This is a genomic window from Spirosoma validum (genome assembly GCF_014699035.1).
In the GTDB taxonomy this organism is placed as follows: Bacteria; Bacteroidota; Bacteroidia; order Cytophagales; family Spirosomataceae; genus Spirosoma; species Spirosoma validum.
Window position 1 is genome coordinate 807,399 of the sequence record NZ_JACXAA010000003.1, and the last position, 44,577, is coordinate 851,975.

The 44,577-nt window shown below is 48.0% G+C and carries 39 protein-coding genes (1 of these 39 cut by a window edge); 25 read left to right on the forward strand and 14 right to left on the reverse strand.

Annotated elements, in window-relative coordinates:
* On the forward strand, window positions 1-1,351 hold the 3' portion of the coding sequence (locus tag IC230_RS12155) for an ABC transporter permease (protein WP_223860602.1). 1,325 nt of this gene lie to the left of the window's left edge; the window shows 1,351 of its 2,676 coding nt (coding positions 1,326-2,676); the start codon falls outside the window, past its left edge; the stop codon is at window positions 1,349-1,351.
* Window positions 1,352-1,716: 365 nt separating this feature from the next.
* Here IC230_RS12155 and IC230_RS12160 read toward each other — a convergent pair whose 3' ends face one another.
* Complete coding sequence (locus IC230_RS12160) at window positions 1,717-2,049, reverse strand: type II toxin-antitoxin system RelE/ParE family toxin (protein ID WP_191039239.1); 333 nt, start codon at window positions 2,047-2,049, stop codon at window positions 1,717-1,719.
* Window positions 2,039-2,272: a hypothetical protein gene (locus IC230_RS12165; RefSeq protein ID WP_191039240.1), complete on the reverse strand. Its 234-nt coding sequence runs from the start codon at window positions 2,270-2,272 to the stop codon at window positions 2,039-2,041. The genes IC230_RS12160 and IC230_RS12165 overlap by 11 nt, the downstream gene beginning before the upstream one ends.
* A 601-nt stretch (window positions 2,273-2,873) precedes the next feature.
* Between IC230_RS12165 and IC230_RS12170 the strand changes: the two genes are divergently transcribed.
* Together IC230_RS12170 and IC230_RS12175 are read left to right on the forward strand one after the other, a co-directional pair.
* Window positions 2,874-3,404, forward strand: a complete 531-nt coding sequence (locus IC230_RS12170; RefSeq protein ID WP_191039241.1) for an ankyrin repeat domain-containing protein — start codon at window positions 2,874-2,876, stop codon at window positions 3,402-3,404.
* 108 nt (window positions 3,405-3,512) lie between these two features.
* Complete coding sequence (locus IC230_RS12175) at window positions 3,513-3,683, forward strand: hypothetical protein (RefSeq protein WP_191039242.1); 171 nt, start codon at window positions 3,513-3,515, stop codon at window positions 3,681-3,683.
* 175 nt (window positions 3,684-3,858) lie between these two features.
* Here IC230_RS12175 and IC230_RS12180 read toward each other — a convergent pair whose 3' ends face one another.
* Window positions 3,859-4,494, reverse strand: a complete 636-nt coding sequence (locus IC230_RS12180; protein ID WP_191039243.1) for a dioxygenase family protein — start codon at window positions 4,492-4,494, stop codon at window positions 3,859-3,861.
* A 214-nt stretch (window positions 4,495-4,708) separates the two neighbouring features.
* Between IC230_RS12180 and IC230_RS12185 the strand changes: the two genes are divergently transcribed.
* From IC230_RS12185 to IC230_RS12195, 3 genes are all read left to right on the forward strand, one after another.
* Window positions 4,709-5,827, forward strand: coding sequence for a sensor histidine kinase (locus IC230_RS12185; protein WP_191039244.1), 1,119 nt, complete (start codon window positions 4,709-4,711; stop codon window positions 5,825-5,827).
* Between the two features lie 5 nt (window positions 5,828-5,832).
* Entirely contained in the window at window positions 5,833-6,561 is a 729-nt protein-coding gene (locus IC230_RS34625) for a LytR/AlgR family response regulator transcription factor (RefSeq protein ID WP_317171787.1), read from the forward strand.
* Between the two features lie 182 nt (window positions 6,562-6,743).
* A complete protein-coding gene (locus IC230_RS12195; protein ID WP_191039245.1) occupies window positions 6,744-7,784 on the forward strand; it encodes a sialidase family protein in 1,041 nt (346 codons plus the stop codon).
* Window positions 7,785-7,790: 6 nt separating this feature from the next.
* On the opposite strand, the gene IC230_RS12200 is transcribed toward IC230_RS12195, so the two are convergent.
* Window positions 7,791-9,179 (reverse strand): TolC family protein, encoded by a 1,389-nt coding sequence (locus IC230_RS12200; protein ID WP_191039246.1) that lies wholly within the window; start codon window positions 9,177-9,179, stop codon window positions 7,791-7,793.
* A gap of 103 nt (window positions 9,180-9,282) precedes the next feature.
* Between IC230_RS12200 and IC230_RS12205 the strand changes: the two genes are divergently transcribed.
* Window positions 9,283-10,929 carry an amidohydrolase gene (locus IC230_RS12205; protein WP_191039247.1) on the forward strand — a complete coding sequence of 549 codons (1,647 nt, stop codon included), beginning with the start codon at window positions 9,283-9,285 and terminating at the stop codon, window positions 10,927-10,929.
* On the opposite strand, the gene IC230_RS12210 is transcribed toward IC230_RS12205, so the two are convergent.
* Window positions 10,926-11,390 carry a 3-oxoacyl-ACP synthase gene (locus tag IC230_RS12210; protein WP_191039248.1) on the reverse strand — a complete coding sequence of 155 codons (465 nt, stop codon included), beginning with the start codon at window positions 11,388-11,390 and terminating at the stop codon, window positions 10,926-10,928. The genes IC230_RS12205 and IC230_RS12210 overlap by 4 nt on opposite strands.
* A 1-nt stretch (window position 11,391) precedes the next feature.
* The gene (locus IC230_RS12215; protein WP_191039249.1) at window positions 11,392-13,104 is read right to left on the reverse strand and encodes a GMC oxidoreductase; all 1,713 of its coding nucleotides are present in this window, start codon (window positions 13,102-13,104) and stop codon (window positions 11,392-11,394) included.
* Between the two features lie 131 nt (window positions 13,105-13,235).
* Between IC230_RS12215 and IC230_RS12220 the strand changes: the two genes are divergently transcribed.
* From IC230_RS12220 to IC230_RS12235, 4 genes are all read left to right on the forward strand, one after another.
* Entirely contained in the window at window positions 13,236-14,090 is an 855-nt protein-coding gene (locus tag IC230_RS12220; protein ID WP_191039250.1) for an SDR family oxidoreductase, read from the forward strand.
* 119 nt (window positions 14,091-14,209) lie between these two features.
* Entirely contained in the window at window positions 14,210-15,073 is an 864-nt protein-coding gene (locus IC230_RS12225) for an SDR family oxidoreductase (protein WP_191039251.1), read from the forward strand.
* A 66-nt stretch (window positions 15,074-15,139) separates the two neighbouring features.
* Entirely contained in the window at window positions 15,140-16,510 is a 1,371-nt protein-coding gene (locus IC230_RS12230; protein WP_191039252.1) for a cytochrome P450, read from the forward strand.
* Window positions 16,511-16,733: 223 nt separating this feature from the next.
* Window positions 16,734-17,111: an HPF/RaiA family ribosome-associated protein gene (locus IC230_RS12235; protein ID WP_191039253.1), complete on the forward strand. Its 378-nt coding sequence runs from the start codon at window positions 16,734-16,736 to the stop codon at window positions 17,109-17,111.
* A 108-nt stretch (window positions 17,112-17,219) separates the two neighbouring features.
* Here the strand turns inward: IC230_RS12235 and metK are convergent, their stop codons facing one another.
* The 4 genes from metK to IC230_RS12255 all read right to left on the reverse strand — a co-directional run bounded on the left by metK (window position 17,220) and on the right by IC230_RS12255 (window position 21,638).
* Window positions 17,220-18,497: a methionine adenosyltransferase gene (metK, locus tag IC230_RS12240; protein WP_191039254.1), complete on the reverse strand. Its 1,278-nt coding sequence runs from the start codon at window positions 18,495-18,497 to the stop codon at window positions 17,220-17,222.
* Between the two features lie 84 nt (window positions 18,498-18,581).
* Window positions 18,582-19,748, reverse strand: a complete 1,167-nt coding sequence (locus IC230_RS12245; protein ID WP_191039255.1) for a lycopene cyclase family protein — start codon at window positions 19,746-19,748, stop codon at window positions 18,582-18,584.
* 89 nt (window positions 19,749-19,837) lie between these two features.
* Entirely contained in the window at window positions 19,838-20,716 is an 879-nt protein-coding gene (gene lipA, locus IC230_RS12250; protein WP_191039256.1) for a lipoyl synthase, read from the reverse strand.
* A 127-nt stretch (window positions 20,717-20,843) separates the two neighbouring features.
* Window positions 20,844-21,638 (reverse strand): hypothetical protein, encoded by a 795-nt coding sequence (locus tag IC230_RS12255; protein WP_191039257.1) that lies wholly within the window; start codon window positions 21,636-21,638, stop codon window positions 20,844-20,846.
* Window positions 21,639-21,841: 203 nt separating this feature from the next.
* Between IC230_RS12255 and IC230_RS12260 the strand changes: the two genes are divergently transcribed.
* The gene (locus tag IC230_RS12260; RefSeq protein ID WP_191039258.1) at window positions 21,842-22,288 is read left to right on the forward strand and encodes an OsmC family protein; all 447 of its coding nucleotides are present in this window, start codon (window positions 21,842-21,844) and stop codon (window positions 22,286-22,288) included.
* 257 nt (window positions 22,289-22,545) lie between these two features.
* On the opposite strand, the gene IC230_RS12265 is transcribed toward IC230_RS12260, so the two are convergent.
* Together IC230_RS12265 and IC230_RS12270 are read right to left on the reverse strand one after the other, a co-directional pair.
* A complete protein-coding gene (locus IC230_RS12265; RefSeq protein ID WP_191039259.1) occupies window positions 22,546-22,689 on the reverse strand; it encodes a hypothetical protein in 144 nt (47 codons plus the stop codon).
* A 162-nt stretch (window positions 22,690-22,851) separates the two neighbouring features.
* Complete coding sequence (locus IC230_RS12270) at window positions 22,852-23,652, reverse strand: hypothetical protein (RefSeq protein ID WP_223860603.1); 801 nt, start codon at window positions 23,650-23,652, stop codon at window positions 22,852-22,854.
* A gap of 592 nt (window positions 23,653-24,244) precedes the next feature.
* Between IC230_RS12270 and IC230_RS12275 the strand changes: the two genes are divergently transcribed.
* The 10 genes from IC230_RS12275 (at window position 24,245) to kdpA (ending at window position 39,982) form a co-directional block, all read left to right on the forward strand.
* Window positions 24,245-25,033, forward strand: coding sequence for a FecR family protein (locus tag IC230_RS12275; RefSeq protein ID WP_191039260.1), 789 nt, complete (start codon window positions 24,245-24,247; stop codon window positions 25,031-25,033).
* A gap of 27 nt (window positions 25,034-25,060) precedes the next feature.
* Complete coding sequence (locus IC230_RS12280) at window positions 25,061-28,246, forward strand: SusC/RagA family TonB-linked outer membrane protein (RefSeq protein ID WP_191039261.1); 3,186 nt, start codon at window positions 25,061-25,063, stop codon at window positions 28,244-28,246.
* An 89-nt stretch (window positions 28,247-28,335) separates the two neighbouring features.
* Complete coding sequence (locus IC230_RS12285) at window positions 28,336-30,045, forward strand: RagB/SusD family nutrient uptake outer membrane protein (RefSeq protein ID WP_191039262.1); 1,710 nt, start codon at window positions 28,336-28,338, stop codon at window positions 30,043-30,045.
* A gap of 162 nt (window positions 30,046-30,207) precedes the next feature.
* Window positions 30,208-31,623, forward strand: a complete 1,416-nt coding sequence (locus IC230_RS12290) for a Gfo/Idh/MocA family protein (RefSeq protein ID WP_191039263.1) — start codon at window positions 30,208-30,210, stop codon at window positions 31,621-31,623.
* A gap of 99 nt (window positions 31,624-31,722) precedes the next feature.
* Complete coding sequence (locus IC230_RS12295) at window positions 31,723-33,102, forward strand: putative oxidoreductase C-terminal domain-containing protein (protein WP_191039264.1); 1,380 nt, start codon at window positions 31,723-31,725, stop codon at window positions 33,100-33,102.
* A gap of 105 nt (window positions 33,103-33,207) precedes the next feature.
* Complete coding sequence (locus IC230_RS12300) at window positions 33,208-34,377, forward strand: Gfo/Idh/MocA family protein (protein ID WP_191039265.1); 1,170 nt, start codon at window positions 33,208-33,210, stop codon at window positions 34,375-34,377.
* Between the two features lie 3 nt (window positions 34,378-34,380).
* Window positions 34,381-35,745 carry a sigma-54-dependent transcriptional regulator gene (locus tag IC230_RS12305; protein WP_191039266.1) on the forward strand — a complete coding sequence of 455 codons (1,365 nt, stop codon included), beginning with the start codon at window positions 34,381-34,383 and terminating at the stop codon, window positions 35,743-35,745.
* A 153-nt stretch (window positions 35,746-35,898) separates the two neighbouring features.
* On the forward strand, window positions 35,899-37,872 hold the full coding sequence (locus tag IC230_RS12310) for a KUP/HAK/KT family potassium transporter (RefSeq protein WP_191039267.1): 1,974 nt from the start codon (window positions 35,899-35,901) through the stop codon (window positions 37,870-37,872).
* A gap of 268 nt (window positions 37,873-38,140) precedes the next feature.
* Window positions 38,141-38,239, forward strand: a complete 99-nt coding sequence (locus IC230_RS12315; protein ID WP_223860605.1) for a potassium-transporting ATPase subunit F — start codon at window positions 38,141-38,143, stop codon at window positions 38,237-38,239.
* A gap of 12 nt (window positions 38,240-38,251) precedes the next feature.
* Entirely contained in the window at window positions 38,252-39,982 is a 1,731-nt protein-coding gene (gene kdpA / locus IC230_RS12320; protein ID WP_191039268.1) for a potassium-transporting ATPase subunit KdpA, read from the forward strand.
* A gap of 7 nt (window positions 39,983-39,989) precedes the next feature.
* Here kdpA and IC230_RS12325 read toward each other — a convergent pair whose 3' ends face one another.
* Both IC230_RS12325 and IC230_RS12330 read right to left on the reverse strand, forming a co-directional pair.
* Complete coding sequence (locus tag IC230_RS12325) at window positions 39,990-40,331, reverse strand: toxin-antitoxin system TumE family protein (protein WP_191039269.1); 342 nt, start codon at window positions 40,329-40,331, stop codon at window positions 39,990-39,992.
* Complete coding sequence (locus tag IC230_RS12330) at window positions 40,328-40,645, reverse strand: hypothetical protein (protein WP_191039270.1); 318 nt, start codon at window positions 40,643-40,645, stop codon at window positions 40,328-40,330. Before IC230_RS12330 ends, IC230_RS12325 begins: the two co-directional genes overlap by 4 nt.
* Window positions 40,646-40,677: 32 nt before the next feature.
* Between IC230_RS12330 and kdpB the strand changes: the two genes are divergently transcribed.
* The 3 genes from kdpB to IC230_RS12345 are packed head-to-tail and all read left to right on the forward strand — an operon-like array spanning window position 40,678 to window position 44,516.
* Window positions 40,678-42,753, forward strand: a complete 2,076-nt coding sequence (kdpB, locus tag IC230_RS12335; RefSeq protein ID WP_191039271.1) for a potassium-transporting ATPase subunit KdpB — start codon at window positions 40,678-40,680, stop codon at window positions 42,751-42,753.
* 40 nt (window positions 42,754-42,793) lie between these two features.
* Complete coding sequence (locus IC230_RS12340; protein WP_191039272.1) at window positions 42,794-43,372, forward strand: K(+)-transporting ATPase subunit C; 579 nt, start codon at window positions 42,794-42,796, stop codon at window positions 43,370-43,372.
* Between the two features lie 31 nt (window positions 43,373-43,403).
* Window positions 43,404-44,516 carry a porin gene (locus tag IC230_RS12345; protein WP_191039273.1) on the forward strand — a complete coding sequence of 371 codons (1,113 nt, stop codon included), beginning with the start codon at window positions 43,404-43,406 and terminating at the stop codon, window positions 44,514-44,516.
* Window positions 44,517-44,577: the final 61 nt, after the last annotated feature.

Sequence of the window (44,577 nt, forward strand, 5' to 3'; positions counted from 1 at the left end):
TATGGTACTGACGTCCATAGCGCTGATCATAGCCATAGTTGTGGTCTGGCTGTTGCTGCCGACTTTCAATAGCCTGACCGATAAACACATTACGTTCCGCTTCACCGACGCTACGTTCTGGCTTATGTTGCTGGGAATGACGCTCATAACGGGTCTGATTTCCGGAAGTTATCCCGCTCTTTTCCTATCATCGCTGAACCCAATTCGGGTGCTGAAAGGCGCTGTTCGCTTTGGCTCAGGTGCCCGACTTTTCCGGCAAGGGCTAGTGGTCTTTCAGTTTGCGTTGTCGATGCTGCTGATCATCGGAACGATCGTTGTTTACCGACAAATCAATTTTATTCAGACCAAAAATCTGGGCTTCGATCGGGACGGAATGCTTTACGTATCCTCTGAAGGTGAACTGGGGCCTAAATACAATACGTTCAAAGACGAGTTGCTACGTATGCCCGGCGTTCAATCCGTAACCAGAATGCAGGGAACGCCCACCAATGGATTTGGCAGCACAGGCAACGTGCAATGGCCGGGTAAAGATCCGTCGACCAGCATCCAGTTTCAATTCTCGACGGTTGACTACGATTTCACGAAGACGTTGAAAGTGAAGGTAAGCGGGCGTGATTTTTCGAAAGATTTTGGTGCAGATTCCGCCAATTTCCTCATTAATGAAACCGCTGCACGACGTATCGGCTACCGCGAACCCATTGGTAAACCATTGACCATGTGGGGTAAACCCGGAACCATCGTTGGGGTTATTGCCGATTATCATCAAAGTTCGATGCACACGCCCATCGAACCATTCATTGCTAAATTAGGCGACGGGCAAATAATCATTGTCCGCACTCAGCCGGGCCAGACGAAACAGGCCCTAGCGAGTCTGGAAACGCTGGCACAGCAAATGAATCCGAAGTTCCCGTTCCAGTACCGGTTTGCCGATGAAGCGTTTCAGACACTGTATCGCAGCGAAACCATTGTCGGGACGCTGGCCAACTACTTCGCGTTTCTGGCCATTTTCATCTCCTGTCTGGGCCTGTTCGGACTGGCTGCTTTTATGGCCGAACAACGTACCAAAGAAATTGGTGTTCGCAAGGTTTTGGGAGCATCGGTGACCAGTGTTGTTACGTTGCTTTCGCAGGATTTTCTCAAGCTGGTGTTCGTGGCCATTGTTATCTCGTCGCCCGTTGCGTGGTACGCGATGAGTCGCTGGCTGCAGGATTACGCCTATAAAATTGACATCGAATGGTGGGTTTTTGCGCTGTCCGGTTTGTTAGCCATCGCCATCGCGCTGCTGACGATCAGTTTCCAGAGTATAAAAGCCGCCCTGGTCAATCCAGTGAAGAGCCTACGTAGTGAATAATGAGTGGAACGTGGGGCTCAGAGCATGGAGTAGGGAACTGGTGTCAAACCACGACCAGTTGTCAGTTTTACGAAATTGAAGACCGACCGTTAACCGTTGCGTACAGGCTACCAAAGCAGCTTTAGTAAATCCGATTCGTTCACTACGTTCGGAATAGCAGGAGGAACCTATTTCCCTAAAAGAAAGCCAGACGACACGAAGTCACCTGGCTTTTTTTAGTTCACTCGCCAGAACAGTTAAGATTAACAATCAGGTGCTTTTCACAGCATCCCCGTCTGGAAGCAAATTACACAGACTATAACTAGCGATGGAGACGATTGTTTAAAAAGAGCAAATAGTTTTTCACTTTTTTGATCGAAGCGAATTTAGCTGTCTTCCAATAGCGTCAACAGACTATCCAGTTCATCTTCCGAAACAGTGCTCCGTTCGGCCTTGTCATAGATGAACGAAAGGGTAATTGTTGCATTGACAAGCTTAACATACGTAATCACTCTAGCACCCCCCGCTTTCCCAGTACGCTTTGATGTGATTTTGAGCCGTACTTTATAAAAATTGCTGCCCAACGATTTGCCGAGCGTGGGGTTAGCCAGTAACTCTTCGGCTAATTGGGCTAAGTCTGCTTTAATGGATGGGTATTTCCTGGCCAATCTTTTCAACTGCTTGTCAAAGACAGACAAGGTAAGAATGCTATAGCTCATTAAGCAGATCAGCTAAGGGGCGAGCCTGTTTTGCACCCTGTTCTACCGCTTTAAGCTCCTGAATAGCTTCTGTTAACTCGGCAATAAGTTGCTCTTTGGTCGGCTCTTCAACTTCATATTGAGCCAGGTCAGCGTACCGCTTTTTAAGTTCTTTCCAATCCTGCATCGGAATGAAAACACCCGTTGGTTTACCCTGGCTGTCATGGATAACCTGTAGATTCATAGCGTTTGTCTTTCCTCAAATGTAAATGGAAATGGTTGCCTTGTCAAGTACGTCAGAATGGCTTAAAAAGAAAGCCAGACGACGCGAAGTCACCTGGCTTTTTTAGTTCACTCACCAGAACAGCTAAGATTAACAATCAGGTGCCTTTCGCAGCATCCCCGTCTGGAAGCAAATTACACAGACTACAACTAGCAATGGAGACGATTGTTTAGAAAGAGCGAATAGTTTTTCACTTTTTTGCCAAATAAATGATTCTGAACTTCAGACTCGCTCTGGCTGGATACAGATATGGCAAATCAGACGATTTACGTACCGATTCACGTTTTACGAAATGGTGCCGAAAAGCAGGATAAATTGCTTAAATTTTCGAAATACAAAGGGTAGAAACATTGGTGATTTTGCTGGCTTGTCACTCTGTTTTTTCGTATCTTATAACTGATTTCAAATAGCCACAAAACGGCTTAGAGCCAATAGTATACAATTATAATGAACCATGTCCCTGCGAAAATTACTTGTGAACAAATAGTTTAAGGCAATCAAACAGGCCCTCGAGCAGAACCCTGATCTCGCCAATGAAGGCCTTCCTTACGACGACCATAATTTGACAAAAGCGCATCCACTTCGCCGAATCTGCGATGGCGTCTTCAACAAGACCTATTCGGATGAGGAAGCCGTTGAAATGGCTAATCTCCTGCTGGACTATAGTGCTAACGTTGACGGTTACGGGTTGGTGGAAAATCAGGATACACCACTACTGGCTGCAGCCAGTTTACACGTCGAGAAACTAGGGATTTTGTACGTTGATAAGGGCGCTACGATTGACCACCGCGGGGCTAACGGTGCAACGGCTTTGCATTGGGCAGCCTGGACGGGTCAGGATAAGCTGGTGCAACGACTCATTGAAGCCGGTGCCGACGTTCATCAACGGTGCATTGCGTTCAGGGGAACTCCGCTGCTATGGGCCGTTCATGGCCTCAAATACGGCGGTAGCGACAATCAACATCATCAGGCAGAGTGCGTTCGTCTGTTGTTGGAAGCCGGAGCCGACAAAAATATTCCGAATAAAGAAGGCACAAAAGCCATTAAATTTCTGGATGAACAAGATATTGAGATGCGTGAGTTGCTGAGCTAGCAAGGCGTTAAACCTCTTCAATCATAAAAAACATTCCGCTTTTTAAAGGCGGGAATATGGCTGAATCCATTACGTTCAATACGAAGATTCTTAACTTCACCCTAACATATGCGGAAGCGTCTTTCGACGACTGGGTACTACGGCGCTAATCTCACCATTTGTGTCATTGTCCTGAATTTTCTGCGCAATGACGTTCACGACACCATCATTATTACACACGCAGCTCCTGCGCATACAATCTGGCCGTACACAGGCTTACGAAGAGTAGTACGAGGATAAAGCCTTTCATAACCAGTTAAGACGGGTTCCCCGACTTTTGGCTATGTAGCACAGTTGACATCTTTGACAAAGTTTTAAACTTTATCAAAGATCAAATCATAAGGTAAAGTCAGGGCAATAGAAAGTGAGTCCACGCCAACGGGAGGGGCATTAATCCACCAATGCGTAGTCGAGTTTACTGGTTCGTCGGATAGTCTGGAATGTTCTTTCCAAGGTAGATATTCCGCTCAGCTTTGTACATATTTCCGACGTCTTTGAGTTTCAGGATGCCGCTGCCGCCCCGGTTTTCCAGTTTCTGCCGTTTGTTGGTTGTCAGGAGCGAGTCGTCGTCGAAAACGTATTCATCAATGTAATATTCAGTCAAACCCGGTTCTTTTATGGTTACGTGTATGTGCGCTGGTTCGGTGCGATCTGGATAAGGAGCGGGACGTAACGTAACAAATTTGTATTCGCCTTTCTCATTTGTACGCATCCAGCCACGTAACAAACCATGCCGTCTCTCCCAGCCTTTGGCGTCTGCTTTCGCTACGTAATGGCCTGTTTCGTCAGTGTGGTAAACGTAGATAATGACTCCCGGCGCGGGTGTTTTGCCATCGGCTTTATAGACGGTGCCGTTAACCCCCAGCGGTTTTTTGCCTGTCCACGTAGCGTCGGGTAGTTTTGCAAGGGTTTCCAGTTTGTCGAAGGGTAACGGACTTTCGTGAATCGCTTCGCAGCCTTCGCAGGGACCACCTACTTTTTTGTCCTGCCCAGTTATGGGTTGGCTACAGGCGATGGCGATGATAAGCAGAATAAACCATTGGATTTTCATAGCGAGTTGATTGGTTAAGTGTCGTCTGGTTAATGTCTGAACAAAGCAACGAAAGGTACTTTTCAATCAAAAAAATAGTAGACCAACGGCCAGAAAAATAGACGAGTCGCACAGAGAGATTCCCTTCCTCTACTTTTTGGGTCGTTGGTCGATATAATTTTCAGGGCATCTTTCTTTTGCGTTCATTTACATCAGACTACAACTATTTTTTGTGATGGACTTTCTGGACCGACGCATAAAAATTCCGCTTTCTAACCGTACCATTCCGCTTAAATATGCCCTGGTTCATGCCGCCTATTGGACGCTGATTACGGGCTTTTTTCTGTACGAGAAACGCTACCTGATTTATAAAGCGGGTTTGCCGTATTTTGCAGCCTGCGTAATCATCCGCGTTATTCTGCTGATTGGCATTGCGTACCTGAATATTCATTATTTTTTGCCGCGCTATCTGCTGGCAGGGCGATACGTTCGTTACTTCTCGCTGGTTCTTCTGTCTATTCTGGGCTATCTGCTCGTACAGGCATTTTACGATTACATCATTTACGGTTTCGTAATTGCTCCCTTCCGGAATCAGGACTGGATTGAAACCCTGTCGTATAATTTCTTCAGTACGTTGTGGTATCTGGGTCTGATGGTGCCGCTGAAGCTGAGCATCGACTGGTATGAGCAACAGCGAATGCTGCAAAAGATAACGGTGGAGAAATTGCAGGCCGAAGTCAATTTTCTACGCTCGCAGGTAAATCCCCATTTTCTGTTCAATATCCTGAATAATTTGTATGCCCTGACGCTCAAAAAATCCGATCTGGCGCCGGGTATGGTGCTTAAATTATCAGAAATGATGGAGTATATGCTTTACGATAGCGACGATGTTCGGGTGCCGCTCGAAAAGGAGATCAGCTATTTGCAGAACTACATTGAACTGGAAAAAATACGCTGTGGAGACCACTCTGATATTGCTCTGGAAATAACGGGTAGTCCGAACGGGCAGGAAATAGCTCCGCTTTTACTACTTCCACTGGTTGAAAATGCATTCAAACACGGCGTGGGTAAACAGTCAGATAAAGCCTGGCTACACAGTACGCTTAGTCTGGAATCGGCTGCGATGAAAATGACGGTAGAAAACAACAAACCCGTTTCAGATACGAAAGTGACTAAAGGTGGTATTGGACTTTCGAATCTCCGGAAACGCCTGGAATTGCTTTACCCCGGGCGCTACTCACTTCAAACAGAAGATACACTGGATAGGTACAAAGCCGCTCTATATATCTCATTTGCAGAAAGTCGGGTGGGCGATGAGAACTTGGGTTACACGCTGAATCACGTAATCAATTAAGTAACGTGAGTAAACCGATAAGGCTTAAATGCGTCGTGCTTGATGATGAATCGCTGGCTCGCGATGTGTTGATCGGCTATTTGGATCGGTTAGATTTTGTCAGTTCGGTCCGTCAGTTTGGCAATGCTGCTGAAGCCATTACGTATCTGGAAAACCACGAAGCCGACGTACTGTTTCTAGACATTGAAATGCCCGGCATGAATGGCATTGACTTTCTTAAAGCTCTATCTCACCCACCCATTACTGTTTTTACGACGGCATACCGCAATTATGCGTTTGAAGGCTTTGAACTGGGTGTTATCGATTTTTTATTAAAACCGATTGCCTACCCTCGCTTTGTACAGGCTGTCGACAAAATCCGCGACTTCCTAGCGCTAAAAGATCAAAATGCTAATCTCGAAAATGGACCGACAGAAATGCTACCCGAATCGATCGTTGTAAAAAGTGGTGTACAACGTATCAAATTAAATTTTGACGACGTAACGCATATTCAGGGGCTGAAGGATTATGCGATCATTTACACAACAACTGGCAAAATCGTCATTAAAGGGTCCATTAAAGCGATGCAAGATATTTTTCCTAAGAACCAATTCATTCGAGTCCATAAATCCTTTATTGTAGCCGTCTCAAAAGTCAATCGTATTGAACGTAATCGATTACTAATCAGCGGTAATCAGATTCCTATTGGTCGAAATTTTAAAGAAGAGGTTGCACAGATGATAGTAGGACGCTGACGAACTACAGCTAGCCCTTCTCGTCTAAAAAAGTATAACAGCGACCGTTTATGCTTGATAATTATCATTAAGTGGTGCTGATTTATATATTTACCCGTCCAATTTGACCGGCCCGGAGGGGTCAAATTAGACGGGTCATCTTTTCATCGATTGAATTCTTAATCAAGGAGTAAACCGTATTCATGAAAATTACCTTTCTCACATTCATTTCTGTAATCTCTCTAACGATCCAGTCCATTTTCGCGCAGCCCGGCAATCCGGCCGTGCTCAAAAAAGAACTGATTTATGAACAGGCCCCCACTCCGGAATGTCATGCTTCGACCATAGCCGAAACGCCACAGGGATTGGTAACAGCCTGGTTTGGCGGTACGCACGAGCGCCACCCGGACGTAGGCATTTGGGTAAGCCGCCAAACCGCATCAACATGGTCAACGCCAGTAGAAGTGGCAACAGGCGTCCAGCCCGACGGCAAACGATTACCCTGCTGGAATCCAGTTCTATTTCAGCGGCCTGGCGGTGAATTACTTCTGTTCTACAAAGTTGGGCCCAGTCCATCAACCTGGTGGGGGCTGCTGAAACGCTCGACAGACGGCGGTAAAACCTGGTCAGAAGCGGAGCGATTGCCTGACGGAATTTTAGGCCCGATTAAAAACAAACCGGTTCTGTTGTCATCCGGTGTTTTACTATGCCCAACCAGCTCGGAAGATCATAACTGGCGGGTGCATTTCGAACAAACCAGCGATTGGGGAAAAACCTGGCAAAAAACAGCACCCATCAACGAAGGCGTTACCGATGGGGCTATTCAGCCAAGCATTTTATTTCATGCCAATGGGCAGTTACAGGCACTGTGCCGCAGTCAGAAAAGTGGTTTTGTCCTGGAAACCTGGTCGAAGGATAATGGTAAAACCTGGTCGGCGTTGCAGAAAACGTCGCTTCCCAATCCTAACTCCGGCACCGACGCTGTTACGTTGAAAGATGGTCGACAAGTGCTGGTGTATAATCCGACATCACCCGTCAATGGCAAAAGTGGTCCACGAACGCCCTTAGACGTAGCCATTTCTGACGACGGCAAAACCTGGAAAACACTAGCCGTTCTCGAAAACGAACCGGGCGAGTATTCCTATCCAGCCGTCATTCAAACAGCCAATGGCCTTGTGCATGTAACGTATACCTGGAAACGACAGCGTGTTCGACACGTAGTACTCGATCCCAAGAAGTCGTAAACAGGGTTACTGCCCGAGGTCCTGCGTGATGGTACTGCTCAGACGTAGTAATTCGATTTCAGCGGCTTTGGCGTTGTATTCGGCTTCGATCAGGCGGGTTTGCGCATCAATGGCGTTACGTTGCACATTGCGAAATTCCACGAAGTTTGAGTTCCCAATGCGATACCGGTCGTAAGCAATATCGACGTTCTGATTGGCAAGCTGGTTATTTTGAACCTCCAGATTCAACAGTTTCAGGCTGTTCTGGTAGATGTGATAGGTTTGCGCCATCGCTGACTGAAGCTGTAAGCGCTGATCATTTTCCTGGTCTTTAGCGATGATGTTGTTAACCCGGGCGTTTTGAATCTGACGTTTCAGGTTATAACCGTTAAAAATCGGAATAGACGCAACGATGTTATACGTAAGCGCACCGGTGCGTCCTGTTGCAATCCCAAACCCCCCCTGGTTGTCCTGAAACTGATAATTGTAACCTGTTTGGGCCGTGACCAAGGGTAGTTGCAGCGCACTGGCTAACTGGACGTTTAAATCAACCACGTTGCGATTAAGAATAGCCGCAGCCAGTTGAGGGTTATTGGTCGTCAGGGATTGTTGTAGCGGAGCCAGCTGTAAATTCGGGCGGGCAACAATCGTATCGCGGACCGAAAATTCCGTTTGCGGATCACGGACCAGCAACGTATTTAGAATGATTTTCGCGTTTCGCAGGGACTGCTCCTGCGAGAGAAGGGCTGCGCTATCCGTATTGTAATCGACCTGAGCACTTAGGAAATCAACTTTTGAGCGAGTTCCCACTTCGTAGTTCGCCCGAGCCAGATCAAGCCGTTCCCGTGAAATGTCGAGTGCCTGACTGAAGGCAATCAATCGTTGCAGCTGTCGTACTACGTCGTAATAGCTGGTTGCCACACTGGCCATCGTAGCCTCTACGTTTGCCCGGGTATTGACGGTGCTTATCTGGAGCAGTTGCTGAAGCTGCGCGTATAAACTCCGGCGAGCGTATCCATTAAAAACCGTGTAATTTAAATTAATACCGAGATTACTGGTCCGGTTGAAGATCCCACGAGCTTCCTGCGGAGGCCGGATGTTGTCAATGAACGTCTGCCGAAAATTCTGCAGACCGCCGTTTGAGGTTCCATTAAAGGTTAATGAAGGCAAATACCCCGCATTGCCCTTAGTGTAGTTGTTACGGGCAACCTGCTCCTGGGAACGATTGATCTGAATTTGATAATTCTTTTCAATTGACTGACTTATTGCTTGTTGCAGCGTTAATAGTTCGCCCGGCTGCGGCAGCGTGACCATGGTGTATGTACGTTGCTGAGCACGCTGGATGGCATTTTGAGGCTGTTGCGCGAAGGCTTGAGAACTGGCAAAAACGAAAAGAATCCAATACAGGAGTTTCATTGACGAGAGAGAAATAACGACAGATTGGACAAAAATAAGAGAATCTGCAATTCAATAGGCCTGTTAACTTTCTCTTATCTTGCAGACTTTCTCTTTAATGACTATGAAATACGTATTCCTGCTCCTGTCTACTCTATTAATTGCATTATCGGGTTGTTCATCGAAGAAAAAAGCCGATCTGCTCGTCACCAATGCGCGGGTATATACAGCCGATTCCTCGTTCTCAACCGCCGACGCATTTGTTATTAAAGACGGAAAATTTCTGGCAGTCGGATCGACTCAAAATCTGACGGATCAATATGAAGCGGCCAGCAAAGTCGACTTGGGTGGTCAACCGGTTTATCCAGGTTTCTACGACCCTCATTCGCATTTTCTGGGTTTAGGGCAGGTACTCGATCAGGCGGATCTGGTTGGCGCAACTTCATACGATGAGGTCATTGAACGACTTAAAACGTTTTACCAAAGCCATCCGAAGGTATTGTGGCTTACGGGGCGAGGCTGGGATCAGAATGACTGGCCCGAAAAAGTCTTTCCAACGAAAGAAAAATTAGATGCTGCATTCCCGAACGTACCGGTAGCGCTGATGCGGGTAGATGGGCATGCACTACTGGTTAATTCAAAGGCATTGCGGCTAGCTAGCATAACGTCAGGCTCGACACTTCCGGGTGGTGAGGTTGTACTAGAAAATAATCAGCCTACGGGCGTACTGGTCGATAACGCGATGATGCTCATAAAACGGGTCATTCCCCAACCCGACAACGCCGATAAGGCACGCATGTTGCTGAATGCCGAGAAGGCCTGCACTGCATTGGGTTTGACAACGATATCAGATGCAGGTATCAGCCCCGACGAAATTAATCTGATTGACAGTTTACAACGTACTGGCAAACTCAAGATTCGTGATTATGCCATGATCAGTCTTGGTGAGCCCAACATAAATTATTTCCTCAAGCGCGGCCCGTTCCAAACGGATCGGCTAACCGTCCGTTCCTTCAAACTGTATGCCGATGGCGCGCTCGGTTCGCGAGGTGCCTGCTTACGTCGACCCTACAGTGACCGACCTGAAACAGGTGGCTTTTTGCTGCTAAGCCCGGCCGAATTGGAGCGCGTAACAAAATTACTGTATGCCTCGAAGTTTCAGGCGAACACGCACTGCATTGGCGATTCCGCCAACCACCTGATGCTCGATCTATATGGTAAATTGCTGAAAGGGAAAAACGACCGTCGGTGGCGTATCGAACATGCGCAGGTCGTCTCGCCGGAAGATGTCTGGAAATTTGGGAAATATTCGATTATTCCATCCGTACAACCGACTCACGCTACGTCGGATATGTACTGGGCAACGGATCGATTGGGGCCAATTCGAGTAAAAGGTGCTTATGCATTCAAAGACCTGATGAAACAAAACGCCGAAGCGTCGGGCGGACTAATTGCTTTTGGCAGCGATTTTCCGGTAGAAGCGGTCAATCCCTTGTTTGGCTTTCATGCGGCCGTAGCCCGGCAGGATGCTAAGAACTTCCCGGCAGGTGGTTATCAGATGGAAAACGCCGTCGACCGAAAGTCGGCCCTATTGGCGATGACACGCTGGGCGGCTTACGCAAATTTTGAAGACAAGCTGCGGGGTTGCATCGCACCCGGTAAACAGGCTGACTTTGTGATCCTCGACCGCGACATCATGACCGTTCCGAATGAGCAGTTACGGTCAACGAAAGTGCGTCAGACCTGGATTGGTGGCGAGCGGGTGTATTAGATTATCTCTACTAATTGGTAAGCCAGTTTGTTAAACGTAGCGACCTCACCGGTTTTCCGACCCGACAACGCTGTGGCAATGGGTGATGCTGGAGAAATTGCAAAATAATCAGTCCCGTTCACCGTCAATTTGCCCGCGCTGATGCTGATGAAAAAGCTGCCCCGATTTGTGGTTACCAAGCTACCGGGCTGAACTGTGTCATACGATTTGTCGATGTTCAATCGACCTAAATCCTGACTCAGCTTCAGGGCTTCGGCCAGCAGTTGAGCATTTCGGTCACGTTCAAGTTGAGCCATCGCCCGACCCGTTTCATATTTGTCCCCTGCGCTGCTTTTCGACTCGGAATTAGCGGCTTCCTGCGCGGCTTCCATTGCCTGGCGAGCCGTGTCGATACGTTGCTGCACGTAGGTCTGACAGCGTTCGAAAAGAGCTGCCTTTGTTTGTTGGTCTGTACTTGTCACGCTATAAGTTTTTCTTTTTCATCTCGCTCACCGCGAAGTTAGCGGCTCGTGCCGTCAAAGCCATGAACGTAATGGATGGGTTTTGGGAGCCCGTCGAGGTCATGGCAGCCCCATCGGTGACAAATACGTTCTTCACCCAATGAAGTTGGTTATGCGCGTTAAGCAGTGATGTTTTTGGATCGCGCCCCATTCGAACCCCACCCATCTCGTGAATATCGAGACCCGGGTTTCGGTGGTCATCGTACGGTTTAATACGTATACAGCCCGATTTTTCGAGCATATTGGCTCCCTGTTCTAGGAAGTCCTTCATCAATTTCAGGTCGTTGTCGGTGTAATCAATGGACGTAACGAGTTGTGGAATGCCCCACGCATCTTTTTTATCCGTACTGAGCCGCACGTGATTTTCGTAGCGCGGAACGGTTTCTGCCTGCATCATCATAAATACCGTCCAGGCACCCGGATTGGTGAGTTTTTCCTTAAACTCGGCGCCGAAACCTGCCTGGGATGTACCGCGATGCCAGTTGGTACGGGCGGCACTGAAGGCCACCATATACCCCCGCTGAAAATCCGTTTCCTGCTTGCTGACATTACGGAAGTTGGGCATGAACGCCGTTGTTGGCCGGCGACCGTAGTAATAGCCGTCGTCAAAGCCTTCATAATCAGCAACAATATTGCCCCGGTAATTATGAAACGCTACGTATCGGCCCAACACCCCGCTATCATTCCCGAGACCTTTTGGAAAGCGCTGGGATGTGGAATTAAGTAGCACCAGATTCGTGTTCAGACAGGCCGCGTTGACGAAAATAATCCGGGCGAAATACTCTGTCATTTGCTTTGTATGCGTGTCAATCACTCGAACACCAGTAGCCTTGTTTTTCGTGTCGTCATAAATAATCGAATGAACGACCGAGTCGGGACGTAACGTTAGCTTGCCGGTTTTAGCTGCCCAGGGTAGGGTAGAGGAGTTAGAGCTGAAATACCCGCCATACGGACATCCCCGATAACACAAATGCCGTGCCTGACACTGCGCCCGTCCCTGATCGTAGTGAATCTGCTTCGGTTCGGTCAAATGCGCACAGCGGCCAATGATAACGTGACGGTCTTTATAGGCTTCGGCAACACGTGTCTGAATATGTTTTTCAACACAGTTCAGTTCCCAAGGCTTCAGGAATTCGCCATCAGGTAGTGTTTCCAAACCATCTTTGTTTCCGCTGATACCTACAAATTTTTCAACGTGACTATACCAGGGCGCGATGTCTTCGTAGCGAATGGGCCAGTCAACAGCGGCTCCGTCGCGAGCATTGGCTTCAAAATCAAATTTGCTCCACCGTTGCGTCTGCCGCGCCCAGATCAGCGATTTGCCACCCACCTGATAGCCTCGAATCCAGTCGAACGGCTTTTCCTGTACGTACGGATGTTCAGCATCTTTCACGAAAAACTGTTGTGTACTTTCGTCCAGCGCGTAGCACTTGGTGGCAATTGGATTTTCCTGATCAAACGCTTCGGGCATGCGGTTTCGGTGCGGAAACTCCCAGGGATTTAACGTAGCGGTCGGATAATCGACCAGGTGTTTGACATCGCGCCCGCGTTCCAGCACGAGCGTCCGTAAGCCCTTTTCGCACAGTTCCTTTGCCGCCCAGCCTCCGCTGATCCCCGAGCCAATCACAATGGCGTCGTACGTATTGGCCCCTTTGGCATCGCCGTTGATAGTCATGAGTTACGTCTTTTAATAGTACGATATTACGTATTCTCCGTTGCTGCACAAAATCCATCGTTTCAATTGGTTTTGCAAACAACCGTCGTTGCTTTTAGCTTATTTAACTAAGTACAACCAACAGCAACGTTATGAACGTAAAGATTCCCCCACAGCATCAGGATGTCCAGCCCGGTATCGAAGCCGAACTAGACCCACAACCGATCGTCATTCGATCCTCGTATAAGGGCGCTAATAAGCTAAAAGATAAAGTCGCACTCATTACGGGTGGCGATTCGGGAATTGGTCGGGCGGTGGCCGTACACTTTGCGCGTGAAGGTGCCGACGTAGCGATTTCCTACACGCCCCGCGAAGATGTGGATGCCCAGAAGACAAAAGAACTGGTTGAGAGAGAAGGCCGTAAGTGTCTGCTACTGCCGGGCGACATTCGGAAAGAAGGTTACTGTTCGTATATCGTAGAAGAAACAGTGAAGCAGCTTGGTAAGCTAAATATTCTAGTCAATAATGCTGGTTTACAACTGCAACACGAGACGCTCGAAGAAGAAACAGACGAAGACCTGCTGGCTACCTACGAGACCAATATCTATTCATTTTTTCGGGTTACCAAAGCGGCTGTTCCTCACTTAACCAAAGGCGATGTAGTCATCAATACGACGTCGGTAACAGCGTATCAGGGCCGCGCTGATCTGCTGGAATATTCATCGACGAAAGGGGCGATTATGACCTTTACACGGGCGCTGTCGAGCAATCTGATCACGAAAGGAATTCGTGTGAACGCCGTTGCGCCCGGTCCGATCTGGACACCACTTAATCCGGCTTCTGTCAGCGCCGAAGAAGTAGCCGAATTTGGAAAAGACGTACCAATGAAACGTCCCGGACAACCCGCCGAAGTGGCACCAGCTTACGTATTCCTGGCCTCGCAGGATTCATCTTACATCACCGGGCAGGTGTTGCATCCCAATGGCGGAACAATCATAAACGCATAAAAATCAGTCGTCAGGCGATAGTCACGGTACGCCGTTGCGGTTAGTCGTCAGTGGCTGATACGAAACTATACTATCGACTGACCGCACCGGCGGCCCGGAACTCATAACTATTGACTACTATGGACCAAATGGAAATAAAAACCAAGCCTCAGCATCAGGATGCACAGCCGGGTTTGGAACATGAAATGGACCCGCTACCGATTTACATTCGGGACGACTATCAGGGTTCGGATAAATTAAAGGATAAAATCGCGTTGATTACGGGTGGTGATTCGGGAATCGGTCGGGCGGTAGCCATTCATTTCGCCCGAGAAGGTGCCGATTTAACGATTATGTATCATCCCCGCGAAGAGGACGATGCTCAGAAGACCAAAGAACTGGTTGAGGCCGAAGGGCGTCGGTGTCTGTTGATTTCGGGTGATCTGAAAGACATACTGTTTATTCAGGATGCCGTCGATCTGGTTATCGATACGTATGGTCACGTCAATATTCTGGTCAACAATGCGGCTAACCACGTAGAACAGAAAGAATTTATTGACATTTCGGACCAGCAAATGCGTGAGACATTTGAACTGAATATTTTGGCGATGTTCCGACTCACCAAAATTCTGCTGCCGTACATGACCGAGAATGATTGTATCATCAACACGACGTCGGTTGTGTCGTATCGGGGAAGCGAAGCACTGATTGATTACGCATCGACAAAAGGCGCCGTTACGTCGTTTACGCGTTCACTGTCGCAAAATCTGATTGAGCGAAAAATTCGCGTGAACGCTGTAGCGCCCGGTCCGATCTGGACACCGTTGATTGTGGCAACCAAGACACTTAAAGAAGTGGGTGAGTTTGGAAAAGATACGCCGATGGAGCGTCCCGGTCAGCCTGCAGAGCTGGCTCCTGCCTACGTATTTCTGGCATCGGAAGACGCGTCGTATTTTGCGGGGCAGGTCATTCACGTCAATGGCGGAGAGGTTGTGAATTCGTAGCGATTCTGGCTGTTCTCGCTTATCTTTATAGTCGTTCCGAAACTCGATTCGGAACGACTTTTTTGTATGGAAACAATAGCTTCTGCCGCTAAACAAGTACCTCTGTATGCTGGTCTTCCGTTTATTGGAAATACATTGGCTTTCTTCCGTAACCCGTTGAAAACGTTGTTGATCTTACAGCGCCAGCAACACCGTATGGTACATCTTCGGATCGGTGGGCGGCATCAGTATCTGGTTTTTAGTCCCGAAGACAGCAAGCACATTTTACAGGAGAACCATCGCAATTACGGTCGCTCACTCGCGTTTCAGGTCCTGAAGATCTTTTTGGGAAATGGCTTGCTCACCAGTGATGGTGATTTCTGGCGTCGGCAACGGCGTTTAGCGCAACCGGCCTTTCATCGGCAGAAATTAGCGGCTCTCACACAAACTATGATTGCCGAAACGGCTGACTGGCTCGACGAGTTGAAACAACGCAATCGCCAACAGCCTGTCAACGTATCGCAGGCGTTTATGGACGTAACAATGCGGATTGTCTGTAAAACGCTGTTTGGGTCGGAAGTAGCTACACAGCTCGACGGCCTGTCTTCGGCGCTTGATACGTTGAATTATATGGCCAATGACCGTTTATTGTCGCCAATCCGGGTGCCGCTAAACTGGCCTACGCCAGGTAATCGACGCTTCCGCCAAGCTGGCGCTTTAGTGGATACGTTTGTTTATGACTTAATCAATCAGCGCCGGAAAAATCTGGATACGGGAGTCGACTCGGGCGATGATCTGTTAGGTATGCTGCTTAGTACGGAAGATGAGGAAACGGGCGAACGCATGTCGGACCAGCAATTGCGTGATGAGTGCGTTACGTTGTTTTCGGCCGGGCACGAAACGACAGCCGTCTCAATGGCCTGGACGCTTCATCTGCTTTCACAAAACCCCGATGTGCTTACCCGACTACGTAGTGAGAGCAAAGCAATTCTGGGTGATGCCAGACTACCATCACCTGAAGCTTTTCGTGCTCTAACCTATACAATGCAGGTTGTGCAGGAATCACTACGTCTCTATCCACCCGCCTGGATTATGAGTCGCCTGGCGCTTGGGGATGATCACATTGGTCCCTACACTATTCCGGCCGGGAGTGCCGCGTTGGTTTGCCCGTATCTGCTTCATCGTGACCCCGCTAGCTGGTCTGACCCCGATCGGTTCAATCCCGATCGTTTCGAGCCAGGTGGCGAAAAAGATCAACTGCACGCCTACGCCTATTTGCCTTTCGGGGGTGGCCCACGCCTGTGTATTGGTAATCAGTTTGCCCTAATGGAAATGCAGATTTTATTAGCGATGCTCGTCCGTGATTTTGACATTCAGGCCGTTCCTGACCAGCACATTATACCGCGTCCACTTATTACGTTACGGCCCAGTCGGCCTATCCAGATAATTCTGAGATAATTCTGAAATAATTCTAAATTATACTTTTTGAAGAATATATGTATGTAACCGTTCCACGAATTGTTCTAAACATCGGTTGGATCAGGAAATTAGAGTGATTCATGTGTATTAAGCGTGAAACAGGGTTGCATCTTTCGTAGATAGGCTTGATTTTATGCTATGTATTACCAAACTTAGTTAGTCCATTGATGTTCTTATTTCAATTCACCTTAAAGGCGACACAATGAGACTACAAATTCATGCCGTGCGATTCACGGCCGATCAGAGCCTGTTAGATTTCATCCAGGCAAAGCTTGACAAGTTGGATACCTTTCACGACCGCATCGTTAGTGGAGAGGTGTTTCTAAGGCTGGAAGGAGCCGATAGCAACAAGGTCAAGGAAAAAATAGTCGAAGTCCGGCTGATGATCCCTGGGAAAGAACTTTTCGTAAAAGAACACGACAAAAGCTTCGAAAGCGCCACCGACCGGGTGATGGATGTGTTAAAAGATAAGCTCGTTCGCTTTAAACAAAAACGAAACGATATCTCAAGCCCAGCCATCACAGAAGCCAAATCCCGAACTGAAGAAGAAGATGAGGTCTTGGACCTTGATGAGTTATAACCAAGTAAAACTGCTCAAAATGGTGAAAGCCACTCCAATTGGGGTGGCTTTCTGTTTTATGTATCCCGGACGTGTCCGCTGGTACGCCAGCCCGGTCAGGCTACGCTTTTACAGCCCAAAGGTTTCTTTGATTTTGTCGACAAAATCAAGCTTTTCCCAGGTGAACAGCTCAACTTCAACTTCTTTGACATTACCGTTCGAACCGAACGTCTTTTTCACAATCTCATTCTTACGACCCATGTGTCCATAAGCCGCTGTTTCAGAGTAGATCGGATTGCGAAGTTTCAATCGTTGCTCAATAGCGTAAGGACGCATATCGAAAATCTGACCAACTTTTTCGGCAATGTCGCCGTCGTGCATATCTACTTTGGCAGTGCCGTAGGTATTCACGTACAAACCACAGGGTTTAGCTACGCCGATCGCATATGATATCTGAACCAGCACCTGATCGCAAAGGCCAGCGGCTACTAAATTCTTGGCAATATGGCGCGTTGCATAAGCCGCCGAACGGTCTACTTTCGAAGGATCTTTGCCTGAGAAAGCACCACCGCCGTGAGCACCTTTACCACCATACGTATCGACGATGATTTTCCGACCCGTCAGGCCCGTATCACCGTGCGGACCGCCAATAACGAACTTACCTGTTGGATTGATATAATACGTAATATCGTCCGTGAAGAGCTTATGTAATTCGGCCTTCTGAGCAGCTTTAACGCGCGGAATCACGATGTTGATAATATCTTCCTTGATTTTCGCCAGCATGGTTGCATCATCGGCGAAGTCGTCGTGCTGGGTCGAAACCACAATGGTATCAATGCGAATAGGCTGATGATCGTCAGAATACTCGATCGTTACCTGCGATTTGGCATCAGGTCGTAGATACGGGATCAGATCGCTTTCGTTGTTCCGAATCGCCGACATCTCGCGCAGGATCGCATGAGCCAGATCCAACGGCAATGGCATGTAATTGTCGGTTTCGTTCGTAGCGTAGCCGAACATCATTCCCTGGTCGCCCGCACCCTGAGCATTTGCCTTGGTTTCGAAATCGTCATTCGCAACCTCGCGATCAACGCCCTGGTTAATATCGGCTGATTGATCGTGCAGCGCTGAGAAAATACCACATGAATTGGCCTCGAACATATACTCACTCTTTGTATAGCCGATTTTACGGATTACTTCACGGGTGATTTTCTGAACGTCTAAATACGTATCGGTTTTGATCTCGCCCGCTAATACCACCTGGCCAGTAGTAACAAGTGTTTCGCAGGCTACTTTACTGGAAGGATCGAACGCCAGAAAGTTGTCTATGAGCGCGTCAGAAATTTGGTCAGCGACTTTATCGGGGTGTCCTTCAGAAACGGACTCAGAAGTGAAAAGATAAGGCATTTGTGTTCCGTATGACTTTGTTTGCTTTTACAAAGCTACAAGTTTCTGGATAGGTGGCAAGGCGTCTGTTTGCCATTGATTTAACTAACTACTCAGTTTTCTGCGCAATACGCTGAAGAATGCGTATATAAAGGGCCAAAAAGGTAGAGTAGTAAACAAGCGAAGTTCATCGATAAAGCGCGTATCTTCATCTAAAAATGCAAAAATACGCCTGGGATTTCGCGTATAAACTCGTGTAAATACATCGTCGGCAGGATGGCGATTTTTTTCGAGTACGTTCAAAAAAATGCTATCATAAAATTTAAACCGGCGTTTAAACCAGGAAATCTGGCGGTTTGGTTTACCCGTTTCAACTAAATTTTGTACAATCGATTGCAGATAGCGCTGTGTTCGCTGAAATGTGTAACCCGTTGAGGCTTTGGTAAAACCACCTGCTGTACCAATTCGTACGATATGCTCAGATGGATTCTCTTCAGTAAATTCATCTGACATAGGGATTACACCATATTCCGTTTCACTAATTTGATAGGCACCCGTATCCAGGAATTGGTCAATATAGCGACGAAGTTCGGCATCGTACTCCGCGTCGGTTAACAGTGTATCATTGAAAAGTGTAAATTCAACCAGCGCTGTTTTTTCGTCGAAAGGCAGTACGTATACAAACCGGCAATCACCGTGTTGCTCTACCCGAAAATCCATAATTTTGGGTTGATCAGGGTCGAAGCAGGGCTTTTCCGTTGTAATGACCCAACCCTTGAAATGTTGTAATAGATTATGATTTTCGGGTTGGTTTAATTTCAGAGAGAACGTACTGTCGAAAATATAATCGGCTATGTAAGGTTCATCGTCAGCTATGACGAAACCTCCCTGGGGGGTGTCTTTGATACGGTCGATCGTTACCTGCTTTTGTTCAACATTCGGCCATTTTTCCAGTTCAGCGCGAACGAAATCGTAGAAATCGATACCCCGTAGCATCTTATATTGATACTTGCCTAAGTCGATTGGGCCAGCGTGTGTCGTGCCGTTAAAGCTTACACTATTCCATTTACGGAACAGAATAGAGTCAAAGGCACATGGACGTGATGACTTCGTGTTACGTTCCCAAAAACACCAGGTTCGGTCGTTCTGGTTTTTAGCCACACGGTCCAGAATTAAAATGGATTTGTTACGTAATGGAGACTGAAGTAGATAGTAGGCCAGACTTAAACCTGCCATGCCTCCTCCAGCAATGATGAAATCATATTTTTTCATGCGATAAAGAAAGAGTCCGAACCGATGGTCCGGACTCTTTCTATTAAATTAACGAATAGGCCTAATTGTTTGAAAATCTAGTGTGATACCTAGACGTTAACGTGCTTTTCAGCGTGGTAGCTCGACCGCACCAAAGGCCCTGATTCAACATATTTTAGGCCACGACTTAGTCCTTCCTCGCGGTACATAGCGAACGTATCGGGATGAATCCAGTCAATCACTTCGTGGTGCATTTTGGTCGGTTGCAGGTATTGACCCAGCGTTAGTACGTCCAGACCATTTTTGGCCAGATCGTCCATTGCCTTAAAGACTTCATCGTGGGTTTCGCCTAGGCCGAGCATAATTCCCGACTTAGTCCGCTGACCATACTCTTTCGTGCGCCGAATCTGCTCCAGACTACGCTCATAGCGAGCCTGCGGCCGAACACGCCGATAAAGCCGCTCAACGGTTTCCATATTGTGCGAGACGACTTCCTGACCGGCCGAAATCATCCGTTCAAGGGCTTCCCAATTGCTTTTTGTATCAGGAATAAGCGTTTCAATGGTTGTCGTAGGTGATGCTTCTTTAATGAGACGCACGGTTTGGTACCAGATTTCGGCACCCCGGTCTTTTAGCTCGTCACGGTTGACCGACGTAAGGACGGCGTGTTTGACTTTCATCAGGACAATCGCTTCGGCCACGCGCCGGGGTTCGTCGGTATCGTATTCGTTAGGGCGTCCGGTGGCCACAGCACAAAATGAGCAACTGCGGGTACAAACATTGCCCAGAATCATAAACGTAGCCGTACCAGCGCCCCAGCACTCGCCCATGTTAGGACAGTTACCGCTCTCGCAAATCGTATGGAGCTTATGCTCATCGACTAATTTACGGACTTTAGCATATTCAGGACCGATTGGCAGTTTGACACGTAGCCAGTCGGGGCGTTTCTTTCGTTGTTGTTCGGAGGGTATTACAGGTAGTTCAATCATAGCTCCTCAATCCTTTCCAGCAAAATTCGTTTTTCGGATGTAAAGTTCAAAAAGCAGAGGGCAAAGGGACAAAGGCATAGGGTAATTGTAAACCGCCCTCTGCTCTCACCTCTCTGCCCTCTGCCAATCATTTCTTACTGCCAAAAAACAACGTAATGTATCCTGACGTGAAGAAGCTGCGATTGCCATCTTCCCGCTTGCCGTTAGGATCAACGTTAGGAATGATTACAATCTTGTTCGGGAAGATTTCGGCCAGGAAGCCGATCTCGACGCCGGTTGTATTACTCCGGAAGGCACTCAATTCAAAGCTTAGGGCCGCCTTTACGTTCAGGCCTACCGTTAGTTTTGACTTGTCGAAACCCTGAAAAAAACCACCGGAACCCGTAACGGTTTCGCCCGTAGCTGTGGAGAAACCGTTCACTTCAGAAGCGGGTACTGTACGGGTAAAGTTACCGTAAGAGACTTCAAGATAATAGGGCTTGATAATGCCGATCGAAGGTCCAGCAGCCAGAATGCCGTTTACCGCGACCCCTTCGTCGGCGTTACGTTGAAATAATTTTACCTCACGGCCATACTGAGGACGTATCACAAACAGGTAATTCTCTTTGCCCTCAATAAAACGGGAGCCAACGCTATTGATCGACGATTGAAGCTCTTTCGGATGCTTTACATTGACAAGCTCTACGCTTAAGTACCGGGCCTGTGGAAAACCAAACAAGGTGCCTGGTAGCTGCTTAGACTGCCGAAAAGCAAAGCCGCCAACAACGCCAGAATTCGTATTGGTCGTTAAGCCAAATGTAGTTACGGTGTGGTAGTTGTCTTCATCAGTGTCTTGAGCCTGAGCCCGCTGGGCCACGCTATTTTGTGCTGACAGAAGCAAACCAGTCAGAGCAAGACCAAATAATCCGTATATCGTTCGCATTGTTGTAAAATCCTGAATTAAAGCTACTATTTTTTGAGCAGTTTCACAAAAACATAGTGGCAATTCGTGTAACTACGTTAATTATTTATATGTTTAAGCCACAATTCATCATTGGTGGGAAAGGCAGCACCGGTTGAAGAATAATAATTTTCGAACTTATCTGCTAATCTACTCATTGAACAAATCAGATACGTACTACTGCGATGGCTACAATTCATATTGATTACGTTGGTGAACTGAGAACAGACTGTGTTCATTTACAGTCAGGTACACACATTAACACAGATGCCCCCACCGATAATCAGGGTAGGGGCGAAGCTTTTTCGCCAACCGACTTAGTGGCTAACGCCTTGGGCACCTGTATTATTACGACGATGGCCATCCATGCTCGTCGCGATGGTATTGACTTAACGGGCAGCGAGCTTGATGTAACCAAGGTGATGACTAGTCAGCCTCCACGGAAGATCGACCGTATCGTAATTGACCTTACCCTGCGGGCCAACCGGGATGGAAGTCCGTTTTTACCTGATGAGGCAACCCGTATCCGATTAGAGGCTATTGCCCATACCTGCCCCGTAGCCATTAGTTTGCATCCTGACATTGATCAGGCTGTAAGCATCCGGTGGGAAGAAGCCGTTACGATCGGATGAGACCTGCATGTATCTCAGGAAACGACGATGGTCTAACATTATCGTTTCCTGAGCAAATAAATAAATCGGCCAGTATTTCCTTCGTGGTCCGAAGTTACTGTTGAGGAAACCAGCTCCCAACCATTATCGACCACAAAATTCAATGCATCCATTACCGTATTGAACTTGATTGGCCGTTGATCTCTACCGCTGATCCTTTGGGTATTGAGATAGTTTGCAATAAATTTCGGCTGGCCATAGTCAATCCAGATACGGGTTTACGTAAGGCCTGCCCGATTGACGCCTATAAGCTGGCAATAGGTGATACTGAGATTGTTGATGTTTTCACCGTCAACCAGTACCTGGGCTGGTACCGATACAGACGAGATAATAAGTAGCAGTGAAAAAAACAGCGTTTTCATCGTTGAGTTAAGAATTAAAGCAGACACGTTCCTGCCTTGACACTCTGCCGACAGACGCAGTAAAAAGATGAATCAACCAAACGCTTACTCTTGCTGGATCATGGTTTCTGGAGCAGCAATTACAGCTTTTGCTATGAACTATCAATAGGGAAATTAACCGGTCTACTTCTTCTTTTTCCGGTTCTGACGCCAGTGCTTAATGTCGGCGGTTAAGTTTTCAAGGAAGAACGATGGGCCAACGGATATGTAGAAGCCTGTATAGTTAATTTGACTTTCAGGAATGTCTTTTTTCAGAATGAACCGGTAACCAGTCAGCATATTTAAGCCAAACCAGTGCAAAGGCCGAAACCAGCGGATGAATGGAAACTGGTAAGCGGCAGACACACCTACACCCAGTGGCAGAAAAACACCCCGCGCTACTTCGTGCTTGTCCGCTCCATCATCATTGACTTCATAACGCGAGTGACCATAGCCAAACTCAAGCGGTAAACTTACCTCGAAGGCATTCCGACGAAAAAGGTAGCGTTCGTAAAAAACGGTTCCGATACGTAGATGACGGGTAACTGATTCAGACGTATTAGGCAGCAGACCAGGGTGATCAAGTTGCTGATTAATAAAATAAAAACCAGCACCAGCTTTAAAGCTGGCCGAGCGTCCGCTCTGAAGTGCCGGACGATCACGACGGGGAGGGAAGAGAAAACCTGCCCGGATTCCATACACGCTGACCGGCTTTCGACGGTTATCTTCTGTACGGGTATCATTAAAGAAGAAAAAACGCTGGTCGGTAGATGCGGTAAACGTGAGTGATTTTGGGGTACTGGTACTGGCGGTATCCGGATGATGGGGTGAGGTGGCATTTAGTCGGGTTTGAGCTTCAACGGAAGCGTTCGCTTGCCCTGAAGCAGACGTACTGACACTGAGCCAAAAAAAATACATTAAACTTAAATTCCATACAAATCGCATAGTTCCCATACCGTTGATAACTCTAATAACGACGCAACGAAACAATGGTTTGAAAGGATATCGAGGTATGAGCTATAAATCAATAAGTTAGCTGATTGAGCACTTATTTTGTGTCGATACGTATTACCCACGTTCAGGAAAGTAAAAAATCCGGTGACAAGCCAGCCAGACATCAGCAATAGACCATTCGCTCAATATCTTATTTTATCAGGACTTGCTTAGCTCAGGCATTGATATTAGATAAGTACAAACCTAGTTACAAACGAAACTAAAGAATTTATCCGCCGAAAGGTTCTTGGCAGGAGCGAAATCGCCACTCGGGTCAATCTAATCTTGTGATAGTACTCTTTGAAAGCGTTGCCGGGAACGTTTGCATAAAAATAATTCGATTTTTTATTGTTTATGTCTAGCATTTTGGTGATTATCATACAAATTTTGGCTATACATAAACGGCACATAACAAAAGTTTATCAGAGAAAAATCCATAATTGATACGTATCCATTTACCGGAAGTTCCGCCTTTAGATAATCCCTTAAATAAGTAGAAACCCTTAGATCAGACGCTTTGGCCTACACGCAACAGTCCTATACCGTGTCTCAAAAGCCCTATTCTGCCTATAGCGCTGAGGAGTTTGCCCTCGACGACCTGTTTGTGCGTTGGGTGCAACATCCTGACGACGAAGAGGTCGTTGCGTATTGGCAGAACTGGCTGGCGAAACATCCTTACTGTATCGAGACAGTTGAAACCGCACGTGAACTTATTCTTACGGGCAGCCGATCCGCGTTACCGGCTCTATCTTCTGACGAAATTTCGTCGGTATGGGGGCGAATCCGCGAGTCGCTTCAGACGATGGAGGACGTTCGGCCTCTCCAGCCCGGTGTACGAGCCGTTGTCGGGTGGTGGTACTTTGGGCGTACAGTCGCGGCCATGCTGGGTGTGGTTCTGCTGATTGGCTGGGCGCTCTGGATGCAGTATGGACCGAATCAGTGCATTTCAAGCGTCAGTACATTAGCTAACCAGACCCGACAGATTCGGTTACCCGACAATTCGATCATGACGCTTCATCCCAGTAGTAGCGTTCGATACGCCCGCTGCTGGACTGATGAATCGCCACGGGCCGTTTGGCTGAATGGTGAAGCTGATTTTTCAGTTGTGCACCGCAATGATACGTCGTCGGCCCGTTTGTTTCGCGTTCATACCGCTGGCCTGACTATCGAAGCAGTTGGTACTACGTTTCAGGTACGCCATTCTTCCAAGGGCACCCGTGTAGCGCTTACATCCGGGCAGGTCAACTTACTCCTGAAACACCAAAAGACAATTCGGCTTCGGCCCGGCGAGTCGATCGAAGTAGCGACGGAATTGACAAAATCTTTACCCTAATTCTTAAAACTTTTACCAAACCTATTTATGTACACAACAATTACCCAATCGCCACGGCGACCGTGGCTTTGTCTGCTCGGCCTGACAGCCCTTACGCTGTTAGGTCAGCCGACGCTTAGCTCCTCCTTTGCGAGGCCACTCCTAATAGCAAATCCAGCACAAGAGCGTGCTGTAAGTGGTAAAGTATTATCGTCGGACGATAATAGTCCGTTACCGGGTGTCAACGTAGCGGTGAAAGGAACATCGCGTGGAACGACCACCGATGCTAATGGTGAATACAAGATTAACGTACCGAACGAGCAAGCTGTGCTGGTGTTCTCGTCGGTGGGTTTCCAGGGCTCCGAAGTTGTGGTTGGTAATAAATCGACCGTTGACGTAACGCTTATTGCCGACAATAAAACTCTGAATGAGGTGGTTGTGGTCGGTTATGGTACCCAGAAGAAGAGTCAGTTGACAGGGGCAATTTCGTCGGTTTCATCGAAACAAATCACGGAGATGCCAATCACCAACCTGGGCCAGGCGATGCAGGGACGCGTAGCGGGTGTTGATGTAGCCCAATCGGGTAGTCGGCCCGGGACTACACCAACGATCCGGATTCGTGGTCGCCGTTCGTTTAACGCAGGTAACAATCCGTTGTACGTAGTGGATGGTATTCCACTTACCGGAGATCGAAACGAACTGTTGGGAACTCGTCCATTCGATTTTGTTTCGGGGGGGTACGAAGACCTCAATCCAAATGATATTGGCTCGATGGAAATCCTGAAAGATGCTACGTCCACCGCAATTTATGGGGCCAGAGGTGCCAACGGAGTCGTATTGGTAACGACCAAACGAGGTAATAACAACGGGAAGACAACGATTAGCTACGATGCCTACGCGGGCGTTACCGATCCGCTGGATAAAGTTCACCTGTTCAGTGGACCTGAATTTGCCGAATACGTTCGGGAAGCCTATCGTGCCACAAATCTGTATAATGACGCGACTGGAAAGCCTGTGCCAACGGGTGTAGCCGATGCGTTTGCCGACTCAAAAGTTGCCGTGTTGGGTGGTGATCCCGCCGTAGCAGCAGGGATTGCCGCTAACCGGAATACTGATTATCAGTCGATGATTCTCAAACAGGGAGTTCAGCAAAGTCACTCGCTTGGTATTCAGGGCGGAAACGAAAAAACGCAGTTCTACATTTCTGCGGGGTATTTCCAGGATAAGGGAATCGTTCCTGGTCAGGATTACTCGCGTTATTCCGTCCGCGCCAATGTCGATCATCAAATTAATAAGGTTATCAAAGTTGGTGTTTCTTCATACATGATGTACAGCGTTCGAAACGGAGCTAACCTTAACCCATACCGATTTACGCTCCAGCAAAACCCACTGGGCAGAGCGTATGACGACAATGGGAAGTTGATTTTTGCTCCAACAAACGATGCGCTGCTTACAAACCCTTTATTTGAAATCATACCGGGAGCACAGATTGACAATATTAAGAAGTACCGGATTTTCAACAGTATTTATGCGGAGGCTAATATCCTTGAAGGGCTAAAGTACCGCGTCAATTTTGGCCCCGATTTCTCGGTGTCGCGCGCGGGTCGCTTTGTGGGTTCTCTAACGAACGATCGTAAAGGCGGTGACCCAACGGCTTCTAACAACAGCCAGTTTGGGTTTAACTATACCTTGGAAAATATTGTGACCTATAACAAGACGTTTGGTGATCATAATCTAGGTATAACAGCACTCCAGTCCATTCAACGGGATAATTTTGAGTACAATAACCAATCCGTACAAGGGGTTCCAGCTGAATCACAGGAGTTTTACAACACAGGTAATGCCAGTCTGGTATTAGGCGTAGGCAGCAACTTGATTCAGTGGACGCTCAACTCATTCATGGGCCGGATCAATTATGACTACAAAGATAAATACCTGGTAACCGCTACGTTACGGCGGGATGGCTCAAGCCGTTTCGGTGAAAACACGAAATACGGTAACTTCCCAGGTATCGCCCTGGCCTGGAACATCAATAATGAAGATTTTCTGAAAGACGTTACCTGGCTTGATCAGTTGAAACTGCGGGTTAGCCGGGGTTCTGTAGGGAATCAGGGCGTAGTGCCTTATCAAACACAGGGCTTGTTGGGCCGCACCGTTTATGCGTGGGGTAATGCTGGCGCGTATGGCTATCGCCCAAGCACAATTGGTAACCCAGATTTGAAGTGGGAAACATCAACCTCATCAAACATTGGGGTAGACTTTAGCCTCTGGCGCGGTCGGGTGGCTGGTTCCATCGAACTCTATCAAACGAATACGACTGACCTGTTGCTGTCCGACCAGTTGCCAACCTCTATCGGCTTTAACGCGGTGACGAAGAACGTAGGCGAAACGCGTAACCGGGGGATTGAAATCAGTGTATCGACCGTTAACGTCAATTCAAAAAGCGGGTTTAAGTGGACATCGGAGTTTGCCTTTACTAAGAACAATGAAGCCATTATTTCGCTATACAATGGTCCCGTTGATGACCTGGGGAATAAGTGGTTTATCGGAAAACCGTTAACTGCTTACTTTGACTACAAGAAGGCGGGTATTTGGCAGACGAACGAAGCCGATGCCGCTAAATCATACCAAAGCTCCGTTGGTCAAATTAAAGTGCTGGACAGTAACGGTCTTGGTGCCGATGGGAAGTTGACAGGTGTGCCTGATGGGAAAATTACTCCTGATGATCGCGTGTTCTTAGGGTCGGATATTCCCAACTTCAGTGCCGGGATAACGAACCGACTAACCTTCAAAGGATTCGACTTGTCGTTCTTCGTGTATGGTCGCTTTGGTCAGACAATTCTGAGCGGATTCCACCGGGATAATAACCAATTAGCGGGTCGTTATCAGCAAATTAAGGTAGATTATTGGACGCCCAACAACCCAACAAACGAATTCCCACAACCCAAATCGAACCAGGAGTTTCCTGTTTACAACACGGCCCTGTTTTACTTCGATGGTACGTTCGTGAAAGTTCGTAATATCAATTTTGGCTATACGTTCTCGTCTAAATTAACCCAGAGATTGAGAATGCAGTCGCTACGTGTATTTACCAGTATCCAGCAGCCATTCATCTTTTCAACATACCGGTCGAAGTACAACGGTGTTGATCCTGAAACCGCTGATGGCACGATCAACAATGATGTCGTACCGGCAACTCGGATAACCACATTCGGTTTGAACGTTAAATTCTAAGCACATACGTAATCGTTGGTTCAGACGTATGACCTGACTTATGATTCCTGCCGCTTTATGTGCCCATAACAATCTTTAGATATAAAAACATGAACTCTATAATAAATGCAAAATCATTCCGCATCCTGGGTCTGGCAGCGCTCCTGCTTAGCGGTCAGGCTTGCAAGGATGTGCTGGAAGAAAAAGTAATCTCCAGTATTGGTAATGATTACGTTAATACCCCAAAGGGATTTGAAGATGCAGCCAAAGCCGCTTACGCTCCTTTGCGAAGTTTCTATGGCACACAGCAGGGCCTGACTATGACCGAGTTTGGCACTGATCTCTATGCAACAGGTGCCGATGGTGGTTATAAGGGCTTTCATTTCTACGATACCCAACTAAACAGCTTTGTGGATTTTCTACAAAATGTTTGGGAAGAATTGTATCGGGGAATTAATACCTGTAATTCGGTTATCGAACGTGCTCCGGCGGCTAGCGTTTCAGACGCTATCAAAAAGCTACGGGTGGCCGAAGCGAAATTCCTGCGGGCGCACTACTACTTTATTCTTGTGCAACAATGGGGTGGTGTCGATTTACGATTGACGGAAACACTGCTCCCTACTAAGAAAACCAGCCGGGCAACGGAAGCTGATATATACAAAGCGATCCTGTCCGATCTCGAATCAGCCGTACCGGATTTAGATCCTAAAATCAGATCGGCAGATTACGGCCGCGCTACCAAAGCCGCTGCTGAACACCTGCTGGCCCGCGTGTATCTGACCAAAGCAACCTCGTCGGCCAAAGCGGCTGATGATTATGCGAAAGCCGCTACGTATGCCCAGAGCGTAATTGCCAATTATGGATTCAAATTGTTGCCTGACTTTGCCAGTGTATTTGCACAGGGTGCTGGTGAAATCAACGACGAGGTCATCTTTGCGGTTCAGTACACGTCTGATCCATTGACGAACGCGTCAACTCCTCCGGTAGCCAATTCTGGGGGTAACACCGGCGGTAACAATCTGCACTTGTTCTTTGGCATGCAGTACGACGTGCAGGCGGGTATGGTTCGTGATATTTTTTATGGACGTCCCTTCAAGCGATTACGCCCAACGAAGTTTGCGCTGGAAACTGTTTTCAAAGATCGGGTCAATGACTCCCGCTACAAAAAGACGTTCAGAGACACCTGGCTGAGTAACGCCCCTGGCACATACAATACAGCCTTCGACGATTCTAAAAAGACAGTAACCTTTAAAGCAGGTGACACCGCCATCTACATTCCTGGGGTAGAATGGACGCCGGCACAGCGGGCAGCTAAACCGTATCAGGTGCTGGTACCCAGTGCTTATAATGAAGCTTTGTTTCCCACGCTGCAAAAATTCTTCGACCCCCTCCGTCCGGACCGGACCTACGAACCGGGTAGTCGTGATTATTTGGCGTTCCGCCTAGCCGAAACGTATCTAATCCTGGCCGAAGCTCAACTGAAACTGGGCAAAACAGCAGAAGCTACAACCGCTATTAATGTGGTTCGTCGTCGGGCGGCTTGGCCTGGAAGAGAAGCGGCCATGGAAATAACGTCTGCTCAGATGGATATGGAAATGATTTATCAGGAACGAGGTCGCGAACTCCTGGGCGAACAAACACGCTGGATGGATTTGAAGCGTTGGGGAAATCTGGTTGAGCGGGTTAAATTATATAACCCTCAGGCCGCTCCGAACGTAAAAGATATACACAACCTACGGCCTATTCCACAAACGCAGATTGATCGCACCGAGAAATCGGCTGACGGATCGGTAGGTTTTGCCCAGAATCCGGGCTATTAAATAAACAAAGAGTGAAAGAGCGAATGAGTGAATATGCGACATGGCTGATGCCTGTTTTATGCATTTTTTCACTCATTCGCTCTTTCACTCTTTATATGTAGTAGATACTTGATTCGCTGACTTTAGATAATAGTCTCAAAAGCGTTAAAACCGTTACGTAGTATGTCTTTCGAAACAAAAGCTGCCCTTTCCCGGAGAAAGTTTCTGGATCTGGCCGCCAAAGGCACTCTGGCATCGACAACCCTCATTACGGGTTTCCCATCGATTGTGCCAGCTTCGGTGTTTGGTAAAAACGCCCCCAGCAATCGCATCAACGTAGCGGCTATTGGCACCGGTCGAATTTCCCGAGGGCACGATATGCCCGGCGTTTGGCAATACGACAACGCGCTTATTATGGCTGTCTGTGATCTCGATACCAAGCGGGCTGATGAGGCCAAAAAACTGGTCAATGGGTATTATGCCAAGAAAACCGGTAAGGATTACGACGGCGTTAAGGTGTATCACGACTATCGGGAGTTATTACTTAATAAAGATATCGATGCTGTCATTGTCAGTACACCTGACCACTGGCACGCGCCCATCGTGGTCGATGCTGTTCGGGCTAAGAAAGACGTATACATGCAGAAACCTGCCTCGCTCACCATTTCGGAAGGGCGCATGATGGCCGATGCCGTGAAACAGTCGAAGCAGATTGTGCAGGTGGGTAGCCAGCAACGCTCATCGGAACAGTTCCGCTATGCCGCTGAATTGGTACGTAACGGACGTATCGGGCAGTTAAAAACGGTATACGTCGGTTTGCCGGGCGATCCATCAGGGAATGAGGAGCCAGAAATGCCGGTTCCGAAAAACCTGAACTACGACATGTGGTTAGGGACAACCCCCGAAATGTATTACACAGAAAAACGAGTGCATCCACAGGCCGATTATGACCGGCCGGGCTGGTTACGCTGCGAGCAGTTCGGAGCGGGTATGATTACGGGCTGGGGTTCCCACCACGTCGATTGTGCACACTGGGCCATGAATACCGAACATACCGGACCGATAGAAATCTGGGGAAAAGCTGACTTTCCCAAAAGTGGTTTGTGGGATGTACACGGTATTTTCCGTACGGAAGCCATGTATGAGAATGGTGTGCACATGATCGTGAGCAACGAAATTCCCAATGGCATTAAGTTTGAGGGAACGGAGGGCTGGATTTTTGTCTCTCGTGGCGACGCATCCGTAACGGCCAGCGATCCGGTTGCCAAACAAAACGCGGCTAAAAAACTTGATGCCAGCGACCCAAAACTCCTGACATCGGTCATTGGACCAAACGAGACTCATCTGACGGTTAGCAAAGAGCACCACGGCAACTGGCTGGAAAGCATCGTGAGCCGAAAAGAGCCGATTGCTCCAGCTGAAATCGGTCACCGCTCGTGTTCGGCCTGTTTGCTTCATCATGCAGCCATGAAACTAAATCGGAAGCTCTATTGGGACCCCAAGAAAGAACAATTCAAAAACGACCCGGAAGCCAGTAAACTCTTATCTCGTACGCAACGGGCACCGTATGCGATAAAGATGATGGCATCGGCGAAATAGCCATTGGAATTTTCATTTTTGCCGGGTTTTAACCCAACATACATTACAACTCTTACTACAATTGCGCCGGGGTTCTAGCCCGGCGAAAATAATAGGTTCATGAAGTTTATACCCTTTGTCAGTAGCTTATGTATGGCCGCGTTAACTACCGCTTGCCAATCGTCAGAAAAAAGTGAAAAAGTGAAGGACGAAGTCCGGCTCATTACACTGGATCCTGGTCATTTTCATGCCGCGCTTGTGCAGAAAAATATGCTCGAAGGTGTAGACTCGGTAGTGCATGTCTACGCACCCGACGGACCGGATTTGCAATTGCATCTGGACAAAATTCAGGGTTTTAACACCCGCCCGGATGATCCTACCCATTGGAAAGAAGAAGTCTATAAAGGGGCCGATTTCTTCGACAAAATGATCGCCGATAAGGCTGGTAACGTAGTAGTTATGGCGGGGAACAATCGTCTGAAAACGGACTACATTCAGAAAACCATTGGGGCTGGCTTTAACGTACTGGCCGATAAACCAATGGTCATCAGCGCGTCGAACTTCGATCAGCTGAAAGAATCGTTTGCTACGGCCGAGAAAAATAAGGTGTTGCTGTACGATATCATGACTGAGCGGTATGAAATCACGACCATGCTCCAGCGGGCATTTTCCAGAATTCCGGACGTATTTGGTACGTTAGAGAAGGGCACGCCCGAAAATCCCGCCGTGACGAAAGAAAGCGTTCACCATTTTTATAAGAACGTATCGGGAAGCGTGCTGACCCGTCCGGCCTGGTTTATGGACGTAGCGCAGCAAGGCGAAGGGATAGTAGACGTAACGACTCACCTGGTGGATCTGGTACAGTGGGAATGCTTCCCCGATCAGGTAATTGACTACCAAAAAGACATTAAGCTGACGTCGGCTCGACGCTGGACTACAGATATGAGTCTGAGCCAGTTCAAAGCCATTACGAAACAGAATACGTTTCCGGATTATCTCAAAAAGGACGTAGTAAAAGACAGTATTCTGCGGGTGTATAGCAATGGTGAGATCAATTATCAGCTACGGGGTGTCAATGCTAAGGTTTCCGTTACGTGGGCCTACAAAGCACCTGAAGGTGCAGGTGATACGCATTATTCGATCATGCGCGGTACAAAGGCAAATCTGATTATCCGTCAGGCCGCTGCCCAACAATACAAACCAACGCTCTATCTTGAAGCAATACCCGGTAATAAAACTTTAGAAGCATCAATAAAAGCCGCGCTGCCCAAAATTCAGCAGGAATTTCCGGGGATTGAGGTGAAGAAAGTAGCGTCGGGCTGGGAAGTAATTATTCCCTCAACATACAAAGAAGGCCACGAAGCGCATTTTGGTCGGGTAGCCCAGAAATACCTGGATTACCTGAAATCGGGCAGTCTGCCTGCCTGGGAAGTACCGAACATGATTGCCAAGTACTACACAACAACCCAGGCGCTGGAACTGGCGAAGAAAACGAAATAAATTAAGTAGCCTGGCCGGGCTGGCGTACCAGCGGCCACGTCCGGGCGTAAATATTATTCACCCAAACGTGGCCGCTGGTACGCCAGCCCGGCCAGGCTACCTCGTATGAACGAATCACAAGCTAATCGGCGTCAGTTTCTTAAAGAATCCATCACTACAGCGGCTGGCTTAGTTGCGCTGCCAACCTTGCCGGACGTTGCCATCGGAGCTCCAGCTATCATTTCCAGTCAAGTGTTAGGTTCTGATGGAAAACCAGCAGCGGTCCGAATTCGATTTTCCGTTATCGGCATGAATCACGGTCATATTTATGGCCAGGTTGGCGCCGTAACTCGTGGCGGTGGTGAACTTGTTTCCTTCTATGCCAAAGAGCCCGAGCTGGCGGCTGAATTCGCCAAACGATTCCCACAGGCAAAACAGGCGAAAAGCGAATCGGAAATTCTGGACGATAAAAGTATTCAACTCGTTCTTAGCTCGGCCATCGCCAACGAACGGGCTCCACTTGGTGTGCGCGTTATGAAGTCCGGTAAGGATTTTATGTCCGATAAACCCGGTATCACCACTCTCGAGCAGCTCGCTGAAGTGCGTAAGGTTCAGAAAGAAACCAAGCGTATTTACTCGATCATGTACAGCGAACGGCTGGAAAATAAAGCAACTGTCAAAGCTGGGGAACTGGTCAAAGCGGGCGCGATCGGTAATGTAATTCAGACCGTTGGGCTGGGGCCGCACCGGATTGGACTGACATCGCGCCCGGCGTGGTTTTTCGAAAAGAAACAATTTGGTGGAATCATCTGCGACATTGCTTCGCACCAGTTTGACCAGTTTTTGTTTTTTACGGGTTCAAATCAGGCGGATATAGTAGCGTCTCAAGTGGGTAACCTGCATTATCCACAGTATCCTAATTTTGAAGATTTCGGCGACGTAATGCTCCGGGGAAATGGGGGTATGGGCTATATTCGCGTTGACTGGTTCACGCCCGATGGTTTGAAATCCTGGGGCGATGGGCGACTAACGATTTTAGGTACGGAAGGCTTTATCGAAATCCGCAAAAATATTGATCCCGGTGGGCGCGAAGGGGGTAATCACCTGTTCATTACGGATAAGAAAGAAACGCGGTATATAGATTGCAGCAAAGAAAACCTGCCTTACGGCGAACAGTTAGTCAATGATGTGCTGAATCGGACGGAAACAGCTATGTCGCAGGAACATTGTTTTCTGGCTACTGAACTGGCTATTAAAGCGCAGAAACAGGCGCAAACGATTCACTTAAAAAAATAACGCTTGGCGGCCACTATTCTGATCATTGATGACGAGTCGCGTTTGCGCCAGCTTCTGGCCCGCATTCTGCAACTGGAAGGGTATACCGTACTGGAAGCCGAAAATGCCCGCGCCGGTCTGAAAATCCTCGAACGCGAAGAGGTACAACTGGTCATCAGCGATGTAAAACTGCCCGACAAGAATGGTATTGAGCTTTCGGCGCAGATTAAACAGCTATACCCCGCCACTGAAATTATTGTTTTGACCGCATACGGCACCATTTCGGATGGCGTGACAGCTATCAAAAATGGTGCTTTCGATTACATCACGAAAGGCGACGATAACGACCGGATAATTCCACTCGTCAGTCGGGCTGTTGAGAAAGCAGCGCTGCAATTCAGAATTCTTCAACTTGAACAACAAGTTAGCCGACGATACGGCTTCGACAGTATTATTGGGCACTCAAAAGCCATTCAGCAAGCCATTGATTTAGCGCGTAAAGTTGCGGTTACCGACACTACCGTGCTGCTTACGGGCGAAACGGGTACAGGCAAGGAAGTGTTCGCGCAGGCGATCCATCAGGCTAGTCCGCGTCGAAAGGGAGCTTTTGTAGCGATTAATTGTGGGGCGCTGGGTAAAGACATTCTGGAAAGTGAACTCTTTGGCCATCGTGCCGGAGCCTTTACTGGTGCCAGTCGCGATCAGAAAGGGTTGTTTGCCGAAGCCAATCAAGGCACGATTTTTCTGGACGAGATTGGCGAAATGCCGCTTGATTTACAAGCTAAGCTGTTACGTGTTCTCGAAACGCATGAGTTCCTGCGGGTAGGAGATACAAAGCCAACTAAAACGGATGTGCGTGTCATTGCGGCCACGAATCGGGGTTTAGAGCAGGAAGCCAGCGCGGGTCGTTTTCGATTGGATTTGTATTATCGACTCTCCGTCTTTCAAATTGAGCTGCCACCATTGCGTAACCGGCCCGACGACATTCCTGACCTGGCTGAACAATTCGCCCGGCAATACGCAGCTAAATTGGGTAAGCGCGACGTTCGACTTAATGCTACGTTCGTGCAGAAACTCCAGAAACATGCCTGGAAAGGAAATATTCGGGAATTGAAGAACGTCATTGAACGGGCCGTTATCCTTGCCGATGCCCCCACAAATGGTCCCATCGAGCTGACTCTCGATCTGCTCCCTTATGAAATGCAGGCTGCCTACGTAACGACGGGTGGTACGAAAGAAGCCACACTGGAGTTGGCCGAGCTTGAAAAGCAGCATATCCAGCGGGTGTTACGTCATACCAACGGAAATAAAACCGAAGCGGCCCGATTGCTGGGTATTGGGCTGACGACACTTTACCGAAAACTTCAGGAAGCAGGGTTAGGAGAATAACTGTTCAACGGTTTAGGCCAGGCTACCAGAGTACATGTCGAGATTAAATAGAGATTAAATAAAGGATTAGTAGCCCAGTAGCTATAGACGAAATAAAACATAACTGCGTCATAGTTGTAGCTTAGAAAACAATACAACCTCAATTTATGATTCATGTCTACATCCCATTCGTCGCTGAATAAAGTTTCCGCTCAGGGCTTACTGGTTGCCATCGGTATTGTCTTTGGCGATATCGGTACGTCTCCTCTTTACACATTATCGGCTGTCATGCGCGGGCGCGAGTTGACCGAAACGCTGGTGCTGGGTACGCTCTCCTGTATTCTCTGGACCCTCACGCTGCAAACGACAATCAAGTACGTAATCATTACGTTAAGAGCGGACAACAAGGGCGAGGGGGGGATCTTCTCACTATATACCCTCGTTCGAAGATTCACGGGAAAATGGCTTATGTATCCGGCCGTTATTGGCGGGTCGTTTCTGCTGGCCGATGGATTGATTACGCCACCAATTTCCGTTTCGTCGGCTATTGAAGGCTTACTGATTTTTTATCCCGAGCTGGATACAGTCCCCATTGTTATCGCTATCATCGTTGCGCTGTTTGTGAGCCAGCAGTTTGGTACGCAGAAATTAGGTCGACTTTTCGGGCCGGTTATGCTCGTCTGGTTTACGTTTATCGGTGTTATTGGCTTGTGGGCTTTGTGGAGCCAACCATCTGTGCTTAAGGCCATCAACCCATATTATGCCTTTCATTTCCTGATCAATTATCCCGGTGGCTTCTGGCTTTTGGGGGGCGTATTCCTGTGTACGACCGGAGCAGAAGCGCTATATTCTGATATGGGTCACTGCGGCCGGGGTAATATCCGTGTTAGCTGGGCCTACGTAAAAACAACGCTGATCCTATCCTATGCAGGGCAGTCGGCCTGGCTCTTGCATCATTTGGGACAGCGACTGGGCGAGACCAGCCCGTTTTACAGTATCGTTCCACCCTCAATTGTTGTCTTTAGTATTGGACTTGCTACGTTTGCCACGATCATTGCATCACAAGCCCTGATCACCGGATCATTCACGCTGGTAAGTGAAGCCATGCGTCTAACCTTGTGGCCCCGGCAGCGAGTGGCTTATCCATCCAACGAACGTGGCCAGCTATACGTACCGTTTGTGAACTGGGGATTAATGATCGGTTGTTGCCTGATTGTGCTGCATTTCCGTGAATCGAAAAACATGGAAGCCGCTTTCGGATTAGCCGTTACGTTGACGATGTTGATGTCGACTGTGCTCATGAGTATGTACATGCGGGTGAAGCGATTCAACCCAATTTTACAGGTCGGGCTTACGGCTATCTTCCTGACGGTTGAAACGACGTTCCTGATCGCTAACTTGGTTAAGTTTGAGGAAGGCGGCTGGATTTCTGTTACGTTGGGTTTGTTAATTATGGCCATGATGTTATTCTGGCACGAGGGCGAATCCATCAAACAAAGTCTGATCAAATACGATTCGTTGCTGGATAATCTGCTCATTCTGAAATCATTGAGTAACGACCCCAATATTCCCAAGTTTGCTACGCATTTAGTGTATCTGACCTCTTCTGATTCCAGCCGACGTATTGAATCTGAAACGTTGTATTCCATTCTGAATCGAGCCCCAAAACGAGCGGATATCTATTGGTTCATTCACGTTTGCGTAGAAGATGAACCCTACGTTATGCGCTACACCGTGGAGACACTGGCGCACGAAGACGTTTATGTCATTACGTTCTATTTAGGCTTCCGTATCGATCCGCGAATTAATCTGCTTTTCCGGCTGGTCATTGAAGATATGGTCGATAATAAAGAAGTGACGATTGACAGCCGGTATAAATCGCTGAATACGCACCGGGTTCCGGGCGATTTTCGGTTTGTGCTGTTCCGCCGGTTTTTGTCGTACGAAAATGACCTCACCACCCGTCAGCAGATCATTATGTTTGGTTATATGCTGTTGAAAAAAATTGCCCTGTCTCCTCAGTCAACCTATGGCCTGGATACTAGCAATGTGATCATCGAAGATATTCCCCTGGTGATCACTACGCCCAGATCTATTCCGCTAAAACGAATCGTGAGCAAAAGCAACAAGTCGCAACCAGCTTCGTAGATAAACCATACCAAACTGAAAAGCCGACCCTACCATTTTGGTAGGGTCGGCTTTTTTATTGCTCTAAGCCTAAACGCTTAATGGGAATTCAAAGGGTTTATAGTCAGGCTATTACTCGATACGCTTCCGTTATGCGCTTTTTCGGAATACTTTTTGGCACAACTCTTTCGACAATCATTTTACTCAAATACAACCATGATTACTGCTCTGCTTCTGCTTGTTTCGGCTCTGCTCTGCTTCGCTATCTTTTATAAAACCATTGAATGGTTTGAAAACATCTAAACACATGATCACACTCGTTTTTGGTATCGCTCTGTTGGTCTTTGCCTACATGCTGTACGTACTGATCCGCCCCGAAAAATTTTAATCAATTGATCTCATGACTACTGAATGGATAGGTGTAATAGCAACGTACGGATTAACCGTATTATTGGCTATTCCGCTGGGCAAGTATTTAGCCCGTGTATTTAAAGGAGAATCCAACTGGCTTGATTTCCTAAAGCCTCTGGAGCGATTTATCTATCGCATCGGGGGGGTATCCGAATCGGCTGATCTAACTTGGAAGCAGAACCTGACAGCTTTGCTGACGATAAACCTGGTCTGGTTTTTACTGGCTTTCGGATTATTGTTGTTTCAGGGCGTTTTACCGCTCAACCCCGATGGTAATTCCTCGCAAACACCAGATCTGGCCTTTAACTCGGCTATTTCGTTTCTGGTTAACTGCGATTTGCAGCATTATTCCGGTGAGTCGGGTGCTACGTATCTGACGCAGCTGGCCGTAATGATGTTTCTGATGTTTGTATCGGCAGCGACGGGTATGGCCGCAGCTGTGCTTTTGTTTCGATCGTTTTTGCCGCAGAGCACTGACGCCATCGGAAATTTCTATGTACTCTTCATACGCTCTATTACGCGTATACTGCTGCCTGGGTCGCTTGTTGTCGCCTTTATTCTTGCCTTTAACGGAACACCTGCTTCGTTTGACGGCAAAGACACACTCATTACGTTGCAGGGCGATACCGTGAACGTATCCCGTGGACCAGCTGCGGCCATGATTGCCATTAAACATCTCGGGACAAATGGGGGTGGCTGGTTTGGTGCTAACTCCGCCCATCCGCTGGAGAACCCTAATTACTTGACCAACATGGTCGAACTGATTGCGCAGATGGTGTTGCCCATTGCGATGATTTTTGCCCTGGGATTCTTCATCAACCGGAAGCGTTTTGCCTGGATGATCTACACGGTCATGACGGTCGGAGTGCTTCTCTTATTGATCCCAACCGTCATCAGTGAACTGCACGGTAGCCCAGCGATTGCCCAAATGGGAATCACGCAGCCGACTGGGGCTATGGAAGGAAAAGAAGTGCGTTTTGGGCCGCTGGCATCGGCTTATTGGAGCATCGTGACTACGGTTATTTCGACAGGTTCGGTTAACTCCATGCACGATTCCTCAATGCCTTTGTCGGGAGCTATGCAACTGTTGGGTATGATGGTGAACGCTTTTTATGGGGGCGTCGGGGCCGGGTTGCTGAACTTTTACTTTTTCCTGATTATTGCCGTATTCATTTCCGGCCTGATGGTAGGACGTACACCCGAACTTTTCGGTCGGAAAGTCGAAGCGCGTGAGATTAAAATTGCTTCATTGGTAGCGCTGTTAAGTGCGCTGCTGGTTAAAGGCGGAACCGCACTGGCAGCCTGGATTTTTATGAATTATGGCGACGCGACCGGGGGCGCAGCCGACTGGGCCGTAAAACCTTCCGCCTGGCTCAACAACCCGGCCTTTCACGGTTTTTCGGAGATGCTGTACGAGATGACATCTGCAAACGCCAACAACGGATCAGGTTTCGAAGGGTTAGGCGACAACAACCTATTCTGGAACGTATCAACGGGCTTTGTCCTGATTTTTGGACGGTTCATCCCGATCATTGGCCCCGTAGCGATTGCCGGTTTGCTGGCCCGCAAAAAATACGTGCCTGAATCATCGGGAACCCTGCCCGTCGATACCGCTACGTTTGGCTTAATGATTTTCGCCGTTATCGTTATCCTAACGGCTCTGTCCTTCTTCCCGGCATTGGCCTTGGGGCCATTCGCGGAATACTTTAGCCAGAAGTAATGATCTACTACAGCAACTGGCTGGCAATAAAATTGAGAACGTCAGTTAACGAAACCTGGGGAAATGGCTCTGGTAATTCATCAGGACCCAAATGACGGTGGTAAGGGAACGTATCGAAATCCGGAAAGTGGGGCGTATTGTCCCAGCGATAGATAGTTTGATTTTCAGTATTCATCCATTGATAACCATACTTAAACTTGCTTCCCTTTCTAGATTCATAGGTCACTAATCGGGAGGAGTCTTTAAAGATAAATACACAGCGTTCAATGACTTTTGAGCCAGGCCCGGTTTCCAGTTCGATTGTGTGAACCTCAATTATGGCAGCAAACTCGATAAGGAGTTCGTTCATGGGCGAATCTGATGCAGATATGTCGTGTAATCCGTCAAAAAGTCAATGGCATCATCCCAATCATTATCGTCATTTTCTTTTTCAATGATCCCAAATCGTGATAGTGTGCTGTCTGACTTATCGACTACACGTTGACGAAACTCGTCAAAATTCATTTCGTACTTCTTTTGAAAAAAGTCAATACGGCTCTGATAGTACGCAATTTTTTGCTCCAACACATTGCGAAGTTGAATGTGTAGAAAGTCATCTGTACTGCGATAACCTAAGTTCTGGATAACTCGCTCAAGAGGTGATTGGGAAACAGGAGCAACCATAACACATTACATTTTTATCAAAGATACCAAAAATGGCAAAGCAATCATCCACCTCCCTCTTCCAGCGCGAGCTCGTTGGTTCAGCAATTCGGGAGTCGTTTATAAAGTTAAATCCAGCCGTTTTGATCAAAAATCCGGTCATGTTTACCGTTGAAGTCGGTACGTTCGTCATGATTCTGGTAACGGCATACATTGCTTTTTCGGGCGATACATCGCAGGGATCACTGAGCTATAATAGTATCATTACGGCGATCTTATTGCTCACCGTTTTGTTTGCGAATTTCGCCGAAGCCATCGCTGAAGCGCGAGGTAAAGCACAGGCTGAATCACTACGTAAAACCCGTCAGGAGACGCCCGCCAAAAAAGTTATTAGCCGACAGTCGTCAATTGGAAACGAGCAGATAGAAACTATTTCGTCAGCTCAGCTCAAAAAAGGCGATGTATTCCTTTGCGAACCGGGCGACATTATTCCTTCGGACGGGGAAATTATTGAAGGCCTGGCTACGATTGATGAGTCGGCCATTACGGGCGAATCGGCGCCGGTCATTCGCGAAGCGGGGGGTGATAAGTCGTCTGTTACGGGTGGTACGAAAGTGCTATCCGATCGGATCAAGGTAGTCGTGACAACCCAGCCGGGTGAATCGTTTCTGGATAAAATGATCGCGTTGGTTGAAGGAGCTTCGCGGCAAAAAACACCGAACGAAATTGCGTTAACGATTCTTCTGGCAGGTTTCACCCTGATTTTCATTATCGTCTGTGTAGCCCTGAAGCCCTTTGCCGATTATGCACATACACCCATCACCATTGCGGCTCTGATTTCGCTGTTCGTATGCCTGATTCCGACGACTATTGGTGGACTATTGTCCGCTATTGGTATTGCGGGAATGGATCGAGCGCTTCGGGCTAACGTAATTGCCAAGTCAGGCCGGGCAGTGGAGACGGCGGGGGATATCGATACGTTGTTGCTGGACAAAACCGGCACCATTACGATTGGCAACCGCAAAGCGACTAACTTCTACGCGGCTCCGGGCATCAAACAGGCTGACATGGTTCGGGCTTCGGCCCTGAGTTCACTGGCCGACGAAACGCCCGAAGGTAAGTCGATTGTGGAACTCGCCGGACCGGACGTAACGCGAACCCTTAGCACGTCCGGTGCTACGTTAATCAAGTTCACTGCCGAAACACGATCGTCGGGAATTGATCTACCGCTTAACGGTCAGGCGAAAGGTGAGTCAGTTCGGATTCGGAAAGGGGCTGTCGATTCCATTCGTGCCATTGTCGAACGGGCGGGTAATACGTTTCCAACTGAGACGGATGCGAAAGCGAAAGAAATTGCCGCGAACGGAGGAACACCGCTGGTCGTGATCGAAAACGAACAGGTGAAAGGTGTGGTCGAGTTGCAGGACATCATCAAACCCGGTATCTCGGAACGCTTCGAGCGGCTTCGGAAAATGGGTGTTAAAACGGTGATGGTTACAGGCGATAATCCGCTGACTGCCAAGTTTATCGCTGAAAAAGCAGGTGTCGATGATTTCATTGCCGAAGCTAAACCGGAAGACAAAATGAACTACATCCGTCACGAACAAACTGGGGGTAAACTGGTAGCGATGATGGGTGATGGGACCAACGATGCGCCGGCACTGGCGCAGGCTGACGTAGGGGTAGCTATGAATTCGGGTACGCAGGCTGCCAAAGAAGCGGGCAATATGGTCGATCTGGACAACGATCCGACGAAGCTGATTGAGGTGGTCGAAATTGGAAAGCAGCTGCTCATCACGCGTGGTACGTTAACGACGTTCAGCATTGCCAATGACGTAGCCAAATATTTTGCGATCGTACCTGCCCTGTTTGTGGTCAGCATTCCGGCATTGCAAAGTCTGAATCTGATGCGTCTGCATAGTCCAGAATCAGCCATTTTATCAGCGGTGATCTTCAACGCCATCATTATTCCCATGCTAATCCCGCTGGCGTTACGGGGTGTCGAGTATAAACCCATCGGAGCTTCTGCCTTACTACGTCGAAATCTTTTTATCTACGGTTTTGGCGGCCTGGTCGCTCCGTTCGTAGGGATTAAATTACTGGATTTAGTGGTAGGGTTATTTGTTTAATTTTTATCATGCTGGCATCCCAGCATACCAAACTAAAATCATGAAAACTCACATAGGTCCAGCCATTCGGCTTACGTTCGCGATGCTGGTATTATTAGTTGTTATTTATCCGCTTGTTGTGGCGGGAATTGCTCGTCTGGCGCCAGGCGAAGGAAGAGGAGAAACGGTTATTGTCAACTATGGTACGGCATCCCGGAAAGTAGTAGGGTATAAGCTGATCGGTCAGAAGTTTACCGAAGATCGTTATTTCAACGGGCGACCATCAGCAGTGGAGTATAATGCAGCCGGATCTGCCGGATCGAACAAAGGTCCGACCAATCCTGATTATTTGAAAACGGTGCAGACTCGAATCGATACGTTTCTGGTCCATAATCCGAGCGTGAACAAAGCGGATATTCCAGCCGAGCTGGTCACCGCATCGGGGAGCGGCCTCGACCCAGATTTATCACCTGAAGGCGCAAAGATTCAGATAGCCCGAATTGCCAAAACTCGTAACATCGCTGCGGAACGATTGAGTCAATTAGTTGACGAACATACGAAAGGGTCCTTGCTGGGGTTGTTTGGGCCGTCGACGGTTAACGTATTGGAACTCAATATTGCGCTTAATGAACTGAAGTAGTTTAACGGTATAGATCAACAAAACCACTTTGATGAATTGCTTTAAAATTTTGCCAGTATGGCTGGTTATGCCAATAGCTGGTACGTTTGCCCAAACAATTGATACGACAAGGTCTGAGACTCCGACGCTGACGGTTTCTGGATACGTTGAAGCGTATTACGCACATGATTTTACAGCGCCAAAAGCGACGCAGGAACGGCCGGGTTTTCTTTACAATCACAAGCGAAACCGGGAGGTAAATATCAACCTGGCTTTTATTAAAGCAGCCTATTCGAATGATCGCGTTCGGGCCAATCTGGCCCTGCAAGCCGGTACGTATGCGCAGTACAATTATGCGGCTGAGCAGGATCTGGTCAAGCATATTTTCGAAGCGAATGCAGGAGTGAAGCTTAGTCGAAACCATGATCTGTGGCTCGATGCGGGTATTTTTTCGTCGCATATTGGCTTTGAAAGTGCTATTTCAAAAGATTGCTGGACGCTGACACGTAGTCTGTTAGCTGAAAATTCGCCATATTATCTGGCAGGCGCAAAACTGACACACAATACACCAAATGGGAAATGGACGTTGCTGGGATCAGTCCTAAACGGCTGGCAACGCATTGCCAAATTGCCCGGCTACAGTGGCCCTTCAATCAGCACGCAGATTCAGTTCAAACCAAGCGCCAAACTAACGCTCAACTGGAGTACATTCATCGGCTCCGACCGGCCCGATTCGCTGAAACAAGGCCGGTTCTTTAATAACTTATACGCTATTATCAACCCCTCGTCAAAAGTTGGTGTAATTCTGGGATTCGACATCGGCTCTGATCGTAAACCCATTGTGGATGGGCAACGTATAGGCAGTGGTTCCTACGTCTGGTATGCGCCGGTAATCATTGCTCGGTTCGCCACGGCTGAAAAAAGTTATCTAGCCGGACGTATTGAGTATTACAACGATAAAAATGGGGTTATTATCGGAACGGGATCGCCGAATGGTTTTCAGACTTTCGGCTATTCGCTGAATTACGATTATTTTATTTTACCGAATGCTCTGTTTCGAGTTGAAGGCAAAGTATACAGTAGTAAAGACGCGATTTTTGAAACGGATAATGGTCTTCGTAAAACCAATACGTCGTTGACTACAAGTCTGGCGATTAGTTTTTAGTAATGGTATCCACGGGCCGGGCCGCGTTCGGCTTCAGCCCGTGTTTGACGTAGCCTGATTC

Excerpts from the sequence above, each read along its gene's own strand:
- IC230_RS12160 (WP_191039239.1), bottom strand. The coding sequence starts at position 2,049 with ATGAGCTATAGCATTCTTACCTTGTCTGTCTTTGACAAGCAGTTGAAA.
- IC230_RS12165 (WP_191039240.1), bottom strand. The coding sequence starts at position 2,272 with ATGAATCTACAGGTTATCCATGACAGCCAGGGTAAACCAACGGGTGTT.
- IC230_RS12175 (WP_191039242.1), top strand. The coding sequence starts at position 3,513 with ATGCGGAAGCGTCTTTCGACGACTGGGTACTACGGCGCTAATCTCACC.
- IC230_RS12180 (WP_191039243.1), bottom strand. The coding sequence starts at position 4,494 with ATGAAAATCCAATGGTTTATTCTGCTTATCATCGCCATCGCCTGTAGC.
- IC230_RS12185 (WP_191039244.1), top strand. The coding sequence starts at position 4,709 with ATGGACTTTCTGGACCGACGCATAAAAATTCCGCTTTCTAACCGTACC.
- IC230_RS12195 (WP_191039245.1), top strand. The coding sequence starts at position 6,744 with ATGAAAATTACCTTTCTCACATTCATTTCTGTAATCTCTCTAACGATC.
- IC230_RS12200 (WP_191039246.1), bottom strand. The coding sequence starts at position 9,179 with ATGAAACTCCTGTATTGGATTCTTTTCGTTTTTGCCAGTTCTCAAGCC.
- IC230_RS12205 (WP_191039247.1), top strand. The coding sequence starts at position 9,283 with ATGAAATACGTATTCCTGCTCCTGTCTACTCTATTAATTGCATTATCG.
- IC230_RS12215 (WP_191039249.1), bottom strand. The coding sequence starts at position 13,104 with ATGACTATCAACGGCGATGCCAAAGGGGCCAATACGTACGACGCCATT.
- IC230_RS12220 (WP_191039250.1), top strand. The coding sequence starts at position 13,236 with ATGAACGTAAAGATTCCCCCACAGCATCAGGATGTCCAGCCCGGTATC.
- IC230_RS12225 (WP_191039251.1), top strand. The coding sequence starts at position 14,210 with ATGGACCAAATGGAAATAAAAACCAAGCCTCAGCATCAGGATGCACAG.
- IC230_RS12230 (WP_191039252.1), top strand. The coding sequence starts at position 15,140 with ATGGAAACAATAGCTTCTGCCGCTAAACAAGTACCTCTGTATGCTGGT.
- IC230_RS12235 (WP_191039253.1), top strand. The coding sequence starts at position 16,734 with ATGAGACTACAAATTCATGCCGTGCGATTCACGGCCGATCAGAGCCTG.
- metK (WP_191039254.1), bottom strand. The coding sequence starts at position 18,497 with ATGCCTTATCTTTTCACTTCTGAGTCCGTTTCTGAAGGACACCCCGAT.
- IC230_RS12245 (WP_191039255.1), bottom strand. The coding sequence starts at position 19,748 with ATGAAAAAATATGATTTCATCATTGCTGGAGGAGGCATGGCAGGTTTA.
- lipA (WP_191039256.1), bottom strand. The coding sequence starts at position 20,716 with ATGATTGAACTACCTGTAATACCCTCCGAACAACAACGAAAGAAACGC.
- IC230_RS12255 (WP_191039257.1), bottom strand. The coding sequence starts at position 21,638 with ATGCGAACGATATACGGATTATTTGGTCTTGCTCTGACTGGTTTGCTT.
- IC230_RS12260 (WP_191039258.1), top strand. The coding sequence starts at position 21,842 with ATGGCTACAATTCATATTGATTACGTTGGTGAACTGAGAACAGACTGT.
- IC230_RS12265 (WP_191039259.1), bottom strand. The coding sequence starts at position 22,689 with ATGAAAACGCTGTTTTTTTCACTGCTACTTATTATCTCGTCTGTATCG.
- IC230_RS12270 (WP_223860603.1), bottom strand. The coding sequence starts at position 23,652 with ATGCGATTTGTATGGAATTTAAGTTTAATGTATTTTTTTTGGCTCAGT.
- IC230_RS12280 (WP_191039261.1), top strand. The coding sequence starts at position 25,061 with ATGTACACAACAATTACCCAATCGCCACGGCGACCGTGGCTTTGTCTG.
- IC230_RS12285 (WP_191039262.1), top strand. The coding sequence starts at position 28,336 with ATGAACTCTATAATAAATGCAAAATCATTCCGCATCCTGGGTCTGGCA.
- IC230_RS12290 (WP_191039263.1), top strand. The coding sequence starts at position 30,208 with ATGTCTTTCGAAACAAAAGCTGCCCTTTCCCGGAGAAAGTTTCTGGAT.
- IC230_RS12295 (WP_191039264.1), top strand. The coding sequence starts at position 31,723 with ATGAAGTTTATACCCTTTGTCAGTAGCTTATGTATGGCCGCGTTAACT.
- IC230_RS12300 (WP_191039265.1), top strand. The coding sequence starts at position 33,208 with ATGAACGAATCACAAGCTAATCGGCGTCAGTTTCTTAAAGAATCCATC.
- IC230_RS12310 (WP_191039267.1), top strand. The coding sequence starts at position 35,899 with ATGTCTACATCCCATTCGTCGCTGAATAAAGTTTCCGCTCAGGGCTTA.
- kdpA (WP_191039268.1), top strand. The coding sequence starts at position 38,252 with ATGACTACTGAATGGATAGGTGTAATAGCAACGTACGGATTAACCGTA.
- IC230_RS12325 (WP_191039269.1), bottom strand. The coding sequence starts at position 40,331 with ATGAACGAACTCCTTATCGAGTTTGCTGCCATAATTGAGGTTCACACA.
- IC230_RS12330 (WP_191039270.1), bottom strand. The coding sequence starts at position 40,645 with ATGGTTGCTCCTGTTTCCCAATCACCTCTTGAGCGAGTTATCCAGAAC.
- kdpB (WP_191039271.1), top strand. The coding sequence starts at position 40,678 with ATGGCAAAGCAATCATCCACCTCCCTCTTCCAGCGCGAGCTCGTTGGT.
- IC230_RS12340 (WP_191039272.1), top strand. The coding sequence starts at position 42,794 with ATGAAAACTCACATAGGTCCAGCCATTCGGCTTACGTTCGCGATGCTG.
- IC230_RS12345 (WP_191039273.1), top strand. The coding sequence starts at position 43,404 with ATGAATTGCTTTAAAATTTTGCCAGTATGGCTGGTTATGCCAATAGCT.